Source organism: Staphylococcus sp. GDY8P72P (assembly GCF_016890655.1).
In the GTDB taxonomy this organism is placed as follows: Bacteria; Bacillota; Bacilli; order Staphylococcales; family Staphylococcaceae; genus Staphylococcus; species Staphylococcus arlettae.
This window is the reverse complement of sequence record NZ_JAFEQJ010000023.1, coordinates 1-46,753: the sequence shown is the minus strand read 5'-3', so window position 1 is coordinate 46,753 and position 46,753 is coordinate 1. Positions and strand designations below refer to the sequence as shown.

The following is a 46,753-nucleotide window of genomic DNA, read 5'->3' as shown; positions in this document are numbered from 1 at the left end:
CATGCTCCTAGTTATATTATTTTTAATACCTTTTGTAAATATAAGGGCTATAAATAGCCCTTATATTATCGAACACACAAGTAATATTTATCCTCTAAATTTATTAGAGTTTCCACTTTCAAAATGGCTTGATTTGCTTTTTCCTTCGTCAGTGCTATAAAACCACATTCTAAATTTGTTTTTTCTAATTCTTCAAAGACTTCATACAGTTCAAAACCTTCTTTTATTGAAATATTATGCTGCTTATTAAATTCATTTATACTCATTTTCATCATTGATCGCTCCTTTGTTTGATTTGTTACCTTCATTATATCGTACATTAGTGTACGTTTCAAGCCTAAATGTGTTATTTTTAATACTTTTTGTTGAATTTTCCCGTAAAAATAACCCCTTTGTTCCAAAGGGGCGGGTATTTATATTATCTAGGCTTTATCATATTTTTCTTGGCAATGATTACATAAATATTGACTTTCATTTTCTGGCTCAAATATTGTCCCACATGGACACTCTTTCCATACACCTTTAGCAACTAAAGCTTTTTCTTTACTACGTTTTTCAATTCTTGCTCCGCTAAATCTTTTTTTACGTTACTCATTAATTTTCCAACTTTCTTATCTTATTTTATTTGATACAACTATAATATAGCACTTCAACTTTTGATATACTTTTAAATAGTAAATTTTTTCTTTGGAGGTATTTATGAATATGTTTAACATCTTTTGAAAAACCGCTTTTGTTTTTTTTATATTTTTATTAGATGTACTTATAGGAAATTCAATCTTTTTAGATAAACAAGGGTCAAACGAAGGGGGGACTAACATCATTTCTTTATTTATATCTTTATTAGCTGTAGTAATCAGTTTCAATAATACGAGAAGAAATATGCTCGATTCTATGGATAGTAAATCAGAGTATAGAAAAAAACTATTTGAAGCTTCTGCAAAGAATAACATCGTTGATGAAGATTACTTATTTCTTCGTTCAACTATGCGATACAAAGCTAAAACAGAAAATTTATCACCGCTTTTCTTTAATGATTTTGAAAAATTTAAAAACAAAAAAGACAAGTCACTACAACCATTTGATTATATGACTGCATTTATCATTAAGTTTTGTGAAACTAACGATCAATTCATCAAGACGAAAGATTGTAAGAATAATGATGTATTTATTTGTAAAAATCCTGAAAATTTTAGAATACTATGTAGATATGTTTTAAAGCATCATTGGGAATCAAATAATCATTCGATTTTTCAATATAAAGCAAAAGACAAATTTATATTGATGAATGACACTATAATTCTACTTAACAAATATACATGCCAAAACAATGAAGTTACTAAATAAGGTGGGCTATAAAACAAATTAAGGGGCTTGTTTGACTCTATTTTTAAATGCCATAATATAGACTTGGGAAACTGCTGCATATACATTAGGGCAACGTTTATATTAGAATTAATAATTTCAATCATTTTAAAAGTAGCTTTTTATTTTAGAAGGCACTAACTTTATATAAGTCAGTGCCTTCTTTCTGCTATTTAATTACGTTTTTAATATATTATTTGTATCGCTACTTGGATAAAACACATAATCATAATTATTGCATCGTCTTTATTGTATTTAACACGTAATCGTCTTGCTTCTTTCATACGTTCAGACTCAATCAAATCTTGTTTTATCGTCTTTTTACATAGTTCGTTTAATGACAGATGAATTACAACAACAATCAAATTGATAGCAATTATTATCGCTCCTAAAGCTACTGTATTCGTATCTGTCCACGCCTGTAATTGTAATACTATAAAATTCAAGACAAACATAGTACATATAAATTTCACCATAATTGATCGCTTCTTGCTTATCACTTCTACTTTGTTAATCACTTCTTTGCTAGGAGAATAAGAAGCGGTCAAACCATCTATATTTATGTCCATATGACACCTTCTTTGTTGCTTAATTTTTAAAATAACTCGTTTATGACCTTTTTATATGATTTAAAAAATTCATTTTTTCTTTCTTCAAAATTTTCTACTTCAAATTCAAGTTCAGTCACAGTATTTTCGTTTGTTATAAATGGTATTCTTTCTACTAGGTTATCCCAAATAATTTCATTGCTTAGAACTGTAACATTTGGTTGTTCTAATATTTCATCATCTATAAAATTTCGTTCACTTTCATAAGTTACTATTTTTATTTTTCGACATAATTCTTTTAGTTTAACTATATAATTTTTTAAAGGCATTATTGTAGATGGATTACTTTTTTCTACTGGTATAATAACTTTATCAGATAATTCTATAGCTTTATTTCCAAATGTGGCTGTATCTGGCGCTGTATCAATTAATATATAGTCATAGACTTGTGTATTAAATTGATTCAATCTATCTAATTCTAATAGATTCCATGACACCATTGTTAAATTTTCATTTACTTCAACTACTACATTTTCTGTTTCAAGTTGATATTCTTTTTCTGCCCATTGAAACAAACCATTTTGTACATCTGTGTCGATTGCTAAAATCCTTTTACCATTTTTTACTAGTTCTTTAATTGTCTCTATAATTAAATTAGTCTTTCCATTTCCACCTTTATAGCTTGCTACTGTAATAATTTCAGTCATTTTGAATCTCCTTATTATCTTATTTTCAAACTGGGGCTAAATCCCAATTGTGAATAAAGGCAGTGAAACATGTTAAGTGTCTGTTTTCTTTAGTTCTCTCATACATTCGTTCAATTCTAATTAAGTCCGTTTCATGTACATATTCGTTCAAATTGATTGTCTTATGCTTATATTTTACCTTATATCTGCTATCTAATGTATTATTCTCATATACTAATAACGTAAATTTTTCTCCTACTATATCTCCTGTACCGTATTCTAATATTCCACTAATCTCTTTTTCTTCTGGTCTGAAAGTTATTGTTGCTAAAATTACCATACTAACCACTTCCTTAAGATTTCTAGTGATCTATAATAAAACTCGTTCCCAATTCTTTAACTCAATCACTGAATAAAACATATCTATATCCCAATCGTTTAGACTGTAGGTACACATCAACTTTCTATAATCTTCTTCGTCTATATAATCAATTATTTTCTTATTATCGTCGTAATACCTAACAACGAACTCTCCACGTTCTATAAATACCTCATGTTTCGTCTGCGTACTAACATTATCTGGTAATTCCAAATAACCTATAATATTTGCTGAATAATCTTTTGATATAAATTCTATTGTCGCTAACGTATTCATAATAAATCACACCTTTTGTATTATTTTTGATACTTTTTGTAAATTAAAGCGCTGATTTTTCCTTGTTTAATAAATTCATTAAATCTATATACATATGCATTTCTTTTTCCTTTAAATTACTCTTTCGTAATTCTCCATTTATATACACATCATAGATAGGTTCTTTGTAATAATGTACAACTTCTATTTCTTCCGGTAAACACGTCTTCATTACTTCATTAATATCTTCAAAGTTATCGCCATATACACTTTCTACGCTACTTTTCTCGATTACTGTATAACCGTTACCTGCAAATTCGTTAATGTACATATCAATCACTCCTATAGTTAATTTAAGTTAATTATATCGTACGTTTATGTACGTGTCAACAAAATTTATATTACTTTTAATATTTTTTGTAAACAAAAACCCACTTCTCTAATTAGAAGCGGGTAGGGGGGATTATTCTTGGTTATACGTCCCATTGCTATAATTAATATTTATTCCGTTCTCAGTATTAGATACCCACACGTTTAAATTAATCGTTTCACCGTCATCATTAATCGAATAAGCTCTAACATGACTTCCTCGTGGCACTAACTCTTTATCTTTATATACGGGGGTAACTTCATAAAAAATCTTAGCTTCTTTATTATTATAGATTGCATTTCTAACTTGTGTTTCCGAATAGCCCATGCCGCCACCGTTAGAGTCCTTATTAGTACCTACATTTTGACTTCTTGTCCCTAATGTAAGATTGTGAGTTTCCATATCTCCACCTAGAGACCATGCTAAAGAATGTGATTTATTGTAAATGTAACCTCTATAACCATCTAACTGTAAAATTTTATTATTTGATATATTACCTTTCCACGTTTGATCGCTCGCATCAAATTTTCCATCTTTATATTCACCTGCCACATGTACATTAGATGAAAATGAGGGTCTCTCTTGCGCTTTTGATGAATGACTCACAACACTATCGTATGTTACCAAAGCTGTAACTTTACCAGCACGTCCATATTTATCTAATTTAGGATAATCAGCCCAAAATTCACTATCTCCATTTTTTTGTATCAAATCTTTATCATTATCAGTTAATGATGTTTTATTGTTATTAATGTATTTATAGTTTTCTCGGTTAGTCTTTTCACCAATTAGCTCTTTATCTTCTTTGGTGTTTTCAATTGATCCAGTCGTTAATTTATTAATAATACCTTTAACATCAAATTCTTCATTACTATTATCCTCATTGATAAATAAAAAAACACCAATGAGTACTATTACTGTGACGATTGTACTAAGTATCTTTTTCATATATGCACCTCTAAATATGTTATTTTTAATATTCTTTGTAATTTTATACTGAAAATAAAAACCACTTGAAGCGGTCTTTATATAATAGCCGATATATAAAAAGCATCGACTGCTCGCTACAAACAATCAATGCTTAATGTATAGCTTTAAAACGATTAACGCCTTAAACTTTAGATACTATAACCAATATAGCATACTCATTAATATGATTGTACAGTAACATTTTTATTCAATTTTTCCTTTGCTAAGTAAATCTATATAACCATATAACAGCTGTACTGCTTCATCATCAGAGTCTTCTTCAAATCCTAAAGTTCTTAATTGTCGCTTAATCTTCCAGCAAATATTCCCGTTCATTCTTAATAATTCCTTATAGTCCTGTAATTTATAAACACGTTTCATTTCTTCTAAATCAATGTAATAATCTTCGCTATTATATTTTTGATCTTGTTCAATTTCCAATTGGTAATTATACAGTTTCTCCATATTGCTATAATAAATTCCTTCTAAGTTTTGGCTGCCTAATCTCAGTCTCTTCACCATAGCATCTGAAACTCCTGTTTGTCTGCTGATCTCTGCTGCTGAAATTTTACTATCTAATAATTTCTGTACTGTCTCTTTCATGAAAATCTCTCCTTTGTTTTATATTGTTTATAAAAAAATATTCGTTATGGTAATAACCAATGTAATCACGCTTATGATTAAAGCGGCTAGACTAAGATAATACGCTAATTTAGTTTTATTCATGCTAATTACCGCCTTCCATGTTATAATTATTGATACAAATTAATTAGTAACAACATCTGTTACTTGAGAAGATTTAAACAACCTAAACGTGAGTAGTTGGAAAATGGAAGTTTATTTTCTTCTCTTTTTTTGTCTAAATCTAATAAAACATTTATTACTATGAATAAAGTTTATCGTACTTTTGTGTACGTTGTCAACTATTATTATATTATTTATAACTTTTTTTGTAACATTTATAGCATAAAAAATCCTCAGTTAATTATTTAACTGAGGATTAATTGTAGGTTTCGTTGAAGTTAATTAATGTGATAATTCAACTATAGCATGACTTATGCCACTAATATAAGTCACTTATATTATAACAAATGCTTTACTGTTTTAAATAATTTTACCTATAAATTTCTTTACAAAAATTAGGAGGGGAATTATGGTTGTTAATCCAGATATGCCAGACGAATATAAAAACGAAACTGATTATAGAAAAATTCCTAGAGAAAATTTAAATCCAAACATTCCTCAAGGTCGAGGAATCGTTAAGTGGGCGCCATTCAAAACAATGGCTCTCCAATATGAAATGCTGGAAGAACATATAGAATCTCAAAATAAAATTGCATTACCACAATTAAGCGACGATCAATTGGAAGCTATTAATACGACTGTAGCCCAAAAACTCGAATATAATGAATTAGCTATATTAACTATTTGGGAAGATGGTTATGTTAATAACTATGAAGGGTATATTCTCAAAGTAGATACCCTAAATAACAAAATTCACTTCAATGGCTCTCAACAATTCAGTTTTCCACTAAATCATATATTATCAGTAATATAAAAAGCGCCCCGTTTTTGGGCGCCTTTTTCATCTGATTATAAAATTATTATCAAATTCTTCCGAATCACAATTAAGTTCTTCATTTTCCCCGAATGAATCAAAATTCAAATATAACTGTCCATTTGATTTACTCTTTTGTAGTATGAAAGGGAAAGTAGTATAAACCTCAAATTCTCTTTTTCCATTCATATATGCTTTGTAAATATGATTATACTTATTTTCTAAATAGCTACTATCTATTCTAAATGAAGGATGATACTTAACATCATCTATTATCTTAAAATATAGAAATTCTAGTTTCAATTTGCCTTCATACTGAGTTTCTTTAATCTTCACTCTGCCATAATAGATATTACTATAGTCGTTTGGCGAAATATCTTTAGACAGCCTGTTGTTATAAATAACTTTGAACATAAATTTGATAGGTATATATCTTTGAGATTCTTCACTGAATATGATTTCTTCTTTATTTTCTCTATACAAATCTACATATTGTTGCAACGTCCTCAAGTTACTGTTGTTTTTCCTTTTTTTAATTTGTTCATCTGAACTATTATTTTGACTAGATGCATGAGTTGATGAACTCTGTGATTCAGTACCATGTGTACTTTTTTGTTGTTTTTTAGGTTGGGGAGCGCTGGTAAACATTTTATTTTTAAATTTTGATACATAATCTCCGGTGTTTATATTTTCATGTTTATTTTTGCTTTCACTTGTTCCAGTAAATGCTTTTTCTAGTGAAATCGGGTCTTTGTTACAATTACTGATATGCAAATTCTCACTTCTACTATGATTTCTAAATGATGGTGATGGACTGTTTTGACTTTTCTTCTCAATTGCATGGCATGTAATAGGAGCGTTACAACCAGCAGTCGGACAAACAAAATTATGTTTATCGCTAATATAACCCATTTCAAATAGTATTCTTGCGTACCATGCTGAAATATTAATATCAGTAAATCCTTTTTCATTCTTCAAGTAATTGATAGCTGCTTTATCTGTTGGTTCAGCTCTATCTATTAATCCACTCATATAGATTCACTCCTTTTTTCATGTTGTTTTAAATATCAGTATATTCTTTGATAATGAAATCATCTTTGTCTTTATCATATTTCAATATATATCGAGATTGAATTTTAACTTTATCTTCATTTTTTTTGCTTAATATTAATTCTACTTGATTACCATCTTTTTTAGACTTACTGATATTTAGATCACTGTATTTAGATTTTTTCTTGCTTTCTACTTGTCCTTTGATATGATTTGCCAATTCTGAATCTTTTTCAAAGTACTTTTTCACATATCTAAATGATGATGTTTTATATGCCTTATTTAAATCTTCCGTATACTCACTCATGTATGATTTAGCTTTATCTTCTATTTTTTTATTCTTCTTAATGTGATCGTCTATCGTTTTTTGATTAAAAGCTAAATCTATTGATTGAGATTTGTTGTTAGTATTCGCTTCTACTTCTACTGGTTTAGTTTTAACTTCATCATCTTCAATATTTCCGATTGCATGAACTTTAATAGGGGACTCAGCCGGAAACTTACCGTAGATTTCTCCTTTTTTGTAATCCGCTTCTTTATCGTCTATATATATCTTCTTAACTTTATCTAGCTTTTCAGTATTTTTTAAATTAACTTTGAACCATGCTTGCTCGAAATCATCTTTAGCAATAATTCGTTTGTTATCACCTAAATCATCTGTATTTATATCTAATGATCCATCTACGCTACCTTCTATAATTGATTCATCTTCTTCAAAGTCTTTCGTAGCATCTATACGATAATCACCTACAAAGAAACTTCCTAATTTTGTTGTTTTGTTTTTATTAGCTATTACTTGCTGCTCTTTATTATTGTTATTTTGGAATCTATAACTGGCTGTATTATTACCTTCTTTAACATATACATCATACATTTGTGGCTCGAAGTCTATTTTGTCTATAAAGAAAAATTGTTTACCATTTTTCACTATTTTTATAAAAGGTCTATCGTTTTTGTCTTTTATTTCTCCTATTTCTGAGTCGTGTTGACCTTTATCTAAATTTTCCTTTGTTTGCTCAATATCTTGTTCAAAATTGTGCTTATTATTATCTGTATTTATATAATCCACAAAATGTTTAGCATCCGTTTCACTTATCTTTTGACTATTGGTTGATAATAATTTAGATATTTCACTATAATTACGGTCTTCCACTGCTGCTTTAAAATCATCAATTTGTCCCTTCGCATCTTTTTGATTTACAAAGTAGTAAATAATAAGTCCTAATAAAACTAAAATCACTACCAAAATGCTTACTATAATTATAGTTTTTTTCTTTTTGCTTTTGTCTTCTTGGTTGTCATCAGTCCTATTTAGGTTTTCTTCATCGTTACTCATATTGCATTGCTCCTTATCAGACTTATATTGTTTCAATATGTGCTTGAATAGATTCCATTAACTTATTTTGTATTCTAGGTTGTAATTTATCCAAGACTTTAATTGCTTTCTTGTTTAAATCAATATGACCGATTATGCCGCAATCTATAACACCGTAATAATTATATTGTTTTGTAACTAGTTCAATATCTGTTAAATATATTCTATCTCTTTGAAAGACTGGATATGTCCAAATATAGGGGCTATTACTATTCACATAATCATTACTTACAACTACATATAATTCACTTTTAGCTTCATCTGGATTATTTACTTTAATTACATCAAATTGTTTTACCATTACTATTTACCTTCATCCGCTTCTTGGTTAATTTTTTCATCCATATATCTTCCACCATGCTTATAATATTCTTTAATGAAATCCTTATACGCTCGTTCTTCTACCTTTTTAAATAAAATTTTATTATCTTCCTCAATGTAATATTCTAATACATCTCCAATTTCAAAACCGGCTTCATGTAAAGCTTCTTTGCTTAAGCTTATTGCTTGGCTATTACCATACTTAAATATCTTTGAGTTAATCTTACTCATGTTCAACACCTCATTATTAGAATATCAAATGTATATACAAATGTATATACATTCAACCTTCGTTGTATGCTATACTATAAATTATTAAAATTGCTTGAAAGGTAGCGGAAATAACATGGAAATAACATTTTTTATCGGGAATGGTCTTGATTTATCATTAGGACTAGCAACAAAGTATAAAGACTTTTATGATTATTTAACAGCAGATGATGACTTAACATCAGAAGACGAAAAAAAATATACTTTAAGTGAAGACAATATTTTTCTTCAAGAAATCAAAAAATTCATGGAGAATAACAGAACCATTGATGTAGAAGAAGGGGACGCTGAAAAAATAGATTGGTCTGATTTTGAACAAGCTTTAGGTGCTTATACAGAAAAATTAAAAGATACAACTGACGGAGAACGTTATTTAGATGATCTACAAGAATTTAGGAAGGCTTTTATAAATTATATTGCTACGCAAGAATCTAAATTTGATATAAACAAAGATGATGCAAAAGCAATGTTTAGAAATACAGCCTTCTATTTTTATCAAGGTATAAGACAACAAGACAAAAATAAAATCCGAGAATTTTTAAAAAAAACTCATAATCCAACTTACAATTTCAACTTTATTAATTTCAACTATACTGACACCTTAACTAAGATAATAAATCATACTGACACAATTAGTACTTCTAACGGTGAAACATATAAAGCAAAAGCACCAATTCATGTCCATAGAACATTAAAAACTGGGACTTTACTTGGGGTTAATGACGATAAACAGATTGCCAATCCATCTATATTTGAAGCGGATGACAAAAGAGATATTATTAAACCAGAAATGCAAAAGTATGATGATTCAACCATCGTTGATGAAATAGATAAACAGATTGAACGCACTCATATTTTTGTTGTTTATGGCATGTCTATGGGTATTACAGATAAAATTTGGTGGGAAAAGATAGCTAATCAAGTTATTAACTATAATAAATATCTAATCATCAATAAACATTTAACTGATGAGGAAAAAGAGGAAATAAATACACAACCTCGCTCCAATAGAAAATTTCAAGAATCTGTGCAAAATGAATTTGCAAACAACTTAAATTTAGAAGATAAAGATAAAGAAAGGTTGCTTAAAAGAACATTTGTCATTCTTGGATCAGAGTATATATTCAATCATAATTTAAGCGAATCAAAACCTTAAATGTAGTCGTCTATATTATAGACGTTTGTGTAATATCATGATATTATATGCGCATACGCACAAATAAAAAAAGGCAACATGCTGTCACATGTTACCTAATAAGCCTATTAACAAGATAATGGGTTGATAATTAATTAATCTAAACCTCCATTACCGCCAAAAGTATTGGGAGGTTTATTTTTTTTGCGCTAATTCAGCTATTTTAATTACTAGCATTAATAACGCAATTAAGAACAATCCGAATTGCAATAATGTAGCTGCTGAAATCATATAGGATTCCTTTCAAAATAATTTGAATGATACTTCATAGCATCACTTCCTAATTTGTAAGTTCTCCATTAACTCATTAACTGGCTTATTATCAAAGAGTATATCATATGATTCCGTAAAATCTCATGAATCACAAAAAATACCTTCTCATCTACAACAGATAAGAAGGTACACCATTACGCTATCAAAGTCACTACACAAAGAAAGAGGTAATGGTTTGCACGCCAATGTGCTTTTTAATTATATCATTATCCTTTTTATGATGTACATATTAAAATAAGTAGATTGACTATGCTGACGCATAACAAATCTACTTATCCACCAAAATATTTTTCCTCTATTTCCATTCGATACTCAGCTTTTTTTATAACTTCTTTTATATCCACATCGTAGTAATCAGCTAATTTCAAATACATAAACATAGAAAGTTTTTCTAATTTTCCAGTCTCTAATTTACCTATGTAAGAAGGACTTACACCCAAATCAAACCCAACATCTTCTTGGGTACGTCCCGATAAATTACGAACGTTTTTCATTTCACCAGATATATACTTGAGAAGTTTTTTAATTCTTTCATCTTCCATACAAAAATTACCCTTCAAATTATGACTTATAACTATTATAAAAGAGTTATAAGTATTTAAAATAACCTATAATTCATATATAGCGTTATAATTCTTCTTACCATTTTTAAGACACTTATGGTAAACTACTTATATAGAATTATTAATACATTGTATATACATAATTTGACGTTAAATATTTAACTACACATTCTCAATATCTTATGTTATACTTACTTCAAGAAATTTTCGAACAATTCAAAAATAATTGCTTCTTATAGCAATTACATTAAAAAACATAAAAAAGAAACCCAACTACGGCAAATAGTTGAGTTCATTGAAAGAAAGCCAAGAAAGCTTTTTTAATTAGTAATTAGATCCCGACTAAGAAATCTTAATCACTCTTGAAAGAAATTCAATATATATTACATATACTTTTATTTGTTTATGTTTATATTATACAGTGATAGAGATTTTCTTGCAAGTCTTTAAGAACGTTTACATTTAAGACTTTAGCCTTATTTCTCTATATTACTATAGCTTTCTTTCAAGAACAGGTTTCTTTGAAGGGAGCTTTTTCTTATGCCAAAAGAAGTACAAAACAAAGTCGCAACTAATGTAACTTGCGATTCTTATCTAAAAATATATAAATTTTTACTATGTGAAGCGGAATATAAAGACTTAACTAGCGATGCTAAATTGCTGTTTAGCCAAGTAGCAAATAAGCAAGCTAGAGATAGAAAAATGAAAAAAGATTATGTAGATGAACAGGGTAGACGTTACATTGTCTATAAACGTGCTGATATGATTGCTGATATGAAATGCAGCAAAAACAAAGTAGTTAAATTAAAAGACGAATTAAAAGAAGCAGGATTAATAGAAGAGGTACAAGTGAAAGGGAATAAACCAAATCGTTTATTTGTTTTACCTCCAAATATTGATAACGTTAGTTCAACATACAAAAAAGGTAATACAGTTAAATTAGCTTTTGCTAAATTACCTAAATTTATTTTAAATCATGACTATTATAGAAATTTAAGTAATAATTCTATCTTCCTTTACACAGTTTTAAGAGATAGATTCAGCTTATCTTTAGAAAAGAGTAATACATCTAATAACTATGTTGATGATAGAAATAAAGTTTACTGTGTGTTTAATAATGAACAATTAGCGGCTATCCTTAATATTTCTATACCAACTTTAATCAAATGTAAAAATGAACTGATTGCTATAGGGTTACTTAGACAAGAATCATTAGGTATTAATAAAACGAATCGTTTATATCTATATGAACCTCAAAGTCTGCCAGAAGTTACACAAAATATTGAAGAACCAAAACGCAAATCTAAATATGTAATTACGACTAGATCGAATAAATATTTCTCTAGGGGTCTTTTTTATAAGTCTAAAGGGTCAAAAAATTTAGTCGGCAAGGGTCAAAATCTTAAACCTAATAATACTAGTTCTAGTAACACTTCTTTTAGTAATACTAGTTCTAATGATATGTATGATATGTATAAAGAGTATAGTAAATCTTTAACAAATCAATCACATTATCAAACACAAAATTCTAATGTAATTCCTTTTGATAATTCGTATAAAGAGGTACTAACTAGTAACTTACCTAAACAGTTAGGAAGTTTTCTTAACAACTTTAGCTATAATGAATTACAAGAAGTAAAAGCTGTTATTCTTAAAGGGAAGGCTAATTATAATAATTGCTATGAATTAAATATTACTTTAGAAGATGTTGAACATGAGTTAGTGAAAATGCTTAAACGAGTGCATATGAAGCGTGTTAAACAAAACGAAAGTATTGCGGACTTAGCGCCATTTATTATGACTTGTGTATTTAATGTGTTTGATAATTACAACAAAGAATATATTGAACAAGAAGATGAAATAGTATTCAAAGATCAAGAAACCAAAGAAAATTTCAGAAATCATTTACTTAATGTATTTGGAAATCACGAAGATAAAGCAACAACAGAAACTAATAGCAAAGAAATGACACCTAAATGGTTACACAACCCAGATTATACAGAATCTAACGATGTTGAAGACCCATACACAGATGAAGATAGAAAAGCATTTTTAGAACATTTAGAAGCACGTTGGGGATAATACATGATAATTCTGTGATCTAGCGGTACTTATCAATTGGGTATAGGAGGATAATATGAATAAAGCGGATATATACATGGGGCAAAGCTACTACAAATTATTTAATTTTTTGTTTACAGATGATAAATATAAAGACTTATCGTATGGCGCTAAATTATTGTTTGCTTTACTTGTAGATAGAGAAGAGCAAACTAGGGATAGGGAAACTAAGCACTTTACTTATAAACGCAAAGACATGGAAAAGGATTTGCTATGTAGTAAAGGCTATATGGAGAAGAGTTTACATGAACTAAAAGTAGCACAGCTTGTTAATGATGTGAGGGTAAACCATAAAACACAAGACTTTGATTCTAATGAAATCACAATTATTTATGATGGAATATCAGAAGAGCCCTATATGCCTATACCCAAAATATTATTCACAGATGACAAATATAAGTCACTAAGCAGATTGAGTATTATAATGTATGCGCTGTTTAGATATGAATATGTAAATAATCTCAAATTCCCAAACAGTGAATTTATTGATGAAGATAACAATACATTTTGTAGTGTATATTTAGAAACGCTGAAAAGACAGTTAAACATCAGCTTCCCTACGCTACATACTGCTAAATCTAAATTAGTAAATGCAAATTTAATTTATCAAGTTAAGGGAGCTACTTTGAGGGAGCCATTGCGTACATACGTTTATGATCCCGATTGATATTGCTTTAGAACGCTGAGAGACGTTTGTAGAGCTTTCTATGTGGTAGTTAAGCAATAAAAGGAATAAAACTAAAATATAACCAAAGGAGCTGCTTTATATGGCTAAAGATAAGAATACGAATGAATACCCTAAACACTCTTATGATTTATTTGTAGGTAAAGATATTATTGTTACATTTCATGATGGTACTGCTAGGAAAGGCAAATTATTACATCATTACCAATTTGATATATTAATCGAAGCGGAACCTACAGCTAAAGAGGGTGTCGATAAACCCTATAGAATGATTATTTTGAAACAGTATATTAAGCATGTAAGAGAAAATATTAAAAACTAAAAAACAGACCTCGAAAGATCTGTTTTAAATGTTTAATTAAATTTTATCACCCATGTATTGATGATTGATTTTCATTTGGTAATTACGATGTTTTTGTTTGTTTTCAATAATGTGTGCCATTTTGGAAGCTAAATTATGTTTGTTATTTTTATTTAAACATTTCAAGATAAATGCATCATCTTCATATGACAATCTTGTTGTTTCATTGTTGTCTTGATCGTTAATGTAAGTTTCAAATTTATTACTTATGGATAAGCTATTTTCAGTTTTTAATGCTTTTAGTAAGTTTAACTCATTTGTACCTCGTTTTTGTTTCTGACGTTTGATTACTATAAAAACTGTTTTGTATAAATAAAATAAGCCAGTTATAAATACGGGCGTAATGACTAAATACATAAATGCTGTACGATATATCATTATACTTGTAGACATTGCAGCGAAAGCTTCTTGAGCTAAGTCATTAGCTTTGCTAGGCGCTGTACCAGTCCCATGTATATCTAATACAAATAAAAATGCTAATCCTAATAAAACAAGCTTGATAATACTTTTGTATAAATCTTGTTTTGTATACCACTTTTTGAATTTGTGTAATTTAATCGTTTTTAAAATATAAGAAACTGCAAAGTATATTGAGAAAGCTATTGGTATAAATATAAGAGCATTTAACATTATATATACCGCTTCAATATTAGACATTTAATCATCCTTTCGTTAATACATTGATAGTTACTTTATATTTATTATATTATATGCTATACTCTTTGTAAATATAATTTACAATTTGTGCTATAAAATTATAAAGAGTTTGCACAACGACTTTTAATTAATATATAGATACGATATTCTGAAATTAATCATAATAAAAATTAGTACAAGGGGGTATGGAAATGGAAAAATTCAAAAGAGCAATCTTTTCGTTGTTTGCTATTACATTACTAACAGTACCTCTAGCGGGTTGTGGCAATGATGAATCTGAAAAAGATGGTGGAAAAGAAGAAAATGGCGTACACCAACCAGAAGGGCATATTGATGATGAACCGTCAGAAGAGGAATTAGAGAAAAAGGAAAAATAAAATTGTTAAGACCCTTGTATGAATTGATTATTCGTACAAGGGTCTTAAAGTGTATGAGCTTTTGGTTTTAAATAGGGTCTAAGATAAGGACTTAATTTATTAAAATCAGTAAATCCTTCACATATTCGTAATGGTGCAATTATAGTTATATAACCCGCTTCTATTTCTACCTTATTTTTGTTGATATATGTTACTTTGATTCCATGTACACTTGAACTAGATGTAAATAACTTATTTGAACTCTCGTTGTTTTCAAAATCTTTTGCTTCTCTTATTAGCTTTGGTGCGTCCAACATAATACCATCTATATCACTCACTAAATTTGATACTCTATAATTTAATTGAGTTTTTTTATCTTTAATGTGATTTATATTTTTAGCATATAGAAAGTAATCTACTATTAGATCATCTACGTTATTATTTTTCATTTGCTTTTTGTTGTTTTTGTTTGTGTCATTTAAATTCAAAGTCTCTTTAGTTACTTCTTTTGTTCCCGTTCCTATGGACTTTAAAAGGTACATAGATAATGAATTACTATTTGTATTTTTAAATACAACATTTAGAACTATAGGAGATAATATGAAAGCAACAAAAAGTGTTATTACTATATATAGAAAGTACTTAAAATTCTTTGAATCCCCATTGGCTGCATCAGCAACAAATGAATTAGAAAACTTAATAATCAATACAAAACCTATTAATGCAATGATTAATTTAGTTAGAAACAGTAATGTGTTTTTGCTTTTCATATTATCCCCTCCTTATTTAAGTAGAATGACTAATTATTTTAAAAGATCTTTGATAAATTGTTTTTTTGCTTCCCCATCTCCACCTACATGGTCGTGAATCATTTTGTAGATTTCAATAGCATTGCTAATTTCTCCTATATACGTTCTTGATCGTCTATCGTCAATAATCTCTGTTATTATATCTTTATCTGAATTATAAATTTTTTGTGTTTGTCGATCATCTTCGGATTTACCTTTTTTTCTTGTAACAGTCGGTAAATCTTCTTCTGTTTCAATATGTTTTTCAAAACCACCCATATTATTATCTACCATATTTATCCCTCCATAATTTTAATTCGTTCAAACATTTCTTCGACAACATCTATATACATACTTAAAGTTTTTTTGTCATAAGGTTCGTCTGTTGTTATACCGAATTTACCCCATGTTACAACACGATCAGAGGCTTTGATTATATTGTTGAAAACATTTTCTTGGAATTGGTCTATAATTTCTTGTTTTACACGATTACTAGTCGATGAATTAGGCTTATCTAAATAAGGAAGTACGCCTAATAGTTTTACTTTTGGATTAAACTCAACTAAAGAACCCACATAATTATATGTTTTTCTAGCACCTTCTGCGCTAGACTCTTCTGTTTTTGTAGCAATCAAAACATAGTCAGAACAGCAAATAGCATTTTTAGTTGCTATGTCTGTACTTGGTCTTGTATCGAATATGATATAGTCATAATCATTTTTTAATGGCTTTACCAGATTGAGTAATAAATAATATCTAGCATTTTTATCAAATTTTGAGATTACGTGTTCCGTAAAGTCTTCCATATCCCAATCTCCATGAACCAAATCCAAGTTTTCGTGAAGACTTACAATACTTGGTTTCAAATCCATTGCTAAGATACTATCCATTATATTTCTGCTAGGTTTGATTTTTTTGTTGAAAGTTCGTTTTAACTTTTTAGATGCGTCAGACTGAGGGTCAATATCTATAACTAATACTTTCTTTTCATACTTAGTGGCAAGTAAATATGAAAGTATTTCAGTTAAGGTTGATTTCCCTACTCCACCTTTGTAATTCGCTATAGTAATAGTTTTCACATTAATTCCTCCTTTTTTAATTAACTACCTACAATTTAATAAAAAATTACTATATCATTGTAATATGAGACTATAATTAGAACACTTTGTATCTTTTGTGTCCATAGTGTACATATAATATATCAATTTAAAACCATTTTGTAAATAATTACCCATCTAAAATATGTATAATATAATATTCTTTGTAAACTAATAGATATAATCATTTGTATATATTGAGTAGATATTTTATATATGTTATAATGTAGATATATTTAAAAGAATACTCAAATAATGATTGAAGGTGCTTATATGAGCGAATTAGATAATGATATAAAGAATTTAGAAAACACTGTAGATAATATTATTGAAATAGCTAAAAAGTACTCTATATATGATTTCATAAGCGGCGGAATAAAAATAACTACTATAAGAAGATTTACGCAAAGGGAGAAAGATATATTTTCAGTATCAACAGATACATTAAGGAAAATATGTAAACGTATTGATGAATTAAGTGATAATACGTTTTCTTACTTATATAGATTAAATTATTTATTAGAGGACTTTGTAAATAAGAATATTGATGTGTTAAAAACTAAAAAATTAGTAGATTTAGGAATTTCGAGAGAGACGTTAAAAAGAATGAAAAACAACGAAGAAGGGCAACCATATTATTTAAACACCCTCGTTAAATACGCAAGGTTAATCGAAAGTTGGAGGTGTACTAGTGTTGAAAAACCCGTTTAAACGTAAGAAAAAAGTGAGTAATAAACCTCAAAAGAAGAACAAAGCTAAAAAAAATAATTACAAAATCGTTGGTGGTCTATTAGGTGATAAGGATAAACGTACAAAGTCAGCAATTTGGTGGGTTGTATTTAGATTATTATGTGGAGCAGGCTTAATTATTGGTATATTTTGGTTCTTTCAAGGTAAATCAGCGATGAATTATGAAATTAAAAACAATACAACGCCTATAGGTACACAATTAGAATTTTCAAAGAGTGAAGCTAAAGTTAATATAAAAGACGTCTGGACAGATAAAAAACGGGACGTATTAGTTGTTAAAATCGGCTACACTAACGGAGCTAGAAAATCGTTGCCGACAGATGGTGAGAACTATAACTTAACACTTTTAACTAATAATGGAAAAACACCAAAATTGAGTGGGAGCTATGGAATGCTTGGAACCGAAGGCGATGGTTATCTATTTTTAAAAGGAGATATTGATAAAGAAGCATATCAACTAGTAATAGCTAACCAATTGAAATTATCCAGTGGTTCTCCAGACTCAAGTAGTAGTACGCAAACTACAGAAATCAGTGATGATTCTATGGAAAAAGAACTATCTGAAGCTTCATTTGAAGAAGCAGATGACAAAGGCGTATTGTTTAATAAATTTACAGGGAAAAATTCAGAACCGAAATATGACAATATAAACTTTAGAGTGAACGGTTTCTCGAAATCTACAAATGTTTACAATGGTACATTCCTTAAAAATGATGGAAGTATCGACTACGGAAAAGTAGTTAGTAAAACATCTGTAGATGCTGCAATTAATAAAATAAATAAACAGATTAAACAGGCAGAAGATAAACTGAAAACATATGAAGTCAGTAAAGAAGAATATGAAAAACGTGTTAAGAAAAATAAAAAAGATAAAGACGCTAAAAAATCAGTTGAAGATGTAAAAAAATCTATTGAAGATGAAGAGGAAACTATCAAGGATTTAAAAGAGTCTAAAAGAGCATATGAAGAGTCAGATTTCGATAAGTCTGATTTTGGTGCAATGCAAGAGAAAATGAAATTTATGAATCTTGACTAAAATTAGGAGGGATAAAATGAGTGAAGCAAACCAGCAAGAATTGATTGCAAATAAGTTCAAAGAATTAAATGAGTATTTTGGTTATGCATTAGAGTATTTAGATATAAGTTCTCCTCCTATTACAGGTAAAGATGAACAAATAGATCAATTAAATAAATATTTAACTAGGGAAGACACACCGGTTGCTATGATAATTGGTCTCCCCGGAGCTGGTAAAACAGCAACAGTGGAAAGTTGGGGGCATATCAAAGCTCAAAAAGGCATTGATGTGCATTTGATTACAGTAAATATAGGTGGGTTAGGTGAAGGAGCAGACCTAAAAAAACGTATTAGTACACTTTTACCAAAACTAAAAGAGTATGAAAATTTTTTAAAACAATTTAATGAATCTGCACGAGTTGTTTTATTTATAGATGAAGCACATCACATTGTCAGTACTTTTGGTAAAGGTTCAAAAGAAGGGTCAGACTTATTAAAGCCTTATTTAGCTAGAGCTGGTAAATATGTTGGTGTTATCGCAGCTACTACATTAAATGAGTACAACAAATATATAGCACCAGATGGAGCGCTAGTAAGAAGATTTAAGAATATGATTATTAATGAAGTAGATCAAGACATCACTGTACAGATACTAAGAAGTTGGCTTAATAATCATACGCAAACAGTATTCACAGAAAATGTGGACGATACTATATTGCATAAAATTGTAGAAGAAAACAGAAGACATAATACAGAATTAGCAGAACCAGCTAAATCAATAGACACCTTAGAATCTTTACATGCTTATTCCATAGATGAAAATATACCGATAGATGAAGAACTTTTAAACAGGGTTTTTAAAGCAGCAACAAATGTTGATTTAAATATAAATATAGATGTTATTAAGGCAAATAAAGTTTTGAAAAAACGTGTTAGAGGACAACCACTTGTATTGAAAGCTATGGATAGAACGTTAAAAGTCATGGAATTTGACGAACGTCGAGGTGACAGACCTATGGCAACTATTTTAAGTGTAGGGACAAGTGGTGTTGGTAAAACTGAAACAGCAAAGGCAACAGCAGAAGGAACAGAAAAAGATTTATTAATAATCAGTATGACAAATTTTAATACAGCAGAATCTGCTGAAAGGTTTAGAAGACATTTAGGGTCTCATATAAGACATAATCGTTCCTCTGTAATTTTATTTGATGAAGTTGAAAAAGCACATTCAACTGTGCAACTATCACTTTTACCAATATTAGATGAAGGATTAGTAACTTTCTTTGATAGCGGACAAGATGGTTATGAACAACCTTACACTGTATCTTTAAAAAACACTATTATCTTCGGAACATCAAATAAAGGTGCGGCTATATTTGGAAAAATTAATAACTATGCAAAACAAGTTGCTGAAAATCAAGAACAAGATATAGACAAATTAACGAAAGATATTCAATTAATGAATAGACAATTGAAACCGGAAATTAGAAGAGCATTAGAAAGAGACGATTTTAGACCGGAATTGTTACAAAGATTTAGCAGTATAATTCCATTTGCCACATTAGGAGAACGAGTATTAATAGATATAGCTGAAAAACAAATAGACGACATGGTTAAATATTTCTTGTCTAAAGGTTATGACATTCGTAGAAATCCACCAGAATATTGGGGTGATGATAAATATCCTTATAATGCAACTGAAATAGCAATGTATGTTGCTATTGAACGTATGATAAACAAAAAAGATGCTGGTGGATTAGGGGCAAGAAATATACGCTCTATTATTTTAGAGGAAATTGAAGGAGAAATCCTAGACGCTATATACGAATATCCGGGTGTTAAGAAGTTCAATTTAATGACTGACGGTAATTGTGTCTTTGAAGACGGAGATTCTGCACAATCAGAAGGACAAATCTTAGTAACACCATTTATGTATTAAGAAATGAGGTGATGTAATGAAAAATGTTTTAAGGTTTTTAGGAATATCTGCAATGATACTAGCAGTCGCATTACTATTATTAATCCCGCAAGCAAGTAGTAATGTATTAGCTGCTGATGATGATAAAGAAGATGAATCAAACAACGATACAGAAATCGTTGAACCTAAGGAAGCTATAGTTGATACCGAAAATGCGACTGGTGAAGGTGAAAAGGATGAAAATGAGTCTGATAAAAATGTTCTTTTAGAAGATAATTCTGTCTGGACAATGTATGCACAATTTATTATGTCATCAAAAGCAGAAAAAGAACAAAAGAAAAAAGATAAAGAGGAAAAAAAGAGTTATTTAGAAAAAAAAGTTCATCAAGCCTATGATGGAGCAATATCCGGTATCATTGGTAAAGGCGGTATAACATTAGATATTCCTTATACAAAAATGTATTCTTTGTCCAATGATCTTAGAGGTAATGATACTGATGATGAAAAAGATAGTTCCGGTACACAAATGGCTTCATTCCTATCGACCTATAGTCATTATGGCTATATTGATACAATGAGCGGTCAGACAGCAGTAGCAAATACAAAAAATGCAGGGGGCGGTGTTGGAAGAGCCATATTTGGTGGCTTTATTTCTTTTGCATTGGTAATCTATTCAGTTATTAACACAGCATTAAAATGGTTGATAGAAGCTTTAATTTCTGCCAATCCACTAGCTTTAATGGGATTTGGAGATTCAACAATAGTTGATGATAATCCTATTTCAAAAGCATTGCATAATTTCTTTGAGAATATTGGATTAGATTCTGAGTTTTGGGATAATCTAGCCAATTTTGGTTTGACGATTGTTACATTAGTATTTTTAATTTCTGTAATGTGGTTCTTGATGAAAGGACAAAGAAATGAAGCTTTACGATCTACTAAAGAATGGATAGTAAGAGTGTTTGGTATTGTAGCGGCAGCAACACTTGTATTATTCTTCTCTTCTGCAATGGCAAAGCAAGTAAAAAGTATTTATGAAGATACAAATATAGATGATGATTTAGTAACAAAACATTTATTTAATACTAGAGGATGGGCTGCTTCATCAAATTTATCTCCTAATGGGCTGCAAGGTAATGAATTTCCTAATGCAAAAGCCGATGAAGGACATGTAGATAAAGATTTCGACCCGCTTCGTTCAAGGGGATTGATAAGTAATATAAACGAAACAACATACAGTACTCTATATGGTATGGACGGCGAAGCATCTGGATTTGATTTGTTGAATCGCTGGATGGCGAATGAGAACTTTAACGTTAATACTTATATAGGTGATATAAAACGAGGAAATTTAAAAAATGGTGATTCTCAACTACCAGCATTTGATAACTATAAAGAAGATTTTGGTGGTAAAAATGTAAAAAATTGGGATAATGGCAACATAGAATATAGCATGTGGTCAGCTACACAAAACGTAGATGATGAATTAAGAAAAGTAGATAGTAAGTATTTCAAACCTAAATCAACAACAGGTGTAAGACAGCAAGACAGCTTTAGTACACAATCAGTTGTATTAATGCTTCAATCAAGTTTTGATAGTCAAGGTGCTTCATTCTATGCATATAATCTTGGCCCAACAGGTTTACAAGCTGAAATGAAAAACTTAACTACAGTTAAAACAGAATGGAAAGAAGTAACGCTTCCGGGTGACGGTGGTATAGGTGTAGCTGGTTCTTATATCAGTTTAGGCGCTCACGCATTAGTAGTTATTATTATAGGATTAGGCGTATTTTTAGCACTTTTAACATTAAATTTCTTTGAAGCCTTTAAGCGTATAGGTATGAATTTAGTTAAAATGGAAGCTTATGGTGATCCATTTGCATTTTTATCATTATTAATTATTTCATTAATGTTTGTAGTAAGTTTATTAATTGCTGGTATGGCTACTGGTGTGTTTATAGCATTAGCAAATGAATTAGCAGCAATAGTCGATAAAATGACATTAGGACATATACCTTCTGGATTTATAGATATAACGAAATCACTTGCGATGATATTCTTTGCTTACATTTTCGCTTTAAGAAAACCAACAAAGGGTGCTTATCCTCCTTTAAAATCATTTGTAGGGTTCCCTTTAACAGGTATAGCCTTTAAATATGATGATAAAGTTAAACAAATGAGCGGAAACATGAAAAATCGTGGTAAAGCAGGATTTAGAGCAGTTGGAGATACAGCTAGAGAATCTGTAGAAGGCACAAAAGATTTAGGACAAGAAACAGGACGTGCGACATCAAGTTTTGCAGCAGGAACAGCAGGCGGTTATTTAGGAGCTAGATATGGTAAATCAAGACGTAGAGGTAAAGGTGGACATCTTGGAAAACATGGTATTGCAAGCGCTAAAGAAACTGCTATTAATGCTCACAAAGGAAATAGAGCAGCGTCAGAAAATGCATATAATAATGGCGGTAGAAAAGCATTTAAAGATTTAAACGCTGAGAGACAAGCAGGCAAACAAGATAAATTGAGAAGAGACGAATTAAAAGAGCTTGGCTATACAGATGAAGAAATAGAACAAGTAATGGCAGCAGAAAATGGCAATACTAATACAGCAAATCCAGAAGAAAACAGCGTTGCTCCTTCTAAAGAACGTAATCAATCTATAGCACATAAACCAAATATGAATGACAATAAGGACTTCAAATCTAACGATCTAAATTCACCGAATAGTACAGATAGTTCAGAAGATTACAGAAGTAGACTAGGTGAAAGTGCAAAAGATGACTCTAAAGCATTTTTAACTGATAGTGCAGTAGATGCATTAGGAGGAACTGAGTTTGTAAATGAAAGTGGTGTAGCTGATATTGCAGCAATCAAACAAGCTCAAGAAGAAATAGCTAGAACTAGCCCAGAAAATCGTTCGGAAGAACTTCAAAATAAAGCTGACGTCCTTCAAAAAGCACATAACAGAGGAACAGAAGAGTTGGCTGGCAATAGTAATAAAGGTAGTGGAGCAAGCCCAAGTTCTGTAGTCGGAGAAGAAGGTAGAAGTACTGGATTTAATCCAAATGGTAAAGACAATACTGGAGGAACAGAAGAGTTGGCTGGCAATAGTAATAAAGGTAGTGGAGCAAGCCCAAGTTCTGTAGTTGGAGAAGAAGGTAGAAGTACTGGATTTAATCCAAATGGTAAAGACAATACTGTAAGTAAATCTTCTCAACGCAAGACAAGTGCTAATACAGAAGTAGAAACAAGCGAAACTAAAACAGAAGGTTCTGACAAACAAACAGACAATCTAAATAATGCGAATAGTAGAAATGGAAGTACAAACAGTTCTAATAATGCGGTAGGTAGTGTACCTAGAAGAAATAGCAGAAACGGAAGCACAAACAATGCCAATAATAAGAAAAATGCTGTTGAAAAACGCAAACCAGCAGCATCTAAAAAGGCTGTAAAACAAAGACAACAAGCAAAACAGACAAATCAAGCTACAAACAAGCAACCAACGAAAAATAATAGTACAACTCAAAGCAAGTCAACATATAATGATAAGTTGAAGAAGAATAAGGGTAAAACCAATTCTCAACCTAAACAACAAAGTAGTAAACAGACAGTGGAGAAAAAACAACCAACTAGAAAAAAATCATCAAGCAAACAAACAGTGGAGAAAAAACAACCAACTAGAAAAAAATCAACAAACACACAAAGTCGAAAAAATAGCACCAAAAAGCAAAACACAAAAAAAGTAGAAAGACGAACACGAACTAGTCAAAATGAAACAAATGAATATAGTTACAATGAAGTTCTAAGAAAAAATAGAAAACGTTAAAGTAATAGTGATATTTCACTATTACTTTAACAAAGGAGGGTTTTCATGAAGGACGAACCAATAATCAGTGAAGATGATTATAAGTACTTGTCGGAAGCAAAGTCGATAGAAGATTTCAATAATAGAATTACAGATATTAATAACGGTTTAGAGTATGCATTAAATACAGAATCAGCAAAAAAAATATTAAGAGACACACATTTTTTAAATAAAGATGGGTCGATAGATATGGTTTTGTACAAAGAAGTAATAGCTGAAATTTACGAAAATAAAGATGAAGATGAAAAAATTTATATTTCTGATGATGATTATCTGGTTCATGAATCCTTCTATCAAGGGGCAGAAGAAATCTATTATCACATTAAAGGTGGTGTTATGGGGAAATCAGTACATCTTGCAAAAAGAGTTAATAGGAAAAATGCTGAAAATTTAAGATCAGCGGCAAAAGTTGAAGAAGGCAGTATAGCATCGGGTATACAAAAACTTATAAATATTTTCAAAGGACGATAAAAATATTTACAAAAAATATTATTTATAATATGATTAGTTTATGTTAATATTAAGATATCACAGATAAAGTGAGAAAGGGTTGAATGGTATGGATCAAATTAATTCGTTTATAGAATGGTTGACAGATGCAAGTAACAGCACAGGATTAAAAATAGTTACACTTATAGGTATTTTGGGGTTATTCGTCACTTTAGCTATGGCAATCATTAGAGCATTTATGGGTAAATTTAAGCAAGCAATGATTTGGATGGGTATTTTCATATTCATTGCTATTCTAATGGGTTCTGGTTATGCAATCTTAACAGCTATAGGTTCTGGTACAGGTGAAGATATTGAAAACAATGTAAATATGATTGGTATCTTTACTACAGTAGGCGCCTATGGTGCTTATAAAAGTTACAATAAATTTAAACAGAAATAGTGAAATAGAAAGACAAGTTATAACAGTTTATAAGTGATAGAAGGGCGTCACAACGCCCTTTTTATTTAATCGAAACATGAAACTTCGAGTTTTATTGCAGGCTATTTTATGGTATAATTTAAGTATGAATAATAACGAAAATAACGGGTGCATTATCAACAGAAACAAACTCATTAAACATTCAAAAATTGTGCTGAAAAGTAAAAAATTTACTGGTGTTGAACTATCGAAAGAGGTGGGTATTCATGTTCAGCAAATTTATGGTTACAAAAGTGGGAAGCGAAGCTTAAAAGATGCGCAATTAGAGACCTTGTTGAAATTTGAAAAATTGTACCAAGAACATGAAGCATTTAAAAAAGCGAGAAAAGGGGAGCAAGATAAATGAGTAATTTTGAAGATTTGAATTTAGATAAAATAGAACTTCCAGATAAAACGTTTATCTCACTACCAATTTTAGTAACCTTGAACGATGAATATTTAGAAGGTAAATCTGATCGTAAGACCAAGCGATTGTGGGACGTGTTTTATAAAAGTTTTGGTGGAACAAAAGAGAAAAAAATAGATGAATATCAAGCAGTAGGAGATTTAGAACTTCCAGATGATGACCCTTTCAAAAATAAAGAACATGTTTTTGCAATTGATGTAGCATCATTTGGAAAAATTGAGCCAAAGCAAGAAAAGAATTTAGATTTTGGGATTCGGATACTACAAAACAATAATAGATTACTTCCAGTTGATTCTACAATGCAAGAGAAGGGCAAAGAGAAAAATATTAGTAGTGGATTAGAGTTTTCAGAGGTAGAAGAAAATGTAGAAGAAACTTTCAAGTATATATCTAGCTTAGCAGAGACTAAACGTTTTGAATCAATCAGCGACGAGAAGCGAGAAGATTACGAGAATAAAAAGGAAGAAGCAGAAATAAAGGGAAATCAGAGTAAAGAAAATAATTTAGTGTCAGCTACAGAAAGTATTGGTGTAGAAGATGATGAAAATAGCGAAGTAGAAAATTCAAAAGTAAATGAAGATAACACAGAATCTGTTGCTGATGATGTTATGGTAGAATCTACACCAAGTGAGGCTGATGTTGAATCTGAAACAGGACAGCAAAATGAATCAGAAGGTGAAGAAAGTGAAGACTATGATTTGCCAGATGATGATTTGGAAGAGATTGAAAGTGGTGAAAGCGAATATACGTTAAATTCGATTAAACAAAATTTATATTCAAATTTACAAAGCTATTTCCCACATTACAATTTAAAAGATTTAGATGTTGATGGAGATGTCCCAGAATTAGAGGACAAAGAGTACCAGAAACTCTATGCAATGACAGCAAAAGGTATAAACGACCAAGTAGATAGAGCTAATAAAAAAATTGCTTTAGAAAGAGAAAAGTCTATTAACAATCTATATAGACCATTAATCAGCGAAGCAGTGAAAAGATATTTTGATATTGAAGCTTTATATAAATACACAGATAGTGGAAGTGAATTTAACACTATTTTTGAAACATTAGAAAACAATCTAAATGAAGCGTTAAAAAACGTAGAAATACAAGCTGATGAACAAGAGCAAATTAAAAAGCAAAAACATGAAAAAAATAAAGAAACATATTTAAATAATTTACTAAAAAAAGAGTCTATTAAATATGACGAGGAAAATTTACCAAAAATAACCAAAGAAGTTGAAGCGTATAAAGAAGAATCTAAGAGTGATATTTACAATAAGTATAATTCACAAATAGATCAACTTGAAGATGACGTTGAAAGTACAGTTACAGAACGTATTGAGAGATTAGTTGATAATGTCATTAACGAGTATAAACCACAACTTGATTCGGCAATAGAAACATTAAATAGTGATTTGAATAATCAACTAGAAAAAATAGCAGAACAAAACCAAAGAGATTGGCAAAAATACAAAGAACAATTAAAAGAAATTGAAGAAGTTAGAACTAAAGCCGCAAATAGTCAAAGAAGCACAATTGACGCCGAAGTTTCAAAACGCACACAAGCCTATGAGGGTATGCAACAAAAATTAGAAGAAAAAGATAACCAAATTCATATGCTTCAAGTAAATTTGAGAAATGCTAAAGAGAGCAGTACTCAAAAAGATTATACACTTGATAGTGCCGCTACTGAAAGACAAGAGTTATTAAAACGAATGGATAAAAAGGAAGCGTATATAGCAGAACTTGAGCAAGAAAGGGAAGAGAAGAACGCCAAAATTAGACAGTTAAGTTCTTCTAACAGTTATATAGGCTATCCATTTAACCATACGCCTACCACAAAAGTAGGAAAGACAAAAGAAGTAGCAAAAAGTTGGTATGATAAATTTGAAAAATTAATTATAGCTACAGTAGCAAGTATTATAATAGCAATTGGTGTGTTAATAGCAGCTACTATTGTTTCAAGTAATGATGCAGATTCAAGCAGTCAACAAAATCAAATACAAAAACAACAAGAAGAAGTTAAGAGTCAGCAAGAAGAACAAGATAAAAAAGCGTCGGAATTAGAAGAAAAAGAGAAGCAGCAAGAAGAACAGCAGAAAAAACTAGATCAACAGAAGAAAGATAATGAAAGCAAAAAAGATTCAAAAGACAAGGATAAAGACAAATGATAGATAATAGGTGGAGGTGGTAAAGTGGAAAATCAAGAATTTGAAGATAAAACCAAAATAGGTGAATACTATGGTTATAAAGCAAATCCTAGACAAAACGTAAGAGACTTGCCATGGTATTTCCAATTCTTAGAAAAATTGAATTTACCCACTAGTACTACAAAAAGAGTAATTATATTTGTAAGTATGGTAGTTTTGATACCCTTAGCAGTTATATTTTATTTGCAAGGTGATATGTTAAAACTCAAATATTTATTACCGCCATTGCTATTAATTAGTTTATCAATTGTAGGTTATTTGATTCTATATTCTCTTGTTAATTCTTATAATGGATCGTTACTAAAATCGACTCATATTGTATTAACGCAGACTTTTAAAAGGATATTAGTACTACTTGGAAATGCAGAAAGAGATATAGAAAATGGTGTTCACACAGTGCATAATGATGGAACTATTATTTTCTCTAACGGTCAAATTGGAAGAGCATTTGCAATTGATGGCTCTACTAGTGCGACAGCTTTTCCATCAGAGATAGCTATACAAGAACAAAAAGCGAAAAGATTCCATCATTCGAGATTGAGAACAACAACAATAATTCAAATTACATCATCACAAAAGCAAAATGCAGAGAATCAGATATTAACAGCAGTCAACTTACAAAGATCAAATACAAATAAGGCTATAATAGCTATGATGCGACAAGAAGAAGCGCATTTAAGAGATAATATAGATAATAAAATGCCAACAGCAGTACAGCATCAAATTTATATGGACAAACGACAGTCTGATTTAAAAGATTCTATTCAAAAACTATATAGATTTGAAGCACAAGGTTACTACAATAGTGTAATACCACTAGATAATAAAGAAGATGTTCATAGACTTCTAGGTAACATGCTCAAATTTAAATAATCCAATGGCGGCATCTATATGGTGTCGCTTCTTTATAAGAGGTGACTCAATGTGAAGCTTTTGAAAATTTTCGATAAAAACAAAGGTAAGGAAACTAAAACAATATTAAAAGACCATAAAGACCCCAAATTGTACCCATCAACAGGATATAGTTACACCCCATCATTTGCACGAGCAAATAATCAATTTGCAACTATTACTAAACTAACAAATCACTTTGGACAAAATAGAAATCAAACTTATGGTTGGTTTGTTAATATACTTCCAGAAATTAACGTAGATGATGTTAAGGGTTATTTTATTGAAGTGAGCAAACCAATGACTGATGCAGACCAAAAAAAGATTATGAGTAAATCAGATTCTACCCTAGAAGCCTTAGATGAAGATAATCAACCTACAAAAGGTAATGCGGGGCAAAGAGAAATCAATGATTTACACAAGCATGATATACATCAAGCAAACAAATTTCATCGTAGACAAGATAAAGCTATAGATAGCAAAAAACATTTATTACTTGTGTCTAAAAATCCCGATAATATTTCGGAGCAATTAAAAGCTTTAAATGACTACTATCAAGAAGACCACGCAGGACTTAAGCTTGAGTCAGATGCAGGAGACCAAGAAAATTTATTCAAAGAATTATTAACACCTCCATCGGGGAATATCTATGAAGAAACAATGATGAGTGCAGAATATGCTGGTTTCGACCATGCAGTACGAAGAGGGTTGAACGATGATAGAGGCGTTGCAATAGGAGAACTAACCGCTTCATTAACAAATGGTTCAGCTATGATGGATTTAAATGGTTCATTCAAAAGTAAAATATTAGTTGGAGCGACAAAAACATCACACATATATAAATTTGATGAAAAGCTATCGGCTTCATCAATGTGGGGGCAAAAAGTAGCAAATCATGCTATGGCATACGGTCATAAAACCTTTCATATAGTGTTAAATGATTTTGATTATTTTGGTGAAGCTAATATTCCGGGTAAAAAGAAGACATTTTCAGCAGAACCGATTATGAATAATGTACTTAAAAAAATAAACTTAGCTAATGGAGGACTCAATCCATTACAATTATTCGGTGATCCAAAAGACCAAATACAAATTTATCATAGCCATTTAGATAAACTCGTTTATCAATTTTATTTATACACGAATAGAACAATGAATAATAAAATGATACCTAACTTACGAAAAGAACTGAATAACTTCTATGAAACCAAAGGTATTTGGAATAATAATGCTTATAAATATCCGGGTAGAATAAGAATATTAGGTAAAAGAGCAGACTCATACCCAACGTTCGACCAATTCTTATTTTCACTTTCAAATTACGCTGATGAAACAGCAGATATGGGCAGCCATAAGGTACAAGATGCTGAGGACATGGTAACATCATTAGAAACAATATTAGATACACATTACAATACAGTCAGCACATATACCACATTACCAGACCCAGATGACCCAGATATATATCAATATTATTACCAACTAAATGAATTGGAAGGCGATATAAAAGAAGCGCAATTTTTAAATGCTTTCGACTATATAGCTTATGCAGCTCAAGAGAATGATATTATAATGATTCATGGTGTAGACCAACTATCAACTGAGACAGCACGATATATTAAACGGACTTTAGAAAAGATGGAGAAAAAAGGTGTTAGAACAGCATTTTTATTTGATTTAATTGGTAGAAAGCAACGAGATAAAGAAGCAGAGAAGAAACATGAAGGTATTAATAATATAGAATACTGTGATATTTTTAACACAAACGGTATTTTTTACGAAGATATAGAAAACGAATTTGATTATACAATTTTGGGAACAATGTCAAAAAATGATTTATATAAATATGAGCATTTAATAAAACAGACGCTCCCGTCAGAATTAAGAAATATTATGACAGCAACTAAAGAAAGAGATCAATTCCAAGTAAGAAGACCAGAAGATTTCACATCAAACTTTGTTTGGGGGAACTTTGTATTATAGACAATAACCCCTAGTTTTAAAACTAGGGGTTTTATATTATATTAATATGTTAATTTGTAATATGCTCATTTATAATGAACCTATTACAAATTAACATAAAAGAATTTAAGTGAGGCGTTATTATGAGTACGGGTAACGGCAATATAAAAAATTTTAGAAAAGATGTACCCTTTGAACAGATTCCTCGTGAATTTTTACAAGCTTGTGATACTAACAGTAAGCACAATAAAGGGCTATCTTTACAAGCCATTGGGCTATTATGTAATTTAAGAAGTTATGCTGAATCATGGGATTTGCATAAAACTGAGTTATATAAAAGATACGCTAAAAATAAAGAAGCTTCTGTAAAAAGAGCTTGGGATGAATTAGTAGAAAATGAGTATATCGTACAATTGAAAATAAGAGAAGGTAATAAAAATAAATACATTTATTACGTTACGGTTTATCCATTCACCAAAGAAGATATAAAAGAGATTGAAAAAAATGAAGGTGCAAAAGCAGTTAAAACCTTCACTAATCCTAGAAAATCGTTGTCAGAACAAGAAGATTTGAGCTTGAGGTTTTCCAGACCTCAAAACCAAGACCTCAAATCCCAGACCTCAAAACCCAGAACTAATATAAAACAAATGAAAGATATAACAAATGAAGATATAACAAATGTAAGAGAAGATAATAATGAAGTGCATGAAGTGAATGGGGATAATGCAGCAAACCATTCAAACAATGCAAACCATAGTGATACAAATATGGTTTCGATAGATTTTAAAGAATATATGCGACTTAGAGAAGCAGAACGAATGAATAATAACAACGAGGATATAAAACAAGTTATATTAGAGCAATTTCCAGAAGACCTAAGAAATTATATGTGTAACTTTGATTTAGAAGAAATTAAGTTGCTAAAAGAGTATATACTTATAGGCAAATCAAGCTACAATAAAAATGTTGATGTCAATAGAAGGCTTCTTTTGGAAGATGTAGAATTTGAGTTAATACTTATGTTAAAACGTATTAAACGGAAAATATATGAAAAGCAAGAAACAATAAAAGAACTAAATAGATACATTACTAGATCAACAGTAAATGTATTCAGTAGATATGCATCTGATTACTTTGAAGATGATATAGATATGAGTCATGTAGATATTGATAGTTTACCTCTAAAACAATTATGGGACGAACAAAAAGGCGAGTGATAATTCACCCGCCTTTTTTATTTGTGCATTTTATAAAACATTTGTGATGTATTCATTGTTTCTTCATCGTTATTTGTTTCTAAATAATCTTTAAATATTTCTGTATTAACATTACTATTGATTCGCAATCTATCTAGTTTACGAATGTCTTTGTCTAATGCATCTGAAAAGCCATTGTATAGATTATCAATCAATGCTTTTTCAGATGAAAGTTGATTTAATAGTTCATCTCGACGTGATGCAGTCAACTCATTACTTAATTTACCTTCTTTAAGTTCATAGAAAGTGTTATTTAGAGTTTCCAGTTTATCTGAAAAAGCATCAATAAGTTGGGTTAATTCATTAACTGAATCATAATGCTTATTTATATCAAAATTATCTTCGTGTTCTGTATTAACTTGATTATTTTTGTCTAATAATATGTTATTTTGCATACTTTTCGTCCTTTCGTATTTATAACTATTTATGGTATAATTATACCATAAAACATAATATTTTATAAGGTTGTGCATATAAATGAATAAAAAAACGTGGAGGTCAGTACTTCGCTTCACAATATTAAAAATACTATTTGTTTTTTTGTTTAGTACTTTAATTTTACAAGATTATTCACCAAATGACACTGCCAATGCAGAATCTAATGTAATTTATGATGCGCAAAGAGGATGTTCAACGTCCTCTGATGGTGGTAGTAGTGATGAAAACAGTGAATCTGGTGAATCAGATAGCAAGGATAGTAAAGATAAAGGCTCCGATAAATATGATGAAATTCCTAATAAGGAGAATATAAAAAAGATATATGATGTTTTGCATGGAAAACATGGTTTTTCAGCAGAATTTATAGCAGGAATTTTGTCGAACTGGTGGACAGAAGCACAACTAGACCCAACAGCTAATGAGCCGGGACAATTTGGTAAAGAAACAGCTAAGAAAGCTACAGATGGTGAATTAGGTATTGGCTTTGGACAGTGGAGTTTTGAGCGACACAAAGCGTTAGTAGATTGGGCTAAAAAGAAAGATGGTAATTGGTGGGAAATTGAGCATCAAATGGATTATATGGTAAATGGTGATGATATGTATGTAGACATATTAAAAAAACTAGCCCTAGATGCTAAAGATGATCCCGTTCAAGAAGCTGTTAATTTCCATAATGATTGGGAAAGATCAGCAGATTCAGAGTCTAAAATTAGAGAAGAACGTGGAGGAAATGCCAAAAAAATCTTGAGCTATATGAAAGATAATGGCATGGATGGAAAAAAAGAAGAATCAAAAATTAAAAAAATTGGTAAAGATTCTAAAGGTTCTAGTGGTGCATCAGCATCAGATACAGATAAAGAAAAAGAGACTAAAGCTGATCCATGTGCTGGTGGAGAAAAAGGTGAAGGAAATTCAGGCAGCGGTGACGGAAGCAAGATAGGCGACAGCACAAAAGTAAATGGCAAAAAAGCAAAAATAATTGGTAAAAACTATGAATGGGACGAATTACCAAGTAAATATAAAAAGCATGTTAAGTTACCAAAATTTGATAAAAGCTATATAGATAAACCGGGAAATGTATTCCCAAGTACTGGCAATAAAGGTCAGTGTACTGAATTAACGTGGGCTTATATGAATCAATTATGGAAGGGAAAACAGCCCACAAATGATGATAATTTAAAAAATGGTGACGGAAAAGATATATATAAAGCATATAAAGATAAAGATGCAAAAATGACAGAAAAACCGACAGTTGGTTACGGTTTTTCATCTGACCCACCATATGCACAGGCTACCGACCCATCAGTTGGACATACAGGCGTAGTCGTAGGCGTAATGGATGACGGTAAATGGATTATGGCAAATTACAATGTACCACCAAAACCAGCACCATCAAGAACGCTATATTATTCAGTCGTTGATGGGACAGATGGTAATGTGAAATTCTTTAGCGGCATTGGAAACAAACCTAAAAAATAATATGTAGGAGGGTTATTATGGACAAAGGGAAAAAATTTATCCAACTGACTATTATCGGAATTTTGGTAATAGCTATAGTTGTAATAAGTGTATTAGTAGCAAAGCAAAATAAAGTCATTGATGATTTGAAATCAGAGAAATCTAATATAGAACAGGTCAAAGAAAAATCTTTCACAAAAAACATCACACAAGATGAAGTAAGTGATTATAAAGGGAAAACGGAGAAAAAACTAGATTTATTCTTGAAACATAAATATGGAGACGATAGCCCAGATGATGAAGGGTCTGCATATAACGCAATCAGAGCTTTGTTTACTGTTCCCAGTCATAAAATTGTATTAACGAACAAATCACCAGAGAAAGATTTTATAAAATATTATAAACCTTTTGAATATAAAATAAGCAATTTCTCAGCCGAGAAACAAGATGATGATGTAAAAGTAATGTTCAATATAGAGACAGAATATGATGGCAAAACAATTAACGAAAATAATGATTTAATGTCATTGACTTTTGATGAAAATGATAACCTCAAAGGAGGTAGTTTATATGCAAAATAACAATGTGAAGATGACAACGATATTAGGAGTTATAATAAGTCTTTTAGCTATAGTAGTTATTATAATGGGCATAAATTTATTTAATAAATACAAGGAAGACGACAAAATCAAAAAAGATATTCAAACATTGCAAAGCAAAAACGAAGATGTTAAAAAACATAACAAAGATGTTGATAATAAAGAAAAAGAACAAGAGAAAGTTCTTCAAATTGATACTGTTACTAATAATACAACAGAATTTAATGATAAATTTTTCGCTTGGGATTCATGGAAAACATATTCAGACAACATGAAATATTTAAGAAACACTTTTCCTAATTTAGAAGAAAATGACAATGTTGAAATAGATGGCAAGGATGTAGGAACGGGGACATCACCCGAAAGCACTTATGAAAGTGATACATTTGTTACTGAAAATAAAAATGAAGTAAGCGAACTCATCAAACAATCTAAAAGTTATGATAGTAGAGCTACAGAAAAGCTATGGTTTAAAGTATCAAATAATGAAGAGGGCAAATATGATATTACTCAATTTGAATCTTACGAAAAAATAATCTAAGTAATTTATTAGCTAATGGGTGTGAAGTGCCGGTTAGCTAATAAATATTTTACATATAAAAACAAAACAATGTATAGTTTACAATGGTAAATAATTAACAAATGAATTATAGTTATACAACAATAGTAATTTTGAGCGAGGTGAAGAGCGTGAATAAACTATCAACTGGAGAAATAGCTGAACGCTTAGGTGTGACGCCGCATACCATAAGAAATTGGCATAAATCTGGTAAATTAGTTCCGGAATATGTTGATCCAGAGACAAACCATAGATATTATACTGAAGAACAAGTTTATGAGTATAATAAACGCTTGAGAAAAAAAGCGTATAAATACGATATGTTAAACTTAGTAGCCTATGTTAGGGATATTCCAAATAATTCAGCGAAAGAACAAAAGGAAGTTATAACTAAATATTTGCATAATAGGGGCATGAAAACAGAATGTATACAAGAAATGCATAAAAGTTATACAAACAGTGAGATTAAAGGAATAATGGAACAAGTCTTAGACGATGAAGTTGAAAATATAGTAGTTACAACAGAGCAGGTGTTTTTTGAAGGTGCTAAAGAAGTGATTAAGCATATATTGGAATATAAAGAAGCTAAAATAATAATAGCAGAATAATAATATATAAAAGATTTACAAGACATATGGAAAAAACCGTATGTCTTTTATTATATAAAGCAAAATACCTTTACAAAAATAATTGATGATAATATAATAAATATATATTAATTAGTCTGGAGAGGTTGGTGGATAATGTCTAATTCATCAGAACTATATGAAAAAGTTGAGAAGTTACTAAGACTTATTAAAGATGAAAATTACAAAGAAGTCACAGGTTATAAAATAAGTAAAGCAACGGGTGTACATGCAGTTACTATATCCAAATTGAAAAATAACCAATCTAAATTAGAAAATTTATCGGTATCTACATTTTTCGCTTTATACGATTATGCGGTAGAATTAGAGAATAAAGATAGTGACAGCAAACAATAAACGAAAGGTTTTTGATAGAAATGAAACTCACTAAAATACAAAGAGAAGTCCTTAACCAAAAATTTCAAGAAAGTTTTAACTCACCGGAATTAGAAGATAAATTTAAAACAGAATATAATGAAGCATATAAAAAAATGGCAGAAGAAATTTTGCAAGAACAGGGATTTCCCAAATATGTAGATGTCAATAAGGGGAACTTTGGCGTTAAAATAACACCTAAAAATGGCACTGATGTATTTGTAGATTACGTTGAAGAAACTGATGAAATTGAAAGTGATGAAGAGTTTGAAGCAGTTAGAAATGACGCTGAATTTTTTAGTGAAATTATTTTGAAAAACCTAAACGAAACAAATATGGCTTTTGAAATTAGAGAAGATCCAAGTGAATATTTAGAGCGAAATCCAACTGAAAGCTATTTATCTAAAGAAATGGAAAAATACTTTAATCCAACAGAATTTGAAGTAGTTTTGAAAGAAACTGATGAATTTAAAGAAGATTTGGCAGAAGTAGCAGAAGAAGAAGGATTCGATGCTGATGTTGATTTAGATAAACTAGATTATAAAGTGGAAGGATTAAAAGTAGCTGATACATTTGATTACTATGCAGAATTGTATTTAGATGAAGGTCATTTTGATGATGGAAATACTGTTCAATCATTTCTCAGAAGAGACTTTTATAGATTGTTGGCAGATGGAAGGAATTATGAGTGTACAATTAGAATTACAACTGATCCAGAAGAATATGGAGAAGAGTAGGTGTTAAAATGAACTTAAAACAATTAGCGTCTGATATGGCGTCTTATTATGTTGAAGAGAAGTTAGCACAACGTTTGATTGAAACAGACCATGAGATATTGAATGATATTGGCGATGAAGTATTAAACGAAGAAGGCTATCCAGAATGGGTCAAACTTGCAGATGTGAGATATACGATTCACATAGTCACAAATTATACGTTTGAAGATTGGGCTGAACTTGGTAAAGCAATGTTTGATATAGAGAATGTGAAGCAATTTGTGAAAGAGGATATGTATGATATGTTCATGGATTTCATAGATTTATTTGATATAAAAATGTATATAAAAACAGATAAAGAAGAATTAGAAACGACACAGTAAAAAGCGGGCAAAAGCTCGTTTTTTTACTAAAATAAGTTTACAAAAAGTTTTAAGATATATATAATAAATGTAAGTTAATATTTGCCCTAAAGGGTTGAAAGGATGGCAAAAATGAGCAACTCAAATAAAAATACTTATCCTTTTGCACTTATCTCAAAAATAATTTATAAAGCATTATGGATATTTTCAATTTTAACAATTGCAGCATTTTTAATATTTATAGTTTTGAAAAAGCTTGTATTAAAAATAATAGAAATATTGTTTGATGGAGATTACTTATACAGAACCATCAATTGGATTGCAGATGCATTAGGCGGTATTTTTGCCACATTATTTGGTTCTACATGGACACCAGATGCTTCATGGGTTCCTCATACGGATAAATTAAGTAACTCATTTGCAGAAGCAACACAAAATAGTGGCATAGGAATTTTAAAATTTCTGATTATATGTGTTGTGTTACTGGCTATAGCCTACTTATTTACTATTATTATGAGACATCATAAAGGTGAAATGGCGCCTTTGATGAATGATATTGAAAGTAGTAGGTTAAGACGCAAAATAATTCGTAAAGTTGATGCGGGTTATATAAATAGAAGTGGTGAGCAGAAGAAAAAGTACAACAAAATTGATAAAAAAACTAAAAGACATATTAGAAGAAGATTAAAAGTAAGTATCCATACTTCCATTCCTAATGGCTATCCAATGCCAGTAAAAAAATACCATATAAGAATTAGAAGAGGTAGAACTACAGCGATCAATAATAAACTACTGAATAAAATTAAAGATTTACACACAGAACTAACAGATATGACTAATGGTATTAGTTTCGACCAAATGAAAACAGAGACAAATAGAAGATACTTTATATACGAAGGCAGTCAAGAAAAACAACTAAAAGAGGCTAGAAGCGTTATTAAAAAACGTGAAAAACTTGCTGAAGAAAAAGGTAACGATAATGTAATTAATAGTGGAACAGGTGATATTTATACGTTCCCATTAGATATATTGGCGGCAGACCAAACTAAAATTGAAAAGCAAACTAAAAAAGCTGAAAAATTCGCAGAAGATAATCAAGGTATCATTGATACTCAATTGGCTTCTATGGATATGCAGGTAGAAGCAAAAAAACCGAAAGTAGGAAATGGGGCTGTAGAATATGTATATGGCACACGCTTTAGTACAGCTACTAAATCTTTAGATACAATTAAAGAAGCATTGGAAAAAGCTTTGAAAATTGATGGTGTAACTGTCTATTCAAGAGCTAATAATATGATTATTAATGTTCCACTACCAGAGAAAAAACGTATACCAGTAGATGGAGAAAATCTAATCAGAAAAGTGTTTGATGAAGAAATAGAAGACCCTACTCATGCAATTTTAGGTCAAGGAGTAGATAATGACCCGCTTCATTTTGCTTTCAGTGAAGCGCCACATACTTTAATAGGTGGTACAACTGGTTCTGGTAAATCTGTATTAAGTAAATTTATGTTAATTTCAATGATGGCTAAGGCAACACCCAAAGAATTAAGAATACAAATTGTAGACCCGAAGTATGTTGATTTTGTACCTTTTGAAAAGTCACCATATAATTTAAATGATGTTATTACAGATATTAAAAATGATGCAGTACCGTTTCTAAAATATTTGGTAATACAAATGGAAGAGAGATTTAAAAAGTTTAAAAATGAAGCTGGCGGAACTGAGAATATCAAAGAATATAATGAATGGGCGGAAAAAAATGGGAAAGAGAAAATGCCTTATATCGTTGTATTTATTGATGAAGTAGCAGATTTAATGAATCAAGTACAAAAAGAAATAGAAGAACCTATTCAGAGATTAGGACAAAAAGGACGTGCTTCTGGTATACACTTGATATTATCAACGCAAAGACCGTCAAGAGAAGTAGTTACTGGTTTAATTAAATCTAACTTACCAACAAGATTAGCACTTAGTGTAGGTTCAGAAGTAGATAGCCGAATTATTTTAGACGAGACAGGTGCGGAAACATTAAAAGGGAAAGGTGATATGTTATTTGCACCTCAAGGGTCGAAACCAACAAGAGCGCAAGGGGCTAATATTACAAGAGATCAACTGAATCAAATATTTGATACTTTAAATGAAAAATTTGAAAAACCAATATATCCAAACTATCACGCAATAGTGGAAAGAGCAGAAGCCGAAGAAGATGGTGGAACTTACGATGAAGGTGATAATCCACAAATTGCAGCAGTGAGTTCATTACAAAGCAGTAGAGACGGATTTAATGAAGAACCAACTCAAAGTGAGAATAAGCGCAAATCAAAAGATAGTATGACTAAAGATGAACAAGATATAGTAGCAATGGCTATGAAGCGAAATGAAGAACGTAAACAAAAGCGAAAAGCGAAAAATAAAACTAAATCAATATCAATTGACCCAATGCAATTTGTGAAAGATAGTGATAAAGATGATAAAAAAACCAATGAAGAACCTAGCAAATCTAACAAAGATTCGGGCAAAAGTACGTCGGACTTATTGGGGTTATAGCAATGAGTATATTTGAAAAAATAGAAAGATGGTTACATCCTTATCGCTATGCATTTGAAGAGGAAGAAGTGAAAGAATTTACGACCAAGAAAAAACGTAAAAAACAAAATTTTAAAGGCAAGATAAAACCAAAAATGAGTGAGCAAGACGAAAAAGCTAAAAAAGAATTTTTGAGTCGTGGTGAAATAGGCATAGAAATTGTTACTGTTAGTAAACAATTAAATAAAACAGATGCTTTAAAGACTTTAGATAGAAGTGGCTATAGTATTGGCTATTTCCATCATGATAGTGATAGTCACCAATTAGCAGTTAAATTTAATACTAATTCTGGGTGGTTATATCACGAAAGAAACGAAGGCAAAAGGAAAAAATTACAACCATTAGTCTATTTGAAAAATAAAAAACAAGAAGACAAAACTCACATGATACCTATTGGATTTCATGGCTCAGAAAATGATGAACGACTGTTAGTTGGATTTCATGGCAAGATAAATAAAGGCAGTTTGAAAACGTTAGAGGAATATGTGACTAATGTAAATAGCAAGGAACCGATTTTATGGTTTGTAGATATTCGTAGACAAGCAGATCAAACAGCTATATGGAACGCTACTATTTGGGATGAAGAACATAACTTAATAGCCGATGAATCATTTCATGACAAATCACAATTTGTGTGGCTATAGTCAAAAAACAATAAGGGGAGAAAAGATATGAGAAAGTTTGTGACAGGTCTAATTGTTAGTTCTATGCTAGTTGGAGGTGTAGCTAAAGCAGAAAGTAACACCGAAAGTAGTAATGAAGATTGGGATAAGCCTATTTTTATACAGGGTGAAGACTTAGAAGGCGAAAGTTTAAACGAGACTGAGGAAAAATTAAACGTCAAAGATGATTATGAAACGTTTAAAGTTGGTGTAGATGATGTTAGTAACTATTTGCCCTCAAGTAGTAACCTTAGCTATATCTATTCAAGTGCTACTATAGAGAAAAAAAGTTTTAGAAATGGTGTAGATGTAACAATAGATACACCCGAAAATATTACTAAAGTGACTACAGAACAATATCGTAATGCAGCATTAACCGCTGGTATACAGAAAGCTGATATTCACATAGCATCTATAGAAAAAGTAACTGGTGAAGGCGCTTTAGCTGGTATTTATAAAGCGTACGAAGAAAAAGGTAATCGTTTAGACAATGAAGACATTCAAAGTGCAAATGAAGAACTAGAAGACATTTCTAATATATCAGAAGAAAATAAAGGCAAAGATGGATATTCAGATGAAGCATTAAATGCGAGTATTGCTGATATTAAAAAAGAACTCGCTGATATACGAAAAAAACAAGATGAACAACTGTCACAAGCTCAAGTGGAAGATGCAGTTAATAAAGTATTAGATGAAAGAGGTCTAAATGAGACGTTAAGTGACAATCAAAAGCAAGTAATAATTAAAAACATGGTGAATGTAGCAAATTCAAAAGCACTTAATGATAATCCTAAAGACTATTATAAAAATGCTAAAAGTGTAACTAAAGATATACAAAGTTATGCTGGTGAAAAACTAGACCAAGCAAAAGAAAAAGCTGGTGAGTTAAATAATGATAATAACAAGAACTTAGTAGAGAGCGCTTTGGACTTTATCAAAGGGATTTTCGATGCTATAAGCAACTTCATTCAGAATATACTAGATTTCTTTTCAAATATGTTCAAATAATCTGTAATAAAACCCCTTTATTGGGGTTTTATTAGCTGTTATGTTTACAAAAAATATTAAAAGAAATATAATGAATCTATATATGAATGTAAAAAGCGAGGGAAATCTATGTCTAAAGACTATAAACAACAAATGATTATGTATTTAACAAAGGATAATAGAGCGAAAATTAATGAATATATATTAGGATATTTAAATGTAAAAGATATTACTAAAGAAACAGGTTTAGATAGATATGTATTTTATACAGCTATTGAAGATATTAATCCAGATATTCCAAAAATTAGAAAGGAGAATAGAAATGAAGTAATGCAAGCTATTGAAAGACAGATCAAAAGATGTATTCCTTTTGAAAATTTAGAATTTGATGTAGGACAAATTTTTGGGAAAAATAATAAATACGAAACTGTCCCACAATACAAGCAAAAAATAAGATTGAGTAATAGATTAAGAATTAATGGTTTTGAATTAACAGATTATCAATTTGTTTCAAAAAATGTTTTATTAAGTTGGTATAAACGATATAAAACGAGACAGCAATTAAAATTAGGTGAAATAACAGGGTACCAAATTGCCAAAAAATATAAGCTGAATACAGCTACTGTTTATGGAATTAAAAGAGAAATGGAAGAAAACAAACCTTTGTTACATGCAACGTCGGAATCACAAGAAGCTATGTTTTTAGAAAACATTGATATGTTTGCAGAATATCAAAATAAAGAAGATATACAAGAGATAGCAAACAAACACAATGAAGAGGAATGGATAGTTAAAGTTGTTATTGAAACTATGCAGGAATTAGAAGATGTTATAGAAAATTACTCTAAAGAAAAATGAGTTGATAAAAATGAAAAGTAGAGTACGAAAACAAAATACCAAGTATTTAACTTATGGATTTGTAGTAGTGATTTTATTTTTCTATTTATATAATTTAATTATTAATGGGTTAGACGCAATAACGGGAGCAACACCACAGCAAATGTTAGAAGTTGGAGCGTTGACAGAATCATCAAGTAAATGGAAGTTACTTAGTTCGCTATTTGTACATGGATCAATAGGGCATTTGCTTATGAACATAGTATTACTAATCATACTTGGAAATATAGTGAGTAATGAGTACGGGAAAATCTTATTTGTAGTTATATTTATATTCAGTGGATTGTTAGGTAATGTATTTACAATATTAATAAATCATAGTGTTGTAGTATTTGGTGCTTCTGGTTCTATATATGGCTTTTTAGGGGCATTTTCAGCGCTTTTAATAACAAATAGGGATATTACTATAGAAAAAGACGTTAAGCTTGTATTTGGGGTGTTAATGACCGTCTGTATAAGTGTTATTTACACACTAATTGCTGAGAACATTAATGTGATTTCACATATAACGGGTTTATTTGCTGGTTTTGTAATTCCACTTATTAGTACAAGTGCAATATATGTATATAGATTATCCGCTTCAAACAAAAACTATAAAAAGGGCTAAAATAAATGTAAAATAGCCTTTTTTATTTTAATTTATATTTACAAAAGTAATTGAAAATAATATAATTAATAAAGATTCACTAACTGATGAAGTAACTTAAGAGGTGGCACGTAAATGGAAATTAAAGAGTATGTGGAAATAAATGTACAATTTAAGAACTTAAATAAAGAAATATACGAAATGTTAGAATTAACTCATTCGCATATCATTATATTGTACTATGTGTATGTGTCAGCAGAAAAAAAGATTGATTTAAGCGAAATAGAAGAAAAAATGAGTACGAATACTAGTATATTGAATAGACAAATTAAAGAGTTACAAAAAAGGGATTATATTACTAAACACAGATATGAGAACAATTTGAGAAAAGTATATATAACAATGACTGATGAACAATATATGAATGTAAAAGCTTTGATAGACCTCGTAGAAGAATACTTACAAACGTATAAATAATAATTTGTTTAAAAGGGGTTAAGATTAATGGCAAATAAATTAATAGAATGTGGGGACATACAAGTATCTAAAGCAAAAAAAGATAATTTGTTAGTAGTAAGTTGCAATGGAGCATTAGCAGGTACAGGAAGAACGGAAATTAATTTATACGTTGATGAAGAAAGAGCGATTATACACTTATTTGATGATTTAAGACATAGTTCTACTTCAATTATGAGTGTGGTGAACACTCAATTTGTCATTGAATTAACATCATTATTAGGAATTGAATATAACAAGTATAGAGTTATTGTTTATTATGCTCCTATTAAGCACAATCCTTTTATTGTCGAATTTTTAAAAGATAAAAATGAATTTATTGAAGTTAGGGAAAGTGATATATTTGATAAATTCTATCAAATGGCAACGAATAATGAAAAAATTATTAAATAGTGGAACTTTAAGCAGTCTGAAAAGGTAAAAGTTTAAAATATATTGTGTATGAGTCAGATCAATCAGAGGTGTTAATTGAATGAAACATTGGAAGTTAATGGCAGTAATAGCAACAATCATAGTTATTGCTATAGTTGGTTATTTAGTAATACATGATAATAAAAAAGATAGATTAGAAAACGATACTAAACAAAGTGTAGAAAAAGGCAACAAGGATAGCCAAATTAATGTTGTGATGTTTGGAGATTTCAAGTGTCCATATTGCAAAGAATATGATGAAACGGTATTTAAGAAGTTAGATAAAGAGTACATACAAAAAGGAGTTATAAACTACAAATTTGTTAATTTAGGTTTTCTAGGTAATGATTCTAAAAAAGCAGCACGAGCAGGACAAGCAATTTATAATTATAGCCCAAAGGCTTATTGGAAGTTTCATGAGCGTTTATTTGAAATACAAGATAAAGAGCAAGCAAAAAAAGATGATTGGTTGACTGAAAGAGTTATAAATCGAGAAATTGACAACCTAAATATATCTAAAAATAATTCCCAAAAAATAAAAAAAGACTATAAAACAAGCGGTAGTGAGTCTTGGAAATCCGCTTCAAAAGATAGAGCATTAAAGGATAAATATCATATTAAGCAAGTACCTACACTTTATATAAATGGAAAAAAAGTAAAAGATGTATATGATTATAAAAAAGTAAAACAAATGATAGACAAAGAACGGTAGGTGTGAGTGCAATGGCAAAGGGTACTTTAGAAGATGTAACAGAAAATCCTAATTTGTATAAGATTGGGTTAGTATATAAGCAAAGAAGAAAATATTTTAAACTACCAACACTAAACCTTATTTTAGGACTGTTATTATATGGATTAACGACTTATATAGCCCAAAGCGTTATTTTAAGTGCGAGTGTTTGGTTTTTGACTATCATAATAGGTATTTACGTTTTAATGAAATTTAAACAATGTAGAGAGCTACTCGGTAAACTAATGACAGAGGAAATTAACAAGCAAAATACTAATACGAAAAAGAAATTAATTGTTCTATCAAAGTGGGGAGATTGGAAACTATACACATTGATTATTATTAATATAATAATTGCCAGTCATTGCTTAACATTAACCTTATAACATTAAAAATTGATCTATTTGGCGATATGCTAATAGGTCATTTTTTTGAAATGTAAGACTGTAATAATATATAAGGGTTATAACAAACATGTAGGCAATAAAAACCTACATTTAAGCATAATATTAAGAAATATTATTGTAATTATATTTCAAAACAATTTACAAAAAATATCAAAAATAATATAAAAAGTGTTGACGCGTACATAAATGTACGATATACTAGGTTTATCAACAAAAGGGAGGTGAACTTTTTGAAACGAAGTGATAAGCACCAAGAAAAGCCAGACAGAGAAGAAGAAATGAAACTACTAACTTCCATTTTCCAACTACTCACAGCAGTACTTACTTTCATTAACATTCTTCTCACAATCATCGCAAGATTATAAAAAAAGGGGGGCTACCCCCCTTACTATTTAAAAATGAATAGGGGCGTTGATATAAATGAATAACACAAAAATAGATTTTTTATTAAGTGCTATAGGTCTATTGGTAAGTATCGTATGCTTTGCTATATTGTTAATATATTGTTTTAAGTAAAATCACTTCGTAAATTAAAAGGTTCACTTTCAAATTGAAATACAAGGGGATATAGCGATGAATGTAATTGACTGGTTTCAAAATATAATACAAGCAATCATAAATTATGTGTTTCTAGCTATACAAACACCAGCAGTACTTGGGGCAATCATAATATTTTTAATTCTCATGGTTATAACGGGTAATATAAAAAAATGAAAGGGTGTTAAACGATGAAAAGAACTGAAAAAAACAAACAGTATTACGAACAAGATAGACGTGAAGAGCGTAACCACCGTTCACAATATGAGCGAGAACAAAATTACAATGCACAAAATGATGATAAGAATAAAAGGCTTGAAGAGTTCTACAACCATAAAAAGTTAGAAGAAGAAAACAAAAAGAATAAAAAGCGAAATAAATGGTTAGGGTTTGGATTAATTATCCTACTTATCATTTTAGCTATATTCGTATTCAAATCTTGTAATAATAGCAATGAAGAAGTAAATCAAGAAGCAACAGATAATCAAACACAGGAGCAACAGCAACAGCCAAATAATAACGATCAATATGTACAACAAAAAGATGAAGAAATTCAAGGACAAATCAAAGATACAAAAGATAGTATTGAAAATTCAAATGAGAATACAGATTCAAAACTTCAACAGTTAAAAGATGAAATCAGTAGCTTAAAAGAAAATTCAAACGACCAAAAAACAGATAAAGTAGCAAATGAATATGAAGATACTGTAAACAATCTTGATGAAGCAAAACAAGCCAAAGATAATGGCGATGATAGTAAAGTTAAAGAAGAATTAGGGAAAGTGAACGATAAGCTAGATGAAATCAAAGACAAAATAGCTTCATATTTTGAATAATATAACTAGGAGCATG

At 30.1% G+C, this 46,753-nt stretch carries 55 protein-coding genes; 36 read left to right on the top strand and 19 right to left on the bottom strand.

Annotated elements, in window-relative coordinates; translation table 11 throughout:
• Nucleotides 1-65: 65 nt before the first annotated feature.
• A complete protein-coding gene (locus JVU85_RS10420; protein ID WP_204172514.1) occupies nt 66-275 on the bottom strand; it encodes a hypothetical protein in 210 nt (69 codons plus the stop codon).
• Between the two features lie 607 nt (nt 276-882).
• Here JVU85_RS10420 and JVU85_RS10415 point away from each other — a divergent pair.
• Entirely contained in the window at nt 883-1,347 is a 465-nt protein-coding gene (locus tag JVU85_RS10415) for a hypothetical protein (protein ID WP_165844824.1), read from the top strand.
• Nucleotides 1,348-1,550: 203 nt separating this feature from the next.
• On the opposite strand, the gene JVU85_RS10410 is transcribed toward JVU85_RS10415, so the two are convergent.
• The 7 genes from JVU85_RS10410 to JVU85_RS10380 all read right to left on the bottom strand — a co-directional run bounded on the left by JVU85_RS10410 (nt 1,551) and on the right by JVU85_RS10380 (nt 5,175).
• Nucleotides 1,551-1,934: a hypothetical protein gene (locus JVU85_RS10410; protein WP_044120149.1), complete on the bottom strand. Its 384-nt coding sequence runs from the start codon at nt 1,932-1,934 to the stop codon at nt 1,551-1,553.
• 26 nt (nt 1,935-1,960) lie between these two features.
• A complete protein-coding gene (locus JVU85_RS10405; protein ID WP_145344764.1) occupies nt 1,961-2,620 on the bottom strand; it encodes a ParA family protein in 660 nt (219 codons plus the stop codon).
• Between the two features lie 25 nt (nt 2,621-2,645).
• A complete protein-coding gene (locus tag JVU85_RS10400) occupies nt 2,646-2,939 on the bottom strand; it encodes a hypothetical protein (protein ID WP_044120146.1) in 294 nt (97 codons plus the stop codon).
• 30 nt (nt 2,940-2,969) lie between these two features.
• Nucleotides 2,970-3,254: a hypothetical protein gene (locus JVU85_RS10395; protein WP_204172513.1), complete on the bottom strand. Its 285-nt coding sequence runs from the start codon at nt 3,252-3,254 to the stop codon at nt 2,970-2,972.
• Between the two features lie 43 nt (nt 3,255-3,297).
• Complete coding sequence (locus JVU85_RS10390; protein ID WP_204172511.1) at nt 3,298-3,564, bottom strand: hypothetical protein; 267 nt, start codon at nt 3,562-3,564, stop codon at nt 3,298-3,300.
• A gap of 132 nt (nt 3,565-3,696) precedes the next feature.
• The gene (locus tag JVU85_RS10385) at nt 3,697-4,551 is read right to left on the bottom strand and encodes a DNA/RNA non-specific endonuclease (protein WP_204172510.1); all 855 of its coding nucleotides are present in this window, start codon (nt 4,549-4,551) and stop codon (nt 3,697-3,699) included.
• Nucleotides 4,552-4,776: 225 nt separating this feature from the next.
• Complete coding sequence (locus tag JVU85_RS10380) at nt 4,777-5,175, bottom strand: hypothetical protein (protein ID WP_204172507.1); 399 nt, start codon at nt 5,173-5,175, stop codon at nt 4,777-4,779.
• Between the two features lie 550 nt (nt 5,176-5,725).
• On the opposite strand from JVU85_RS10380, the gene JVU85_RS10375 reads away from it, so the two are divergent.
• On the top strand, nt 5,726-6,130 hold the full coding sequence (locus JVU85_RS10375; protein WP_145461781.1) for a YolD-like family protein: 405 nt from the start codon (nt 5,726-5,728) through the stop codon (nt 6,128-6,130).
• A 27-nt stretch (nt 6,131-6,157) separates the two neighbouring features.
• Here JVU85_RS10375 and JVU85_RS10370 read toward each other — a convergent pair whose 3' ends face one another.
• The 4 genes from JVU85_RS10370 to JVU85_RS10355 are packed head-to-tail and all read right to left on the bottom strand — an operon-like array spanning nt 6,158 to nt 9,107.
• Complete coding sequence (locus tag JVU85_RS10370) at nt 6,158-7,162, bottom strand: hypothetical protein (RefSeq protein WP_204172506.1); 1,005 nt, start codon at nt 7,160-7,162, stop codon at nt 6,158-6,160.
• A 28-nt stretch (nt 7,163-7,190) separates the two neighbouring features.
• Nucleotides 7,191-8,516, bottom strand: coding sequence for a TcaA second domain-containing protein (locus tag JVU85_RS10365; protein WP_204172504.1), 1,326 nt, complete (start codon nt 8,514-8,516; stop codon nt 7,191-7,193).
• A 22-nt stretch (nt 8,517-8,538) separates the two neighbouring features.
• Nucleotides 8,539-8,856 carry a type II toxin-antitoxin system PemK/MazF family toxin gene (locus JVU85_RS10360; RefSeq protein WP_140239111.1) on the bottom strand — a complete coding sequence of 106 codons (318 nt, stop codon included), beginning with the start codon at nt 8,854-8,856 and terminating at the stop codon, nt 8,539-8,541.
• Nucleotides 8,857-8,858: 2 nt separating this feature from the next.
• Nucleotides 8,859-9,107 carry an AbrB/MazE/SpoVT family DNA-binding domain-containing protein gene (locus tag JVU85_RS10355; RefSeq protein ID WP_204172502.1) on the bottom strand — a complete coding sequence of 83 codons (249 nt, stop codon included), beginning with the start codon at nt 9,105-9,107 and terminating at the stop codon, nt 8,859-8,861.
• Between the two features lie 115 nt (nt 9,108-9,222).
• Between JVU85_RS10355 and JVU85_RS10350 the strand changes: the two genes are divergently transcribed.
• A complete protein-coding gene (locus tag JVU85_RS10350; protein WP_204172501.1) occupies nt 9,223-10,302 on the top strand; it encodes an AbiH family protein in 1,080 nt (359 codons plus the stop codon).
• 174 nt (nt 10,303-10,476) lie between these two features.
• Here JVU85_RS10350 and JVU85_RS13955 read toward each other — a convergent pair whose 3' ends face one another.
• Complete coding sequence (locus tag JVU85_RS13955) at nt 10,477-10,572, bottom strand: putative holin-like toxin (RefSeq protein ID WP_044120131.1); 96 nt, start codon at nt 10,570-10,572, stop codon at nt 10,477-10,479.
• Nucleotides 10,573-10,886: 314 nt separating this feature from the next.
• Nucleotides 10,887-11,156 (bottom strand): helix-turn-helix domain-containing protein, encoded by a 270-nt coding sequence (locus JVU85_RS10345; RefSeq protein WP_165844815.1) that lies wholly within the window; start codon nt 11,154-11,156, stop codon nt 10,887-10,889.
• Nucleotides 11,157-11,717: 561 nt separating this feature from the next.
• On the opposite strand from JVU85_RS10345, the gene JVU85_RS10340 reads away from it, so the two are divergent.
• The 3 genes from JVU85_RS10340 to JVU85_RS10330 all read left to right on the top strand — a co-directional run bounded on the left by JVU85_RS10340 (nt 11,718) and on the right by JVU85_RS10330 (nt 14,305).
• On the top strand, nt 11,718-13,259 hold the full coding sequence (locus JVU85_RS10340; RefSeq protein WP_204172500.1) for a replication initiator protein A: 1,542 nt from the start codon (nt 11,718-11,720) through the stop codon (nt 13,257-13,259).
• 55 nt (nt 13,260-13,314) lie between these two features.
• Nucleotides 13,315-13,965 carry a replication initiator protein A gene (locus JVU85_RS10335; protein ID WP_165844813.1) on the top strand — a complete coding sequence of 217 codons (651 nt, stop codon included), beginning with the start codon at nt 13,315-13,317 and terminating at the stop codon, nt 13,963-13,965.
• 100 nt (nt 13,966-14,065) lie between these two features.
• The gene (locus JVU85_RS10330) at nt 14,066-14,305 is read left to right on the top strand and encodes a hypothetical protein (protein ID WP_165844812.1); all 240 of its coding nucleotides are present in this window, start codon (nt 14,066-14,068) and stop codon (nt 14,303-14,305) included.
• 36 nt (nt 14,306-14,341) lie between these two features.
• Here the strand turns inward: JVU85_RS10330 and JVU85_RS10325 are convergent, their stop codons facing one another.
• Nucleotides 14,342-15,001, bottom strand: a complete 660-nt coding sequence (locus JVU85_RS10325) for a hypothetical protein (protein ID WP_204172498.1) — start codon at nt 14,999-15,001, stop codon at nt 14,342-14,344.
• A 191-nt stretch (nt 15,002-15,192) separates the two neighbouring features.
• On the opposite strand from JVU85_RS10325, the gene JVU85_RS10320 reads away from it, so the two are divergent.
• Complete coding sequence (locus JVU85_RS10320) at nt 15,193-15,378, top strand: hypothetical protein (protein WP_204172494.1); 186 nt, start codon at nt 15,193-15,195, stop codon at nt 15,376-15,378.
• 44 nt (nt 15,379-15,422) lie between these two features.
• Here JVU85_RS10320 and JVU85_RS10315 read toward each other — a convergent pair whose 3' ends face one another.
• From JVU85_RS10315 to JVU85_RS10305, 3 genes are read right to left on the bottom strand one after another with little or no spacing between them, the layout of a single operon-like run.
• Nucleotides 15,423-16,127, bottom strand: a complete 705-nt coding sequence (locus JVU85_RS10315; RefSeq protein ID WP_204172489.1) for a hypothetical protein — start codon at nt 16,125-16,127, stop codon at nt 15,423-15,425.
• 33 nt (nt 16,128-16,160) lie between these two features.
• Entirely contained in the window at nt 16,161-16,439 is a 279-nt protein-coding gene (locus tag JVU85_RS10310; RefSeq protein WP_204172487.1) for a hypothetical protein, read from the bottom strand.
• Between the two features lie 2 nt (nt 16,440-16,441).
• A complete protein-coding gene (locus JVU85_RS10305) occupies nt 16,442-17,224 on the bottom strand; it encodes an AAA family ATPase (protein ID WP_204172485.1) in 783 nt (260 codons plus the stop codon).
• Between the two features lie 291 nt (nt 17,225-17,515).
• On the opposite strand from JVU85_RS10305, the gene JVU85_RS10300 reads away from it, so the two are divergent.
• The 11 genes from JVU85_RS10300 to JVU85_RS10250 all read left to right on the top strand — a co-directional run bounded on the left by JVU85_RS10300 (nt 17,516) and on the right by JVU85_RS10250 (nt 32,407).
• Nucleotides 17,516-17,953, top strand: a complete 438-nt coding sequence (locus JVU85_RS10300) for a hypothetical protein (RefSeq protein ID WP_204172482.1) — start codon at nt 17,516-17,518, stop codon at nt 17,951-17,953.
• Nucleotides 17,934-19,028: a flagellar biosynthesis protein FliS gene (locus JVU85_RS10295; RefSeq protein ID WP_165844806.1), complete on the top strand. Its 1,095-nt coding sequence runs from the start codon at nt 17,934-17,936 to the stop codon at nt 19,026-19,028. Before JVU85_RS10300 ends, JVU85_RS10295 begins: the two co-directional genes overlap by 20 nt.
• A 16-nt stretch (nt 19,029-19,044) precedes the next feature.
• On the top strand, nt 19,045-20,946 hold the full coding sequence (locus JVU85_RS10290) for an AAA family ATPase (RefSeq protein WP_204172478.1): 1,902 nt from the start codon (nt 19,045-19,047) through the stop codon (nt 20,944-20,946).
• A gap of 16 nt (nt 20,947-20,962) precedes the next feature.
• Nucleotides 20,963-24,751: a hypothetical protein gene (locus JVU85_RS10285; protein WP_204172474.1), complete on the top strand. Its 3,789-nt coding sequence runs from the start codon at nt 20,963-20,965 to the stop codon at nt 24,749-24,751.
• A 45-nt stretch (nt 24,752-24,796) separates the two neighbouring features.
• Entirely contained in the window at nt 24,797-25,261 is a 465-nt protein-coding gene (locus JVU85_RS10280; RefSeq protein ID WP_204172472.1) for a hypothetical protein, read from the top strand.
• Nucleotides 25,262-25,349: 88 nt separating this feature from the next.
• Nucleotides 25,350-25,682: a hypothetical protein gene (locus tag JVU85_RS10275; protein ID WP_165844803.1), complete on the top strand. Its 333-nt coding sequence runs from the start codon at nt 25,350-25,352 to the stop codon at nt 25,680-25,682.
• A gap of 124 nt (nt 25,683-25,806) precedes the next feature.
• Nucleotides 25,807-26,067, top strand: a complete 261-nt coding sequence (locus tag JVU85_RS10270) for a helix-turn-helix domain-containing protein (protein ID WP_145461760.1) — start codon at nt 25,807-25,809, stop codon at nt 26,065-26,067.
• Nucleotides 26,064-28,298, top strand: a complete 2,235-nt coding sequence (locus JVU85_RS10265) for a hypothetical protein (RefSeq protein ID WP_204172471.1) — start codon at nt 26,064-26,066, stop codon at nt 28,296-28,298. The genes JVU85_RS10270 and JVU85_RS10265 overlap by 4 nt, the downstream gene beginning before the upstream one ends.
• Before the next feature lie 24 nt (nt 28,299-28,322).
• On the top strand, nt 28,323-29,210 hold the full coding sequence (locus tag JVU85_RS10260; protein ID WP_204172470.1) for a hypothetical protein: 888 nt from the start codon (nt 28,323-28,325) through the stop codon (nt 29,208-29,210).
• Nucleotides 29,211-29,261: 51 nt separating this feature from the next.
• Nucleotides 29,262-31,211 carry a hypothetical protein gene (locus JVU85_RS10255; RefSeq protein ID WP_204172467.1) on the top strand — a complete coding sequence of 650 codons (1,950 nt, stop codon included), beginning with the start codon at nt 29,262-29,264 and terminating at the stop codon, nt 31,209-31,211.
• A gap of 122 nt (nt 31,212-31,333) precedes the next feature.
• Nucleotides 31,334-32,407, top strand: a complete 1,074-nt coding sequence (locus JVU85_RS10250; protein WP_204172465.1) for a hypothetical protein — start codon at nt 31,334-31,336, stop codon at nt 32,405-32,407.
• Nucleotides 32,408-32,424: 17 nt separating this feature from the next.
• Here the strand turns inward: JVU85_RS10250 and JVU85_RS10245 are convergent, their stop codons facing one another.
• Nucleotides 32,425-32,841 carry a hypothetical protein gene (locus JVU85_RS10245; RefSeq protein ID WP_204172462.1) on the bottom strand — a complete coding sequence of 139 codons (417 nt, stop codon included), beginning with the start codon at nt 32,839-32,841 and terminating at the stop codon, nt 32,425-32,427.
• 82 nt (nt 32,842-32,923) lie between these two features.
• Here JVU85_RS10245 and JVU85_RS10240 point away from each other — a divergent pair, with 82 nt between their 5' ends.
• The 18 genes from JVU85_RS10240 (at nt 32,924) to JVU85_RS10160 (ending at nt 46,737) form a co-directional block, all read left to right on the top strand.
• On the top strand, nt 32,924-34,363 hold the full coding sequence (locus JVU85_RS10240; protein ID WP_204172458.1) for a phage tail tip lysozyme: 1,440 nt from the start codon (nt 32,924-32,926) through the stop codon (nt 34,361-34,363).
• Nucleotides 34,364-34,380: 17 nt separating this feature from the next.
• Nucleotides 34,381-34,923, top strand: coding sequence for a hypothetical protein (locus tag JVU85_RS10235; protein ID WP_165844796.1), 543 nt, complete (start codon nt 34,381-34,383; stop codon nt 34,921-34,923).
• Nucleotides 34,913-35,482 carry a hypothetical protein gene (locus JVU85_RS10230; RefSeq protein ID WP_165844795.1) on the top strand — a complete coding sequence of 190 codons (570 nt, stop codon included), beginning with the start codon at nt 34,913-34,915 and terminating at the stop codon, nt 35,480-35,482. Before JVU85_RS10235 ends, JVU85_RS10230 begins: the two co-directional genes overlap by 11 nt.
• Before the next feature lie 149 nt (nt 35,483-35,631).
• The gene (locus tag JVU85_RS10225) at nt 35,632-36,108 is read left to right on the top strand and encodes a MerR family DNA-binding transcriptional regulator (protein WP_052335521.1); all 477 of its coding nucleotides are present in this window, start codon (nt 35,632-35,634) and stop codon (nt 36,106-36,108) included.
• 135 nt (nt 36,109-36,243) lie between these two features.
• The gene (locus JVU85_RS10220) at nt 36,244-36,483 is read left to right on the top strand and encodes a hypothetical protein (RefSeq protein ID WP_044120195.1); all 240 of its coding nucleotides are present in this window, start codon (nt 36,244-36,246) and stop codon (nt 36,481-36,483) included.
• 20 nt (nt 36,484-36,503) lie between these two features.
• Nucleotides 36,504-37,238 (top strand): hypothetical protein, encoded by a 735-nt coding sequence (locus tag JVU85_RS10215; RefSeq protein WP_044120196.1) that lies wholly within the window; start codon nt 36,504-36,506, stop codon nt 37,236-37,238.
• 8 nt (nt 37,239-37,246) lie between these two features.
• Complete coding sequence (locus tag JVU85_RS10210) at nt 37,247-37,600, top strand: hypothetical protein (protein WP_145461851.1); 354 nt, start codon at nt 37,247-37,249, stop codon at nt 37,598-37,600.
• Between the two features lie 111 nt (nt 37,601-37,711).
• Nucleotides 37,712-40,129, top strand: a complete 2,418-nt coding sequence (locus JVU85_RS10205) for an FtsK/SpoIIIE domain-containing protein (protein WP_204172447.1) — start codon at nt 37,712-37,714, stop codon at nt 40,127-40,129.
• Nucleotides 40,130-40,131: 2 nt separating this feature from the next.
• Nucleotides 40,132-40,812 (top strand): hypothetical protein, encoded by a 681-nt coding sequence (locus tag JVU85_RS10200; protein ID WP_204172446.1) that lies wholly within the window; start codon nt 40,132-40,134, stop codon nt 40,810-40,812.
• Nucleotides 40,813-40,839: 27 nt separating this feature from the next.
• Entirely contained in the window at nt 40,840-41,838 is a 999-nt protein-coding gene (locus JVU85_RS10195; protein WP_204172443.1) for a DUF1002 domain-containing protein, read from the top strand.
• Nucleotides 41,839-41,946: 108 nt separating this feature from the next.
• The gene (locus JVU85_RS10190) at nt 41,947-42,675 is read left to right on the top strand and encodes a hypothetical protein (RefSeq protein WP_204172441.1); all 729 of its coding nucleotides are present in this window, start codon (nt 41,947-41,949) and stop codon (nt 42,673-42,675) included.
• Between the two features lie 10 nt (nt 42,676-42,685).
• Nucleotides 42,686-43,321 carry a rhomboid family intramembrane serine protease gene (locus JVU85_RS10185; protein ID WP_204172437.1) on the top strand — a complete coding sequence of 212 codons (636 nt, stop codon included), beginning with the start codon at nt 42,686-42,688 and terminating at the stop codon, nt 43,319-43,321.
• A gap of 114 nt (nt 43,322-43,435) precedes the next feature.
• On the top strand, nt 43,436-43,777 hold the full coding sequence (locus JVU85_RS10180) for a transcriptional regulator, SarA/Rot family (RefSeq protein WP_204172428.1): 342 nt from the start codon (nt 43,436-43,438) through the stop codon (nt 43,775-43,777).
• Between the two features lie 27 nt (nt 43,778-43,804).
• On the top strand, nt 43,805-44,209 hold the full coding sequence (locus JVU85_RS10175; protein ID WP_204172425.1) for a hypothetical protein: 405 nt from the start codon (nt 43,805-43,807) through the stop codon (nt 44,207-44,209).
• A 79-nt stretch (nt 44,210-44,288) separates the two neighbouring features.
• Nucleotides 44,289-44,939 (top strand): DsbA family protein, encoded by a 651-nt coding sequence (locus JVU85_RS10170; protein ID WP_204172424.1) that lies wholly within the window; start codon nt 44,289-44,291, stop codon nt 44,937-44,939.
• Between the two features lie 11 nt (nt 44,940-44,950).
• Entirely contained in the window at nt 44,951-45,343 is a 393-nt protein-coding gene (locus JVU85_RS10165) for a hypothetical protein (protein WP_204172422.1), read from the top strand.
• 251 nt (nt 45,344-45,594) lie between these two features.
• Nucleotides 45,595-45,729, top strand: coding sequence for a hypothetical protein (locus JVU85_RS14055; RefSeq protein ID WP_260980271.1), 135 nt, complete (start codon nt 45,595-45,597; stop codon nt 45,727-45,729).
• 363 nt (nt 45,730-46,092) lie between these two features.
• A complete protein-coding gene (locus JVU85_RS10160) occupies nt 46,093-46,737 on the top strand; it encodes a hypothetical protein (protein WP_204172418.1) in 645 nt (214 codons plus the stop codon).
• The last annotated feature ends 16 nt before the right edge of the window (nt 46,738-46,753 follow it).

Bases quoted from the DNA above. Each gene is read 5' to 3' on its own strand.
- JVU85_RS10420 (WP_204172514.1), bottom strand. From the start codon at position 275: ATGATGAAAATGAGTATAAATGAATTTAATAAGCAGCATAATATTTCA.
- JVU85_RS10415 (WP_165844824.1), top strand. From the start codon at position 883: ATGCTCGATTCTATGGATAGTAAATCAGAGTATAGAAAAAAACTATTT.
- JVU85_RS10410 (WP_044120149.1), bottom strand. From the start codon at position 1,934: ATGGACATAAATATAGATGGTTTGACCGCTTCTTATTCTCCTAGCAAA.
- JVU85_RS10405 (WP_145344764.1), bottom strand. From the start codon at position 2,620: ATGACTGAAATTATTACAGTAGCAAGCTATAAAGGTGGAAATGGAAAG.
- JVU85_RS10400 (WP_044120146.1), bottom strand. From the start codon at position 2,939: ATGGTAATTTTAGCAACAATAACTTTCAGACCAGAAGAAAAAGAGATT.
- JVU85_RS10395 (WP_204172513.1), bottom strand. From the start codon at position 3,254: ATGAATACGTTAGCGACAATAGAATTTATATCAAAAGATTATTCAGCA.
- JVU85_RS10390 (WP_204172511.1), bottom strand. From the start codon at position 3,564: ATGTACATTAACGAATTTGCAGGTAACGGTTATACAGTAATCGAGAAA.
- JVU85_RS10385 (WP_204172510.1), bottom strand. From the start codon at position 4,551: ATGAAAAAGATACTTAGTACAATCGTCACAGTAATAGTACTCATTGGT.
- JVU85_RS10380 (WP_204172507.1), bottom strand. From the start codon at position 5,175: ATGAAAGAGACAGTACAGAAATTATTAGATAGTAAAATTTCAGCAGCA.
- JVU85_RS10375 (WP_145461781.1), top strand. From the start codon at position 5,726: ATGGTTGTTAATCCAGATATGCCAGACGAATATAAAAACGAAACTGAT.
- JVU85_RS10370 (WP_204172506.1), bottom strand. From the start codon at position 7,162: ATGAGTGGATTAATAGATAGAGCTGAACCAACAGATAAAGCAGCTATC.
- JVU85_RS10365 (WP_204172504.1), bottom strand. From the start codon at position 8,516: ATGAGTAACGATGAAGAAAACCTAAATAGGACTGATGACAACCAAGAA.
- JVU85_RS10360 (WP_140239111.1), bottom strand. From the start codon at position 8,856: ATGGTAAAACAATTTGATGTAATTAAAGTAAATAATCCAGATGAAGCT.
- JVU85_RS10355 (WP_204172502.1), bottom strand. From the start codon at position 9,107: ATGAGTAAGATTAACTCAAAGATATTTAAGTATGGTAATAGCCAAGCA.
- JVU85_RS10350 (WP_204172501.1), top strand. From the start codon at position 9,223: ATGGAAATAACATTTTTTATCGGGAATGGTCTTGATTTATCATTAGGA.
- JVU85_RS13955 (WP_044120131.1), bottom strand. From the start codon at position 10,572: ATGATTTCAGCAGCTACATTATTGCAATTCGGATTGTTCTTAATTGCG.
- JVU85_RS10345 (WP_165844815.1), bottom strand. From the start codon at position 11,156: ATGGAAGATGAAAGAATTAAAAAACTTCTCAAGTATATATCTGGTGAA.
- JVU85_RS10340 (WP_204172500.1), top strand. From the start codon at position 11,718: ATGCCAAAAGAAGTACAAAACAAAGTCGCAACTAATGTAACTTGCGAT.
- JVU85_RS10335 (WP_165844813.1), top strand. From the start codon at position 13,315: ATGAATAAAGCGGATATATACATGGGGCAAAGCTACTACAAATTATTT.
- JVU85_RS10330 (WP_165844812.1), top strand. From the start codon at position 14,066: ATGGCTAAAGATAAGAATACGAATGAATACCCTAAACACTCTTATGAT.
- JVU85_RS10325 (WP_204172498.1), bottom strand. From the start codon at position 15,001: ATGTCTAATATTGAAGCGGTATATATAATGTTAAATGCTCTTATATTT.
- JVU85_RS10320 (WP_204172494.1), top strand. From the start codon at position 15,193: ATGGAAAAATTCAAAAGAGCAATCTTTTCGTTGTTTGCTATTACATTA.
- JVU85_RS10315 (WP_204172489.1), bottom strand. From the start codon at position 16,127: ATGAAAAGCAAAAACACATTACTGTTTCTAACTAAATTAATCATTGCA.
- JVU85_RS10310 (WP_204172487.1), bottom strand. From the start codon at position 16,439: ATGGTAGATAATAATATGGGTGGTTTTGAAAAACATATTGAAACAGAA.
- JVU85_RS10300 (WP_204172482.1), top strand. From the start codon at position 17,516: ATGAGCGAATTAGATAATGATATAAAGAATTTAGAAAACACTGTAGAT.
- JVU85_RS10290 (WP_204172478.1), top strand. From the start codon at position 19,045: ATGAGTGAAGCAAACCAGCAAGAATTGATTGCAAATAAGTTCAAAGAA.
- JVU85_RS10285 (WP_204172474.1), top strand. From the start codon at position 20,963: ATGAAAAATGTTTTAAGGTTTTTAGGAATATCTGCAATGATACTAGCA.
- JVU85_RS10280 (WP_204172472.1), top strand. From the start codon at position 24,797: ATGAAGGACGAACCAATAATCAGTGAAGATGATTATAAGTACTTGTCG.
- JVU85_RS10275 (WP_165844803.1), top strand. From the start codon at position 25,350: ATGGATCAAATTAATTCGTTTATAGAATGGTTGACAGATGCAAGTAAC.
- JVU85_RS10270 (WP_145461760.1), top strand. From the start codon at position 25,807: ATGAATAATAACGAAAATAACGGGTGCATTATCAACAGAAACAAACTC.
- JVU85_RS10265 (WP_204172471.1), top strand. From the start codon at position 26,064: ATGAGTAATTTTGAAGATTTGAATTTAGATAAAATAGAACTTCCAGAT.
- JVU85_RS10250 (WP_204172465.1), top strand. From the start codon at position 31,334: ATGAGTACGGGTAACGGCAATATAAAAAATTTTAGAAAAGATGTACCC.
- JVU85_RS10245 (WP_204172462.1), bottom strand. From the start codon at position 32,841: ATGCAAAATAACATATTATTAGACAAAAATAATCAAGTTAATACAGAA.
- JVU85_RS10240 (WP_204172458.1), top strand. From the start codon at position 32,924: ATGAATAAAAAAACGTGGAGGTCAGTACTTCGCTTCACAATATTAAAA.
- JVU85_RS10235 (WP_165844796.1), top strand. From the start codon at position 34,381: ATGGACAAAGGGAAAAAATTTATCCAACTGACTATTATCGGAATTTTG.
- JVU85_RS10230 (WP_165844795.1), top strand. From the start codon at position 34,913: ATGCAAAATAACAATGTGAAGATGACAACGATATTAGGAGTTATAATA.
- JVU85_RS10220 (WP_044120195.1), top strand. From the start codon at position 36,244: ATGTCTAATTCATCAGAACTATATGAAAAAGTTGAGAAGTTACTAAGA.
- JVU85_RS10215 (WP_044120196.1), top strand. From the start codon at position 36,504: ATGAAACTCACTAAAATACAAAGAGAAGTCCTTAACCAAAAATTTCAA.
- JVU85_RS10210 (WP_145461851.1), top strand. From the start codon at position 37,247: ATGAACTTAAAACAATTAGCGTCTGATATGGCGTCTTATTATGTTGAA.
- JVU85_RS10205 (WP_204172447.1), top strand. From the start codon at position 37,712: ATGAGCAACTCAAATAAAAATACTTATCCTTTTGCACTTATCTCAAAA.
- JVU85_RS10200 (WP_204172446.1), top strand. From the start codon at position 40,132: ATGAGTATATTTGAAAAAATAGAAAGATGGTTACATCCTTATCGCTAT.
- JVU85_RS10195 (WP_204172443.1), top strand. From the start codon at position 40,840: ATGAGAAAGTTTGTGACAGGTCTAATTGTTAGTTCTATGCTAGTTGGA.
- JVU85_RS10190 (WP_204172441.1), top strand. From the start codon at position 41,947: ATGTCTAAAGACTATAAACAACAAATGATTATGTATTTAACAAAGGAT.
- JVU85_RS10185 (WP_204172437.1), top strand. From the start codon at position 42,686: ATGAAAAGTAGAGTACGAAAACAAAATACCAAGTATTTAACTTATGGA.
- JVU85_RS10180 (WP_204172428.1), top strand. From the start codon at position 43,436: ATGGAAATTAAAGAGTATGTGGAAATAAATGTACAATTTAAGAACTTA.
- JVU85_RS10175 (WP_204172425.1), top strand. From the start codon at position 43,805: ATGGCAAATAAATTAATAGAATGTGGGGACATACAAGTATCTAAAGCA.
- JVU85_RS10170 (WP_204172424.1), top strand. From the start codon at position 44,289: ATGAAACATTGGAAGTTAATGGCAGTAATAGCAACAATCATAGTTATT.
- JVU85_RS10165 (WP_204172422.1), top strand. From the start codon at position 44,951: ATGGCAAAGGGTACTTTAGAAGATGTAACAGAAAATCCTAATTTGTAT.
- JVU85_RS10160 (WP_204172418.1), top strand. From the start codon at position 46,093: ATGAAAAGAACTGAAAAAAACAAACAGTATTACGAACAAGATAGACGT.